At 60.9% G+C, this 57104-nt stretch carries 51 protein-coding genes and 3 pseudogenes (1 of these 54 running past the window's edge); 24 read left to right on the forward strand and 30 right to left on the reverse strand.

Annotated features, from left to right (window positions below; all coding sequences use genetic code 11):
• A partial coding sequence (locus HAV21_RS20365; protein ID WP_166842934.1) for a chromosome partitioning protein ParB occupies nucleotides 1-1190 on the forward strand: 1190 nt, incomplete at its 5' end.
• A gap of 389 nt (nucleotides 1191-1579) precedes the next feature.
• Here HAV21_RS20365 and HAV21_RS20370 read toward each other — a convergent pair.
• Nucleotides 1580-1960, reverse strand: a complete 381-nt coding sequence (locus HAV21_RS20370) for a hypothetical protein (RefSeq protein ID WP_208097290.1) — start codon at nucleotides 1958-1960, stop codon at nucleotides 1580-1582.
• A 435-nt stretch (nucleotides 1961-2395) separates the two neighbouring features.
• Between HAV21_RS20370 and mobF the strand changes: the two genes are divergently transcribed.
• Nucleotides 2396-6877, forward strand: coding sequence for a MobF family relaxase (gene mobF / locus HAV21_RS20375; protein WP_243753412.1), 4482 nt, complete (start codon nucleotides 2396-2398; stop codon nucleotides 6875-6877).
• Between the two features lie 89 nt (nucleotides 6878-6966).
• Here mobF and HAV21_RS20380 read toward each other — a convergent pair whose 3' ends face one another.
• The 6 genes and pseudogenes from HAV21_RS20380 to HAV21_RS20400 form a co-directional block, all read right to left on the reverse strand.
• Nucleotides 6967-7377 carry a ParB N-terminal domain-containing protein gene (locus HAV21_RS20380; protein ID WP_166842936.1) on the reverse strand — a complete coding sequence of 137 codons (411 nt, stop codon included), beginning with the start codon at nucleotides 7375-7377 and terminating at the stop codon, nucleotides 6967-6969.
• A gap of 60 nt (nucleotides 7378-7437) precedes the next feature.
• Nucleotides 7438-8037 carry a hypothetical protein gene (locus tag HAV21_RS20385; RefSeq protein WP_243753403.1) on the reverse strand — a complete coding sequence of 200 codons (600 nt, stop codon included), beginning with the start codon at nucleotides 8035-8037 and terminating at the stop codon, nucleotides 7438-7440.
• A gap of 253 nt (nucleotides 8038-8290) precedes the next feature.
• Nucleotides 8291-8617 carry an ROK family protein gene (locus HAV21_RS22530; protein ID WP_279539029.1) on the reverse strand — a complete coding sequence of 109 codons (327 nt, stop codon included), beginning with the start codon at nucleotides 8615-8617 and terminating at the stop codon, nucleotides 8291-8293.
• A gap of 79 nt (nucleotides 8618-8696) precedes the next feature.
• A pseudogene (locus HAV21_RS22535) lies at nucleotides 8697-8894 on the reverse strand (ROK family protein); the annotation flags it as partial.
• A gap of 295 nt (nucleotides 8895-9189) precedes the next feature.
• A complete protein-coding gene (locus HAV21_RS20395) occupies nucleotides 9190-9405 on the reverse strand; it encodes a hypothetical protein (protein ID WP_208097292.1) in 216 nt (71 codons plus the stop codon).
• Nucleotides 9406-9490: 85 nt separating this feature from the next.
• Nucleotides 9491-10144, reverse strand: a complete 654-nt coding sequence (locus HAV21_RS20400; RefSeq protein WP_166842937.1) for an aminotransferase class I/II-fold pyridoxal phosphate-dependent enzyme — start codon at nucleotides 10142-10144, stop codon at nucleotides 9491-9493.
• Between the two features lie 176 nt (nucleotides 10145-10320).
• Between HAV21_RS20400 and HAV21_RS20405 the strand changes: the two genes are divergently transcribed.
• Complete coding sequence (locus HAV21_RS20405) at nucleotides 10321-10551, forward strand: hypothetical protein (protein WP_166842938.1); 231 nt, start codon at nucleotides 10321-10323, stop codon at nucleotides 10549-10551.
• A gap of 623 nt (nucleotides 10552-11174) precedes the next feature.
• Here HAV21_RS20405 and HAV21_RS20410 read toward each other — a convergent pair.
• Nucleotides 11175-11834: a TetR/AcrR family transcriptional regulator gene (locus HAV21_RS20410; RefSeq protein ID WP_028271802.1), complete on the reverse strand. Its 660-nt coding sequence runs from the start codon at nucleotides 11832-11834 to the stop codon at nucleotides 11175-11177.
• Nucleotides 11835-11956: 122 nt separating this feature from the next.
• On the opposite strand from HAV21_RS20410, the gene HAV21_RS20415 reads away from it, so the two are divergent.
• From HAV21_RS20415 to HAV21_RS20460, 10 genes are all read left to right on the forward strand, one after another.
• Nucleotides 11957-13297 carry an extracellular solute-binding protein gene (locus HAV21_RS20415; protein ID WP_166842939.1) on the forward strand — a complete coding sequence of 447 codons (1341 nt, stop codon included), beginning with the start codon at nucleotides 11957-11959 and terminating at the stop codon, nucleotides 13295-13297.
• Complete coding sequence (locus HAV21_RS20420; RefSeq protein WP_028271804.1) at nucleotides 13294-14253, forward strand: sugar ABC transporter permease; 960 nt, start codon at nucleotides 13294-13296, stop codon at nucleotides 14251-14253. Before HAV21_RS20415 ends, HAV21_RS20420 begins: the two co-directional genes overlap by 4 nt.
• Nucleotides 14250-15155 (forward strand): carbohydrate ABC transporter permease, encoded by a 906-nt coding sequence (locus HAV21_RS20425; RefSeq protein WP_166842940.1) that lies wholly within the window; start codon nucleotides 14250-14252, stop codon nucleotides 15153-15155. The genes HAV21_RS20420 and HAV21_RS20425 overlap by 4 nt, the downstream gene beginning before the upstream one ends.
• Entirely contained in the window at nucleotides 15152-18283 is a 3132-nt protein-coding gene (locus HAV21_RS20430) for a glycoside hydrolase family 2 TIM barrel-domain containing protein (protein WP_166842941.1), read from the forward strand. Before HAV21_RS20425 ends, HAV21_RS20430 begins: the two co-directional genes overlap by 4 nt.
• Nucleotides 18280-19257, forward strand: a complete 978-nt coding sequence (locus HAV21_RS20435; protein WP_347877681.1) for an aldose 1-epimerase family protein — start codon at nucleotides 18280-18282, stop codon at nucleotides 19255-19257. The genes HAV21_RS20430 and HAV21_RS20435 overlap by 4 nt, the downstream gene beginning before the upstream one ends.
• Nucleotides 19254-20276 (forward strand): UDP-glucose 4-epimerase GalE, encoded by a 1023-nt coding sequence (gene galE / locus HAV21_RS20440; protein WP_166842942.1) that lies wholly within the window; start codon nucleotides 19254-19256, stop codon nucleotides 20274-20276. Before HAV21_RS20435 ends, galE begins: the two co-directional genes overlap by 4 nt.
• Nucleotides 20277-20296: 20 nt before the next feature.
• Nucleotides 20297-20536 (forward strand): hypothetical protein, encoded by a 240-nt coding sequence (locus tag HAV21_RS20445; RefSeq protein WP_166842943.1) that lies wholly within the window; start codon nucleotides 20297-20299, stop codon nucleotides 20534-20536.
• A gap of 94 nt (nucleotides 20537-20630) precedes the next feature.
• Nucleotides 20631-21656: an ATP-dependent 6-phosphofructokinase gene (locus tag HAV21_RS20450; RefSeq protein WP_028271809.1), complete on the forward strand. Its 1026-nt coding sequence runs from the start codon at nucleotides 20631-20633 to the stop codon at nucleotides 21654-21656.
• Nucleotides 21657-21725: 69 nt separating this feature from the next.
• Nucleotides 21726-21998, forward strand: a complete 273-nt coding sequence (locus HAV21_RS20455; RefSeq protein ID WP_166842944.1) for a hypothetical protein — start codon at nucleotides 21726-21728, stop codon at nucleotides 21996-21998.
• Nucleotides 21999-22223: 225 nt separating this feature from the next.
• Nucleotides 22224-22790 (forward strand): recombinase family protein, encoded by a 567-nt coding sequence (locus tag HAV21_RS20460; RefSeq protein ID WP_142940118.1) that lies wholly within the window; start codon nucleotides 22224-22226, stop codon nucleotides 22788-22790.
• Between the two features lie 194 nt (nucleotides 22791-22984).
• Here HAV21_RS20460 and HAV21_RS20465 read toward each other — a convergent pair whose 3' ends face one another.
• The 3 genes from HAV21_RS20465 to HAV21_RS20475 form a co-directional block, all read right to left on the reverse strand.
• The gene (locus HAV21_RS20465) at nucleotides 22985-24052 is read right to left on the reverse strand and encodes a recombinase XerD (protein ID WP_243753404.1); all 1068 of its coding nucleotides are present in this window, start codon (nucleotides 24050-24052) and stop codon (nucleotides 22985-22987) included.
• A gap of 435 nt (nucleotides 24053-24487) precedes the next feature.
• Complete coding sequence (locus HAV21_RS20470) at nucleotides 24488-24826, reverse strand: helix-turn-helix transcriptional regulator (protein WP_166842945.1); 339 nt, start codon at nucleotides 24824-24826, stop codon at nucleotides 24488-24490.
• Complete coding sequence (locus tag HAV21_RS20475) at nucleotides 24823-25917, reverse strand: tyrosine-type recombinase/integrase (protein ID WP_166842946.1); 1095 nt, start codon at nucleotides 25915-25917, stop codon at nucleotides 24823-24825. The genes HAV21_RS20470 and HAV21_RS20475 overlap by 4 nt, the downstream gene beginning before the upstream one ends.
• Before the next feature lie 555 nt (nucleotides 25918-26472).
• On the opposite strand from HAV21_RS20475, the gene HAV21_RS20480 reads away from it, so the two are divergent.
• The gene (locus HAV21_RS20480) at nucleotides 26473-27639 is read left to right on the forward strand and encodes a hypothetical protein (protein WP_166842947.1); all 1167 of its coding nucleotides are present in this window, start codon (nucleotides 26473-26475) and stop codon (nucleotides 27637-27639) included.
• A 106-nt stretch (nucleotides 27640-27745) separates the two neighbouring features.
• Here the strand turns inward: HAV21_RS20480 and HAV21_RS20485 are convergent, their stop codons facing one another.
• The 11 genes from HAV21_RS20485 to HAV21_RS20535 form a co-directional block, all read right to left on the reverse strand.
• Entirely contained in the window at nucleotides 27746-28921 is a 1176-nt protein-coding gene (locus HAV21_RS20485) for a DUF4062 domain-containing protein (RefSeq protein ID WP_166842948.1), read from the reverse strand.
• Nucleotides 28922-29110: 189 nt separating this feature from the next.
• A complete protein-coding gene (locus tag HAV21_RS20490; protein ID WP_166842949.1) occupies nucleotides 29111-29695 on the reverse strand; it encodes a hypothetical protein in 585 nt (194 codons plus the stop codon).
• On the reverse strand, nucleotides 29692-30771 hold the full coding sequence (locus tag HAV21_RS20495) for a peptidoglycan DD-metalloendopeptidase family protein (protein WP_166842950.1): 1080 nt from the start codon (nucleotides 30769-30771) through the stop codon (nucleotides 29692-29694). Before HAV21_RS20495 ends, HAV21_RS20490 begins: the two co-directional genes overlap by 4 nt.
• A complete protein-coding gene (locus HAV21_RS20500; protein WP_166842951.1) occupies nucleotides 30764-31432 on the reverse strand; it encodes a hypothetical protein in 669 nt (222 codons plus the stop codon). Before HAV21_RS20500 ends, HAV21_RS20495 begins: the two co-directional genes overlap by 8 nt.
• Nucleotides 31429-33252, reverse strand: a complete 1824-nt coding sequence (locus HAV21_RS20505) for a TraM recognition domain-containing protein (RefSeq protein WP_166842952.1) — start codon at nucleotides 33250-33252, stop codon at nucleotides 31429-31431. The genes HAV21_RS20500 and HAV21_RS20505 overlap by 4 nt, the downstream gene beginning before the upstream one ends.
• A gap of 11 nt (nucleotides 33253-33263) precedes the next feature.
• Nucleotides 33264-34847: an ATP/GTP-binding protein gene (locus HAV21_RS20510; RefSeq protein ID WP_166842953.1), complete on the reverse strand. Its 1584-nt coding sequence runs from the start codon at nucleotides 34845-34847 to the stop codon at nucleotides 33264-33266.
• Complete coding sequence (locus tag HAV21_RS20515; protein ID WP_166842954.1) at nucleotides 34847-36466, reverse strand: hypothetical protein; 1620 nt, start codon at nucleotides 36464-36466, stop codon at nucleotides 34847-34849. The genes HAV21_RS20510 and HAV21_RS20515 overlap by 1 nt, the downstream gene beginning before the upstream one ends.
• Nucleotides 36467-36469: 3 nt before the next feature.
• On the reverse strand, nucleotides 36470-37987 hold the full coding sequence (locus tag HAV21_RS20520; RefSeq protein ID WP_166842955.1) for a hypothetical protein: 1518 nt from the start codon (nucleotides 37985-37987) through the stop codon (nucleotides 36470-36472).
• 21 nt (nucleotides 37988-38008) lie between these two features.
• A complete protein-coding gene (locus HAV21_RS20525; RefSeq protein ID WP_166842956.1) occupies nucleotides 38009-38677 on the reverse strand; it encodes a hypothetical protein in 669 nt (222 codons plus the stop codon).
• Nucleotides 38677-39036 carry a hypothetical protein gene (locus tag HAV21_RS20530; protein WP_243753405.1) on the reverse strand — a complete coding sequence of 120 codons (360 nt, stop codon included), beginning with the start codon at nucleotides 39034-39036 and terminating at the stop codon, nucleotides 38677-38679. The genes HAV21_RS20525 and HAV21_RS20530 overlap by 1 nt, the downstream gene beginning before the upstream one ends.
• A complete protein-coding gene (locus HAV21_RS20535; RefSeq protein WP_166842957.1) occupies nucleotides 39033-40202 on the reverse strand; it encodes a hypothetical protein in 1170 nt (389 codons plus the stop codon). Before HAV21_RS20535 ends, HAV21_RS20530 begins: the two co-directional genes overlap by 4 nt.
• Nucleotides 40203-40520: 318 nt before the next feature.
• Here HAV21_RS20535 and HAV21_RS20540 point away from each other — a divergent pair, with 318 nt between their 5' ends.
• The 6 genes from HAV21_RS20540 (at nucleotide 40521) to HAV21_RS20565 (ending at nucleotide 45556) form a co-directional block, all read left to right on the forward strand.
• Entirely contained in the window at nucleotides 40521-40790 is a 270-nt protein-coding gene (locus HAV21_RS20540) for an ArsR family transcriptional regulator (protein ID WP_243753413.1), read from the forward strand.
• A gap of 89 nt (nucleotides 40791-40879) precedes the next feature.
• Nucleotides 40880-41113: a hypothetical protein gene (locus HAV21_RS20545; protein ID WP_166842959.1), complete on the forward strand. Its 234-nt coding sequence runs from the start codon at nucleotides 40880-40882 to the stop codon at nucleotides 41111-41113.
• Between the two features lie 306 nt (nucleotides 41114-41419).
• On the forward strand, nucleotides 41420-43108 hold the full coding sequence (locus HAV21_RS20550) for a hypothetical protein (RefSeq protein ID WP_285751961.1): 1689 nt from the start codon (nucleotides 41420-41422) through the stop codon (nucleotides 43106-43108).
• Between the two features lie 818 nt (nucleotides 43109-43926).
• Complete coding sequence (locus tag HAV21_RS20555) at nucleotides 43927-44562, forward strand: AAA family ATPase (RefSeq protein ID WP_166842961.1); 636 nt, start codon at nucleotides 43927-43929, stop codon at nucleotides 44560-44562.
• Nucleotides 44563-44618: 56 nt separating this feature from the next.
• Entirely contained in the window at nucleotides 44619-44843 is a 225-nt protein-coding gene (locus tag HAV21_RS20560; RefSeq protein WP_243753406.1) for a hypothetical protein, read from the forward strand.
• 26 nt (nucleotides 44844-44869) lie between these two features.
• Nucleotides 44870-45556 (forward strand): hypothetical protein, encoded by a 687-nt coding sequence (locus tag HAV21_RS20565; RefSeq protein WP_166842963.1) that lies wholly within the window; start codon nucleotides 44870-44872, stop codon nucleotides 45554-45556.
• 790 nt (nucleotides 45557-46346) lie between these two features.
• On the opposite strand, the gene HAV21_RS22070 is transcribed toward HAV21_RS20565, so the two are convergent.
• On the reverse strand, nucleotides 46347-47294 hold the full coding sequence (locus HAV21_RS22070; protein ID WP_139128017.1) for a hypothetical protein: 948 nt from the start codon (nucleotides 47292-47294) through the stop codon (nucleotides 46347-46349).
• A 45-nt stretch (nucleotides 47295-47339) separates the two neighbouring features.
• Nucleotides 47340-47750 carry a helix-turn-helix domain-containing protein gene (locus HAV21_RS20575; RefSeq protein WP_083261921.1) on the reverse strand — a complete coding sequence of 137 codons (411 nt, stop codon included), beginning with the start codon at nucleotides 47748-47750 and terminating at the stop codon, nucleotides 47340-47342.
• Nucleotides 47751-49220: 1470 nt separating this feature from the next.
• On the opposite strand from HAV21_RS20575, the gene HAV21_RS20585 reads away from it, so the two are divergent.
• A complete protein-coding gene (locus HAV21_RS20585; protein WP_166842965.1) occupies nucleotides 49221-49799 on the forward strand; it encodes a recombinase family protein in 579 nt (192 codons plus the stop codon).
• Between the two features lie 14 nt (nucleotides 49800-49813).
• On the opposite strand, the pseudogene HAV21_RS22400 reads toward HAV21_RS20585, so the two are convergent.
• The 4 genes and pseudogenes from HAV21_RS22400 to HAV21_RS20600 all read right to left on the reverse strand — a co-directional run.
• Nucleotides 49814-50053, reverse strand: a pseudogene (locus tag HAV21_RS22400) (IS21 family transposase); the annotation flags it as partial.
• A gap of 845 nt (nucleotides 50054-50898) precedes the next feature.
• Complete coding sequence (gene lepB, locus HAV21_RS20590) at nucleotides 50899-51375, reverse strand: signal peptidase I (RefSeq protein ID WP_259362791.1); 477 nt, start codon at nucleotides 51373-51375, stop codon at nucleotides 50899-50901.
• A gap of 6 nt (nucleotides 51376-51381) precedes the next feature.
• Nucleotides 51382-52995, reverse strand: a complete 1614-nt coding sequence (locus HAV21_RS20595) for a multicopper oxidase domain-containing protein (RefSeq protein WP_166842966.1) — start codon at nucleotides 52993-52995, stop codon at nucleotides 51382-51384.
• Between the two features lie 113 nt (nucleotides 52996-53108).
• On the reverse strand, nucleotides 53109-53636 hold the full coding sequence (locus HAV21_RS20600; protein WP_243753407.1) for a hypothetical protein: 528 nt from the start codon (nucleotides 53634-53636) through the stop codon (nucleotides 53109-53111).
• A gap of 105 nt (nucleotides 53637-53741) precedes the next feature.
• On the opposite strand from HAV21_RS20600, the pseudogene HAV21_RS20605 reads away from it, so the two are divergent.
• A pseudogene (locus tag HAV21_RS20605) lies at nucleotides 53742-54180 on the forward strand (transposase); the annotation flags it as partial.
• A 153-nt stretch (nucleotides 54181-54333) separates the two neighbouring features.
• On the opposite strand, the gene HAV21_RS20610 reads toward HAV21_RS20605, so the two are convergent.
• Together HAV21_RS20610 and HAV21_RS20615 are read right to left on the reverse strand one after the other, a co-directional pair.
• Nucleotides 54334-54777 carry an SRPBCC family protein gene (locus HAV21_RS20610; RefSeq protein ID WP_166842968.1) on the reverse strand — a complete coding sequence of 148 codons (444 nt, stop codon included), beginning with the start codon at nucleotides 54775-54777 and terminating at the stop codon, nucleotides 54334-54336.
• A complete protein-coding gene (locus HAV21_RS20615) occupies nucleotides 54774-55436 on the reverse strand; it encodes a hypothetical protein (RefSeq protein WP_166842969.1) in 663 nt (220 codons plus the stop codon). Before HAV21_RS20615 ends, HAV21_RS20610 begins: the two co-directional genes overlap by 4 nt.
• A 148-nt stretch (nucleotides 55437-55584) precedes the next feature.
• Between HAV21_RS20615 and HAV21_RS20620 the strand changes: the two genes are divergently transcribed.
• Nucleotides 55585-56220, forward strand: a complete 636-nt coding sequence (locus HAV21_RS20620; RefSeq protein WP_166842970.1) for a TetR/AcrR family transcriptional regulator — start codon at nucleotides 55585-55587, stop codon at nucleotides 56218-56220.
• Nucleotides 56221-56553: 333 nt separating this feature from the next.
• Nucleotides 56554-57104, forward strand: partial view of an ATP-binding protein gene (locus tag HAV21_RS20625; RefSeq protein ID WP_166842971.1) — the 5' end (the start) only. 619 nt of this gene lie beyond the right edge of the window; only the first 551 of its 1170 coding nucleotides appear in the window; its start codon is at nucleotides 56554-56556; its stop codon lies off the right edge, out of view.

Here is a 57104-nt window from a genome sequence, read left to right on the forward strand (position 1 = left end):
ATGTCCTGATGGGGCAGCGCCGCACCCGCGCCGCCGTCGAAGCCCAGCGCACGGAAATCCCGGTGATGATCATCGACAGCCCCGAGGAAGCCGAACGCATCGTGACACAGGTGGTGGAGAACATCCAGCGCGCGGAACTGACCGAGGCTGACGAAGCGGACGCCTACCATCAACTATCCCTGATCGGCGTTTCAGCGGCAGCGATCGCCAAGAAGACCGGACGGAAAAAGACCACCGTCGAAGGAGCTTTGAAGGCCAAGGCATCCGGGGCCGGGTCCGCCGCCCTGGGCCGAGGATGGAGCATCGAAGAAGCTCTCATCATGGCCGAGTTCGAAGGTGACGAGGAAGCAACAGCTGAGTTGGAATCGGTCATCCAGGACGAACCCGACCAACTGTTCCACGTGGCCCAGCAGCTGCGGGACGAGCGCGAACGAGCAGCCGCGTTGGATGCCCTGATTGAGGGGCTGAAAGCCGAAGGCAAAGCCATTGTTGAGGACGCCGGAAACTACGGAGACGAAGAGAACCTCTTCGTCTCAGCAGCCAACCGCGCAGACGGAGAACCGGCAACCGACGAGGACGCCAACGCAGCCTATGTTTCAACCAACTACCGGGGCGAGCACACCGCAAAGCCTGTCATCGCTGGATGGAAGGAACTGGGATTCACAGCGAAGTATGAGCGCTATGACGGCGGCAGCAACGTCCAGAAAGGCCCCATGACCGACGAACAGAAGGCCGAGCGGAAAGCCCTGATCGCCAACAATAAAGCCGCCGAATCGGCAACCACGGTACGCCGGGAATTCGTCAAGAACCTGTTGGCGAAGAAGCAAGCACCGAAGGGCTGGCAGTACTTCACCGCACACGCACTCACCCACCACCCCGAAACGGCCAGCGGCTATGACGGCAAAGTGGCCGCCGAAATGGTTGGAGCAAAGTCCGAAGAGTCAGACCGGTGGGGATGGAACCCACTCCGGGATCACGTGGCCAAGTCCACGACACGGCCCGAGTTCTCACTCATCGCACTTGTTTGCGCCGGGTATGAGAAGACCATCGCCAAGGACTCATGGCGGTCACCCTCCCACACCCACCGGGACTACCTGAACCAGTTGGTCCTGTGGGGATATACCGCAAGTGAGACCGAACAAATGATCATCGACAGCGGCAAGCCGGTGGAGGAAACCGAAGCGGCATAAGAACCCCTTGCCGGGCGGAAACCCCCACCGCCCGGCAAGGCCCCCGGCCACTCGCCACGGTAGGGCAGGGAACCTTCCAAACGTCGGGCGGTCCGCCGCCCTGGGCGAACCAAAGCAGCCAATCACCAGCGACGGACCGCCAGTCCGCGCAACCAGGAAGACACCCACCAACGGGCCGCGCCACAGGACATCCCGGCTACTCGATCGACTCACCGCCGAGAAGCTATGTCAGACGCAGCACCATCCTTTCAGCTATGCTGGATCCAGATTTTCCTTTGCCGAGGAGCAGCGAAGGGCCGGTTCAACAACCGGCCCTTTTCTGTTTAAGTGGACATAGAAGTGTGGGCCGCGATCTCAATCGCGACCCACACTTCTATTCGATAGTTCTACTAGGCTGCGTGCTCGTCAGCCGGCACTTCCGGGTTCTCATCTGGCCGCTGGGAAACCATGTCAGCCATACGCTTGACCTCCGCACTGCTGATGCCAAGCCTCGCCGCAACGGCGGCTCTTCCTTCACCGGCAGTCAACATGGCCTGAACTCTTTCAGCGGCCGCGTGAACTGCGCTCTCTGCGTCTTTCTCTGCTCTGGCAATCAGGGCATCGGCCTTCTGCCGCGCGTCCGATCGAATGAAGTCCGCTTGCCCCTGTTGTTCGAAGAACTCCGCGGCCAGGTCGATCAGCTTTTCGTGACGTTCAGTCAACTCGCGCGCCTTTGCCCTGGCCTTCTCGCGTGCCGCCAACTGCTGTGCTGATTTCCGTGGTGCTGCCATGTCTTGGGTCCCTCCCCTTGGGTGATCTGCGAACCAAACCTAACGGCTAGCGCCGGGCTGGGTTCACAGCCGGCGGCTCGCGCCGCAATGGTCCTCGCTTACGCTCGGGCTGGCCGTGCCCGGGCTGCCCCCACGTGGACAGCTCCGAGATAAGGACGGTCTCTCCGCTGCCCACCCGGGGATAACCCGGGCAGCGGTTCTACACAATCGAACGAACCGTGGATAACGAAAAGCATGTTACCCACCGCCCATTCTCATGTGCAGAACCGCATCAAAACCTTGATGGCCCGATCTTACCCTTTTTCGCCCTGTTCCATTGAGCCCCGCTCGCAAGCTCCCATCAGCCAATTCCACAGACCCAAAAAGACCAATATCTGTCACACCTCATGCATCATCGATAAGTGAGGCCGTTTCGCGAGTATGCTGGGTTTCGTGATGACCGTGCACAAGCTCAGTGCCGGCGACGGATACACGTACTACACACGTGAGGTCGCCAGTGGTGATGAGCTGCGCGCAGGCAACCGCGAGCTGGGCGATTACTACACGGTGGACGGCAATCCTCCTGGCCAGTGGGGCGGGGGAGGATCCTCCCATCTGGACGTTTCCGGTGAGGTCACCGAAGCGCAAATGGCCGCACTATTCGGTGAAGGATTGCACCCGAATGCAACCGCCATCTTGGAGTCTGACCCCAAAGCGGACGTCTCCCTGGGACAGAAATACCGTCAGGCCAACCAGAAAGACAACGAACTTCAAGCACGCATCAACCGGGCCACCGGCGACTACAAACGCATGAACCACCGCGAGCCTGACGCGGACAACCGACGCCTGATCCGGACCAAGGAAGGCGCTCAGTACTTCCGCGAGCTCAACGGACGCAACCCCGCCGACAAGGAAGAACTGGGCAAGTTCATCACCGCCCAGACCAAGCCAGCAGCGCAGACAGTCGCCGGGTACGACCTCGTCTTTGCACCGGCAAAATCGGCATCAGTTCTATGGGCCATTGGCGGCGATGAGGCACGCAAAGAGATCGAAGCGGCCCACAATGAAGCCATCGAAGAGACCATGCGTTACCTCGAACAAGAAGCCACCTTCACCCGACGTGGACGCAACGGCGTACGCCAAGAAGACGTGGACGGCGGCCTGATCTACACCAAGTTCCGTCACTACGACTCCCGCAACGGAGACCCGCAGCTGCACGATCACATCGTGGTCTCCAACAAGGTTCTTGGTGCGGACGGTAAGTGGTCAAGCCTCGACGGGCGGCTGCTTTACCAGTTCAATGTGGCTGCCTCCGAGATGTACAACAGGGTGGTCATGGAGAAGATCTGCACCCGCCTTGGTGTCGGTCTGAAGGAACGCAAAGTCAACGGTGATCGCCCGGTGATCGAGATCGCCGGTGTCGATGTTGCTGCCATCGAAGCGGCATCTTCCCGACGTGCCGGCATCAAGCCGGTTCTCGATGGACTCACGGCAGAGTTCACCGAAAAGCACGGCTATGCGCCAAACAAGAAGCAGCTGATTGCCCTTGCCCAGCAGGCCACCCTGGACACGCGCCCGAGCAAAAAGGAAGCACGCCAGCTCTCCGCCCTGGTAGACGAATGGATGGATGAGCTTGGCAGCATTCCCGGCGTAGTCGTCGGCCCTGCAGCAGTAGAGAAGGCACGCGAACACCGGCATGATGCACGTACCGAGGACGCCCAGGGAGACCACCTTCCATGGATGGTTGCCCACGCTGACGAGATCGATCCGGCCATTGAAGCCGAAGGCGTCATAGCGCGTCTGGAGCAGAGCCGGGGAGTGTGGGGCGAGCACCACATCAGGGCAGAAGCAACCAGGCGACTGGGGTCACGGCTCGGTGAAATGCCCATCCCCAAAGCACTCCTGGAACAGGTCACAGCACGCGCGACAGACCAGTTCTCACTGCGCATCACACCCCAAACGCCTACCCCCGAGATCGACGCACTGCGCCTGTCCAACGGTGCATCAAAGTACGGCAAACCGCACTCCACCCTGTACACCTCGGCGGGGATCCTCCACAGCGAAGACCGGCTACTGACAGCGGCGCAAAGCGTCGTCATTCCCGCAGCAACAGTCGATTCATTCGACGCGGCATTGGCACGCCAGGAGAAGACGTTCGACGCCGGACAGTTGCGCATGGCCAAAGAGTTTGCGTGCAGCGACCGGCTGTTGCTCGTCGGCGTTGGCCCGGCCGGAGCCGGAAAAACCACGGCACTCAAGCTCGCAGCGGACACCATCAGGAAAGCAGGCGGACGGGTCTTCGGACTTGCACCCACCGCCGTGGCCGCCGCGGTGATGGGAACCGAACTCGGAGCCACGGCAACCACCATTGACTCCTTCGTGCTCGCCCACACCAAAGGCTCCAACGATGAGAAGAACACACCCAAACCGGGCGACGTGATCATCATCGATGAGGCCGGAATGGTCGGCACCCAACGGTTCGCCGCAGCGGTCACCATCGCAGAGCAATACGGCGCAGTGGTCCGTGCACTCGGTGATGACCAGCAGCTTTCAGCAGTGGGCTCCGGCGGCGCACTGCGCTTGTTGAAGAACACCGTCGGAGCAGTTCACTTGGAGGATCTGCACCGGTTCCGGAACACTGACGGGACAGCGAACGAAGCAGAAGCAGTAGCCACACTGGCCCTCCGCGAACCGCCTGTTCATGGAGTCGACGACCCGTGGACGTTCTACCGAGAGAACCGCCGCGTCGTCGGTGGTGACGCGGCGACCATGACGTCCCAGGTGTTCGAGGCATGGCAGAAAGACACCAACGCCGGCAAGCACTCCATCATGATGGCGTTCGACAATGCCACCGTCGCTGAACTGAACGCCCGCGCCCAGGCGTACCGGATCGCCACCGGGGAACTGGACTCCACGACCCCCGCAGCCCTGCTGCGCGACGGGCTGACCGCCCGTGCCGGGGACATCATTGTCACCCGTAAGAACAACCGTCGCTTGGCCACCAACAGGGGCAAGGACTTCGTCAAGAACAACGACGTGTGGAATGTTCTCGGTGCCCACGAGGACGGTTCCTTGACCGTCCGGCACCATGGCCACCAAGGCACCGTCACCCTCCCCGCAGATTACGTGCGGGACAACACGATGCTCGGATACGCGGCAACCATCCACCGCACCCAGGGCGTCACGTGCGACACCGTGCACGCCCTGATCAGCTCCGGACTGTCCCGATCCCTGGCCTACGTCGCAGCTTCCCGCGGCCGATACTCCAACAAGCTCTACGGCATCGTGGGCGACGGGGAGTCCATGGAGGACGTACTGACAGCCGTGGCCGCCAACCACGACGGCAACCTCACCGCGCACGAACAGATGGACGCCGCCCGCGCCCAAGCACGGTCGCTGCCGGAAATGTCCGAGCAGTACAGAGACATTGATGTCCAAGCCAACGAGCTGCGCATGGCGAACATCGCCCGCCGCGAACTTGGCGAAGGAGTAGCAGGGGCGTTCACGAAGTCCACCGCCTGGGGAGCAGTCTCCACGCACCTGCGCGCGGCCGAGAACGAAGGTTTCAACCTCGTCACCTTGCTCAAAGACAGCGTCAATGAGGAAGACTTCGGCGCATCCGCGGATCCCGCAGCGGTGCTTGCTTGGCGGGTTGAGGACCGCCTTGACCGGTGGCGTTCACGCGCGGCCGATCCCGGCCGCCGGCCCCTGGAGTCAATCACCGATGAGGCGCTGGAACGGCTCGACCGTCGCGCAGTCAGTGAGCTGATGCGTGCCAAAGCCGAAGCAGCACGCACACCTGGTGCCGAGACTCCGGACCGCAAAGACCTTGCCCGCAACTGGATGGCCGAACGGAAAGATACTCCGTGGCAGCGGCGCCTCCATGGCCACCTCAGCGACGACGACCTGGCCACACGCCTGCGCGCTGCACAGCAGCAAGGACGCACGGACACGACCATCAACGACCCCGCGGCCGCGCGTAAAGCACAATGGCTGGCATCGTCGCTGCACAAGGAACAATCCCTCCGCGAACTGATGGCCCCCGAAGCGCGGGCCGATGAAACCTACGAACGTGGCGCCCTGAGTAACTACCGCCGGGACGAAACTGCGCCCAAGGTTGAAGCAGCCGCGCAAATCCACCGGAGGATCCGCGCTGAAATCGAACTGCGCCGTCAACTGCCCGCACCCGTCGGCGCGGAACCAGCAGCTGACCGGTTGCCGGCATGGATGGCACCTGCCGACGTCGCAACCCACGACGACACCCCGGCTCTGTGGCGGAAGGAACTTGCCGCGCGCCGGGAGATCATGGCCACCGAAGTCACCCGGCTTGGTGCCCAGCTCACGGCCGAACCTCCAACCTGGGCAGCTGCCCTTGGACCGGTTCCGTCCGATCCTGCACGACAGGAACAGTGGCGGCAGCTCGCCGTGGAAATCTCCACCTACCGTGACATGTACCGGATCCCGGCCATCGAAACTGCCCCAGTCCCCGCAGACCACCAAGACAAGGGTCTCGGGTCGGAACTGACTGCGCGGGTCACTGCCATGCACAAGTACACCGCCCAGACCACCAAGGAACCGTTGTCGGGCGCTGATGCATCACTTATGGCCGAAGCCGCCCACGTCGAGGCCGCCGTGAAGGAAACCCCAACGCCGGCAGAAGACGTCGTGGACGAACTACAGCAGGCCCGAGGCGCGGAAGCCCAGCTCAGCCCAGCACAGGAACGCGCCGAACGCATGGCCGCGCTTGCGCGTAAGGTTCGCGAGAACCGTGCCAAGCGCCAAGGCAAAGAACCAGAGAACCGGAACTCAGAAGCCGTTAAGGAAGCCCTGGAACAGATCAAGGCCCGTCGTGCTGAAGAACAAGCGCGGCGTGACCAACCCCGGCGTGACGACGACCAGGCGCCACGCCAGGATCGAGGACCCGGGTTCGGTCGCTAGGGAACCACCTTGCACAGGATCAGCAAGCTGGGTGTCGGCAACCGCGGGAGCCAGACAGCTGCGCCAGGTGCTCAGAAAATGTCAGCCGGCTATTCCGATCGCAGTATTTGGGCGCGGAAGGATTCCTCGCCTCGAATCCGAGCTGCTGCCCAGCGATGATTGCCGTCGACGAGAACCGTCCGGCCATCCCGGAGCTCAACAGCGAGTGGGCCTTGAGCTCCCCACGATGAGGGTTCTTCGTCGAAAGTGCGGTCTGCCACCTCCAGGTAGAACTGCAGAACGTCGCGTCTCACAACGCCCTGAATGCTCGCATCTATCAAGGTCAGAGGTACTTCACCGGGTGCATCCAGTGCAACTCGTCCCCGCGCCCATTCCGAAATTAACGAGGAAGCTTCCTGGTCATCAAAGACGGAGGCCTGTGGCAGGCCGAACTCGCTGGTTGAAATCAAGTGGAGGCCCTCGTCGGCATCCCATCCGGCTAGAGCACTGATATCCATCATTAGTCCTCGAGTTCCTCCGGAGGCCCAAACATGCTCATTTGAGAAGCGTTATAAGTCTCTTCAGGAGTGGGCAGATGCAGCCTCTGTCTGGGTGTCCCATCGCTTCTGGGCTCCTTGGCGGCTGATACCGAATGCCCTGCCGATTTTCTCCCAAGAGATGCCTTCTGCCCGGGCAGAGGCCACGGCGTCATCGAGCTGCGCCTCAATCTTTTTGAGGTCTTGGCCGAGGGCCCGGATGGTGTGGAGGGACAGGTCCGGAGCGACGTGTCGAAGCCAGCGTTCCTGAAAGAGCGGTTCCAGGTCCTCCCGGTCACTGACATAGCTAGGGTCATCGCTGGAAGGATCGCCCGCGTACAGGCGTCCCGCCGCAAAATCCTCGTCGGCCGGGTCCCAGACCCGCGTCCACAGCGGATCCAGGATCACATGTTTACGGAATGGTTCGCAGCTGCAGGCGACCTTCCAGCCGACCACCTGAGACGGCGGCCGCCACTGGCGGCTGTCTGGATCGTCGTTCTCCCAGACCGTCTTGCCTTCCGGTGTCAGCAGGCTGATCTGCATATGCGTCCCGCCGGAGCCGTACATGCCGTCCGCGAACACACAGACAACATAGCCTTCATGGTTGCTTCCCTCGGCAAACCAGCCCATTGTGCTTCCCTCCATCGGTCTCCGGTTGCTACAGTGACAGTATGCATTGACGCAACTAAAGTTGCCAATGGTCTAACGCAGATGCAACTTTACTTGTCATAATCGCGGTTATCGGCGTCCGGGAATCGAGTCGAACAGCTGCAGGCACAGGGCGGGCGCCCGGCTTATGAATCGTCCCGCCCAACGCTGTTGCTCGAGCACATTCATGGACCCGACGCCATCACTGGGTCGCGACCGGTGAATTTACGATGCCAGAGCATTGTCGATGTTATTGGCTGGCGGCCAGCATCTGGAGATTCTCCGGGGCCAGGACGTGATCGAGTGCCATGATGGCCGCGCCGGTGATGCAGGCATCGGCCCCTGTCCGGGCTGGGACGATGGATAGGTTCTGCGTGGCCAAGGGCGTTGATCGGGCGTAGACAACTTCCCGCATCCCCGCTATCAGTTGTTCTCCAGCCTCAGCCATGGAGCCTCCGATCACAATAATGGAGGGGTTTAGAAGGCTCACGCACATATTCAGGACTTCCCCGATGTCCCTCCCCGCTTGGCGCGTGATCTGGCTGGCGAGCAGGTTTCCCTGACGGACAGTTGCCATGACGTCTGTCGTGCGGGACGTCCACACGGGCAGAGCGCAGGGCGCGGGCCACGGCGGGGCGGCCTGCGATGGCCTCGAGGCATCCGATATTGCCGCGACGGCAGGCAATCCCGGCGGCCCTGTTGACGGCGATGTGCCCCACGTCGCCGGCGGTGCCATATTCTCCGCGCTGCAACTGTCCGCTGCTGATGATTCCCGATCCGATGCCTGTGGCTACTTTGAGGAACAGCATGTTGTCCGTGTCCGGCCAAGATACCGCCCGCTCGCCCAAGGCCATGATATTGACGTCGTTATCCAGAGAACGGCGACGTCAAAGGTGCGTTGAACATAGCTTGGGAACGTCGAAACCGTCCCAGCCGGGCATGATGGGCGGCTGGGAGGGCTTCCCCGTCGAGTGTTCGACTGGCCCTGGCAGGCCAATGCCTACCGCGATCAGCCCCTTCTGGCTTGACCGCCGCCGACGACCGTCACCCAGCTAGCGACACGCAGAGCCAGCTGCTAGGCGTGATTACGTCAGGCTACGTTTCCGCAAGATCTGTTCGCCGATTCGTCTCTCGGGCCCGCGGGTTGCCTTACCAGTTCTGATGTTCGCGGGTCAGGCCGAAGGGCACGGCATCGCTAAGGGCGACCGTGAATGATTTGTAGTCATGCCTCGTTACCAGGATTCCTTGGCGCCCTTGATGCAATGCCCGCGTCCTCGCGACAGCCACGGCTTCGTCGAGCCCGCGTTCCATGCCGGCACGGTCGGTTGCGATCACGGTGATTGGCAGGTCAATGGTTCTTTGCATGGTCCAACTTTCTCGTGTCTCGATTGTGAGGCGCGCTCTCGCGGGCCGCCGCTGCCTCTGACCGCCCCCGGCACCTCTAGCAAGCTCATCCTTGCCCTGCCAACCCGCTGGTGGCTGCCCCTCGATGAAGCTCCGTAAGCGCCTGTGCCAGCAAGGGAAACGCATGTGCCCTTGTTTCTGGACGCAGACCGAGGTTGATCCGCACGCGACCGGGGACACCGAAGCACGCATTCCCCGGCGCCACAAGGAGGCCAAACTCCTCCGCTATGCTGCCGCACCACGCATCCACGTCGGGAACGTCCACTTCGGGAAAAACGGTCGTGCCGCCGTCGGGCACCGTGAGCCGAATTCCGGGCACCCTGTCGCACAGGGCCGCGAGTTCGACGTAACTGTCGTAGACCAATGATTTGGCACGGGACAACAGCGCTTCGCTGTTGTCCAGCGCCACCTTCCCGATCACCTCAGTTGTCACAGCAGGCGATCGGGACGTCCAGCGCTGGAGCGAGCGCACGTCATCAACAACCATTGTGGGTCCCGCCGCCCAGCCCAAGCGGAGTCCCGGAAGACCGTAAACCTTGGACAGGCTTCCAACCGAAACGCCGTTAGGCACCAAAGCGGCAACGGCCGGTGGTATCTCCTGGACTCCCAGCGGCAGCCCGCGATAGACCTCGTCAACGACCAGAAGCCCGCCAACGCTGGCCAGTTTGGTGGCGATCTCGGTCAGCATATCGGCGGTCAATACTTCTCGGACCCAACGCCTTCCTGTCCCTCGCCCGCGAAAACTACCGCAACAACGCACCCAACCTCCGCGACCTCACGGACACGCTCACCTACCCGGGCTTCTGGAAATTTGCTGCCGAAAACATTCCCGCGACGCTTCAGCAGGTCCGCACTGCGGTCAGCAAGAAAGCCTTCGTGGAGGAAGCCCGCAAATTCGTGCCGGCCATCGAATCAGCCGACGTGGTCAAGGGCGTGCGCGGGATCCGCGCGCAGGCCCTCAACGCGGACGGAAGCCTCGTAGACGACTTCGTCATCCGCTCCACAGGGCGACTCGTTCAAGTCCGCAACGCACCCTCCCCCGGGGCCACGGCTTCCCTCGCCATCGCCGAACACATCGTTGAAGAAGCCCTCGCGCAAGCGGGATAGGAATAGGAGACGGGGTGTACCGATTCCTGAGCTGGTCCGCCCATGGCTATCGCGGACCGTGACCAAAAATGGCCGAGGGCCGAGAATCTCGGCACCCGGCACTACTAGGTTTAGGTACACCCCAACCTGACGTCGGGGCGCCTGACGTGGGAAGACTTGCCCCGTAGGTGGAGCTCCGGCCTGGTTCTCAGACACCTGACGAACCGCAGGAGGTGACATCACCCGCCCCTTCGCTAAGCGACTTCCATCAAGACCTGATTCTTCGGACTATTTTGATAGTTCTCGGGCTACCGCAGCTCGGTTTCCTGCCCCTCCAACTGTCAGGGTGGGATCTGAGAACATCATGAGCCACCGTCAACAATGCGGAATTTCGCGCTATTCTGACGCCAGACCGGCGCCGCAACTTGCCCGCGCTCCCCGTCACCCTGTCCAACGCTGCTCTAGGGCGAGGCGACCTCAGAGAAACTTTTACGGGCAAGGCGTGCGGGAACCCTCACACGGCTCCTGCTTCGTGGCATTACCCGATAGCTACTTGACCGAATATCCATTCTCGGCGTTGCCGTGGCCCCGTGGCGGGGAACGGCGGCCGCCTCTATCGGGAACCGATTAGTGAAGCATCGTCTTCAAAGTGTATTCAGCGCTTCCACGGGGGTCTCGGTACCAGATGACCACCCTGCATTTTCTTCCGGCACAAGGATCAGGTCGAGGTAGCCCTTGAGGATGCCGGGCACGTCCACGGTGTCAGGATTGAGGAGCCACTCGGTTTGAATTCCTTCCCATAGAGCCACGATGGTAGGGCCCGCGACATCTGGGTCGACGCCCGGCCGAAGCCGGCCAATGCTCGCGAGGTACCGCAGCTCCCCACTGTATTCCTTCCGAAGCCGGGCGAAGCGTTGGACGAAGTAGTTACGGGCCGGGTGGTCCTCAGTCGTGGCTTCTCCGGAGAGGACGGAGTAGAGCTCTACGAGGTGGGGAATCCGCTCATTGTGTTTCGCCTGCCGCACGATGGTTTCGGCAAACCGCTCCCGTGTGCCCGGGGTGCTCGTGGAGATCCGGTCGCGGTACTCGAGCACCGCCACGAGCAGCTGAGCCTTGGTGGGGAAATGGTGGAGGAGTGTGGTCTGGTTGATCCCTGCCCGGTCCGCGACGTCCTGGATGCTGCCGCCGTTGTAGCCCCGTGACCCGAAGACCTCTACGGCGGCTTCAAGAATTTGCCGTTGGCGCTCAGCGGTCTTGGCGTAGGGGCCGCGCGGGCCTGAGCGTGCGTTCGCCTTCTTAGTCATGGAATCCAGTCTAGTTTCATTAAAAACTGAGCATCCACTCAGCTTTTGTGTTAGCCTTGTCACGTCGGGCCGCACGGCCCCGGCGCCGTGTCCGCGGCGCTGACCATAACGAAGTGGGACTCATGCCATCTCTGACACGACGACAACTCCTTTGCGGTGGACTCGGCGCCTCCGCCTTTGCCCTTCTCACCGGATGCGCCACTCCGGGCACTGTTTCCGTCAATGCCGCACCTGCCATTCCTGCGGCCAGTACCGGTGAGAAGGTGACACTCACGTACTGGTCTTGGCTCAAGAATGTTCAGAAGGTCGCCGATATCTGGAACGCGAACCACCCCAATGTCCAGGTTGAGACGGTCTGGATCCCCAGCGGCAACCGTGGTGGGTACTCCAAGCTTTACGCCGCGCTAGCGGCGGGCGGCGGCCCTGACCTAGCGCAGGTTGAAATGCGTACCGTTCCTGAGTTCATGCTCGTCAACGGGCTCGTGGATCTCTCGCGCTACGGTGCCCGTGAATACGCACACCTTTATGACCCCGCACTTTGGAGCCAGGTGAGCTTCTCCGGGGGCGTCTACGGCATCCCCCAGGACTCGGGGCCGATGGCCACGTTCTACCGCCCCGACGTCCTGGCCAAGGTAGGCGCGGCGGCACCGGTGACTTGGGAGGAGTGGGCAGCCGTTGGGAAGGAACTCCGCGGTGCCAACGCCTACATCGACTGCTTTTCTCTCGCGGACACCTCCTACTTCGTCTCTTTCGCCGCACAGGCTGGCGCTTCCTGGCTGCGCCCAGCCGAGGACGGATGGGTCATCAACATGACCGACGACTCAACGCTGAACGTCGCGCGTTTCTTTGACCGGGCAATCGACGACGGCATCGTCACCACCGCCTATGGACCCTTCACCCCCGGCTGGTACGCGGCGGCTGCGAAGGGGGAGCTCGCGTCGCTCACGAGCGGCAGCTGGGCCGATGCCCTTGTGCAGAGCGTCAGCGGCGGAGCGGGCAAGTGGCGCGTGGCGCCCATGCCCATTTGGGACCCCAGAGGGTATGGCTCAAGCTACCTCGGCGGCTCCACCGCGGCGGTCCTGGCTAACAGCAAGCACCCCCGCGAGGCCCTCGAGTTCGCTGTCTGGATGACGTCCACGCAGGCCGGCATCGACGCCGAGATCGCCAACAGTGGCATCGGATGGTCGCCCGTGCCGGGCATCATCGGTGCAAAGCGCGAGAGGCCCTCCGACTTTTTCGGGGGGCAGAACTACAACCAGGACGTGATCGTGCCGGCGAGTAAGTCGCAGAACATGGACTGGTCTTGGTGGCCCGTCACCACGCAGTCTTTCAACATCCTGGGCGACGGGTTCCGCCGTAAGGCATCGGGCACGAGCCTAGTCGACACCGTAGCAGCCGCCGAGCAGCAGATCATGACCGCCTTCAGGAACAAAGGTCTGACGATTAGGAAGGAGCAGGCATGAGCGCCACGGCAGATACCGCACAAGCACATCCGTCAGCAGTCCAGCGGGAGGGGCACGGACGGGCAAGGCAGCAGCGCCGCGTCGTCACCCGTGCACCCTGGATACTGCTCGCGCCCTTCCTGGCGCTCTTTGCCCTCACGTTCATCTTCCCGATCATCGCTGCTGTCGGTTCGAGCTTTACGAAAGTGACCCGCAGTGGCCTCTTCGGCGAGACGGGCGTCCACTCCGGGTTTGCGGGGTTCGAGAACTATGCCCGCGCCCTCGGGGACGGTAGCTTCCTCGCCTCGATCGGCCGCGTACTGCTCTTCGGCGTGGTCCAGGTTCCTGTCATGATCGCCCTATGTACAGTCCTTGCGCTCCTGCTGGAGTCGGCCTCGGCTAAGTGGCCCGGGTTCTTCCGCGCGGCCTACTTCATGCCGTACGGCGTGCCGGGTGTCATCGCGACCATTCTCTGGTCTTTTCTCTACGTCCCGGGCCTGAGCCCGCTCGTGGACGCTGCCACGTCCGTAGGCCTCACCGTGAACTTCCTCGGCCCGGACACCGTGCTGTGGTCCATCGCCAACATCGTTACGTGGAGCTACACGGGCTACAACATGCTCATCGTCATAGCCCAGCTTAAGTCGATCCCCGGCGAGATATATGAAGCTGCGCGCGTGGACGGTGCCGGGCCCTTCCGTGTCGCGTGGACCATTCAGCTGCCGCTTATCCGGCCCGCTCTCGTGCTCACAACGGTGTTCTCGATCATCGGCACGCTTCAACTTTTCGCCGAGGCGCAAGTCCTTCAGACTGTGGCTCCGGCCGTCGACAGCCAATACACCCCGAACCTCTCCGCCTACACCACTGCCTTTGCATACAACGACTACAACGTCGCCGCAGCCCAGGCCGTGCTCATTGCCCTCGCGGCCTTCATCCTCTCCTTCACCTTCCTCCGGTTCACGAACAGGAAGTCCTCATGACTGCCACTCCCAACCTTAGCCGGCCCCAGAGCGTCGCCGGGGAGCCACCTGTGACGCGGCGCCGACGCCCGGGCTCCACAACGATTCTTGTCACGGGGCTGCTTGTCGTAGCCGCGCTCTACTTCCTGGTCCCGGTCTATTGGGTGGTGGTCGCTGCGACCAAGACCAGCGGAGACCTGTTCGCGACCAACGGTTTCTTGTTCGCGCCTAATTTCGTCCTATGGGACAACCTGGCGAACGTCCTCTCCTACGGGGACGGCGTCTTTGTGCGCTGGTTCCTCAACTCAATTCTGTATGCAGGGGTTGGCGCATTGGCCGCGACGTACTTCGCCGCTGCTGGCGGCTACGCCTTGGCCAAGTACAACTTCCGGGGCAACAGTCTCATCTTCGGGCTCGTCCTCGGAGGCGTCCTCGTCCCCGGCACCGCCACAGCCCTGCCCCTGTTTCTGTTCTTCAGCCAGCTCGGCATCGCCAACACGTACTGGAGCGTCCTGTTGCCCTCACTCGTCTCGCCGTTTGGCCTGTTTCTGTGTCGGGTTTATGCGCAGGCAACAGTGGATCCGGCGCTGTTGGAGGCTGCGCGAATCGACGGCGCGGGCGAACTTCGCATCTTCCACTCCGTGGGGCTGCGGGTTCTCACTCCCGCCCTGGTGACGGTGTTCTTGTTCCAGCTCGTGGGCATCTGGAACAACTACTTCCTGCCGCTGGTGATGCTCTCCGACTCGAAGCTGTTCCCCATCACGGTAGGTCTGAATAACTGGCTTAGCCAGGCAGACCGGCTCCCGGAGTTCTACCAGCTGACCACCGGCGGCGTACTGCTGTCTGTCATCCCGCTCGCCATCGCCATGATCGTCCTTCAGCGCTTCTGGCGTGGAGGCCTCACAGAAGGAGCCGTCAAATGAGCCCCCGTCCAGCGGAGGCCACAGCCTCCACCGCCTACGTCACCGACCCGGGCCCGGGAGAAGGACGGCGAGAACCGGCCCGTTCCTGGCTTCACACCGACGCCCCGTCCCTGTCCCTCGACGGGCAATGGCGATTCCGACTCCTCAAGGGAGTCCCCGGAACACCCGGCGGGCGTGGGGTGCTGTCCCCGGGGGAGGCCGCGGAGGCGATGGCCGCTGCGGAGTACGACGACTCTTCGTGGGAGTCGCTGACCGTACCCTCCCACTGGGTGCTCCAGGGCGACGGATCGTACGGCCGCCCGATCTACACGAACGTGCAGTTCCCGTTCCCAATCGACCCGCCGTTCGTCCCCGACGAAAACCCCACCGGGGACTATCGCCGTACGTTCGAGCTGCCCGACGGCTGGAAGGCCGACGACACAGGCGGCGAGAGCCGCGTCGTCCTGCGCTTTGACGGCGTCGAATCCCGGTACAAGGTATGGGTCAACGGCACAGAGATCGGATGGGGCGCCGGAAGTCGCCTCGCCCAGGAGTTCGACGTCACCGACGCCGTCAGCACAGGTACCAACACCATCGCAGTCCGCGTCCATCAATGGTCCGCTTCCAGCTACCTCGAAGACCAAGACCAGTGGTGGCTGCCGGGAATTTTCCGATCGGTGACCCTCTTGTCCCGCCCGGTCGATGGCATCGAGGACGTGTGGCTCCGGACCGGCTACAACGACGGGGCGGGGACCCTGGAACCGGAAGTGAAAGCGCCGGCATCGTCGTACCCTGTTCGCCTCCGCGTACCCGAGCTCGGCATCGACGTCGAGTGGGCCAATCCCGGTGATGTTGCACCGGTACCTGTTTCTGCCGTCGAGCCCTGGACCGCCGAAACCCCGCGGCTCTACGATGCGACCGTGGCCAGCAAGGCCGAGACGGTGTCACTGCGGATCGGCTTCCGCACCGTAGAAATCGTGGGAGACCAATTTCTGGTCAACGGACGCAAAGTGGTGTTCCACGGTGTCAATCGCCACGAGACCCACCCCACGCTCGGCCGCGTCTTCGACGAGGACTTCGCCCGCGAGGACCTCGCGCTCATGAAGCGCTCCAACGTCAACGCAATCCGTACCAGCCACTACCCGCCCCACCCGCGACTGCTCGAACTCGCAGACGAGATGGGCTTCTGGGTAATCCTCGAGTGCGACCTCGAAACGCACGGGTTCGAGCGGCACGGCTGGGCCCGGAACCCGAGCGACGAGCCGATGTGGCGCGAGGCGCTCCTTGACCGGATCGAACGGACCGTGGAGCGGGACAAGAACCGACCCTCGATCGTCATGTGGTCCCTCGGCAACGAGTCCGGCACAGGACAGAATCTCGCCGCTATGTCCGCGTGGGTGCATGCACGGGATGCGGGCAGACCAGTCCACTACGAGAACGACTACGCCGGCGCGTACACCGACGTGTACTCCCGCATGTACGCGACACTGCCCGAGGTGGAAACGATCGGACGCGACAGCGACACCACACCGCTGCTGGGCTGCTCCCCTGCCGAGGGGGCGCGGCAGCGGACCAAGCCGTTCCTTCTGTGCGAGTACGTCCACGCAATGGGCAACGGGCCCGGGAACATATCGCTGTACGAGGACCTCGTCGCGAAATACCCGCGGCTGCACGGCGGGTTCGTCTGGGAGTGGCGCGACCACGGTATCGCCGCCCGCACTGCGGACGGCACCGAATACTTCGCCTACGGCGGCGACTTCGGCGAGGAAATCCATGACGGCAACTTCGTGCTCGACGGCCTCATCCTCTCCGACTCCATGCCCTCGCCGGGACTGTATGAGTTCAAGACCGTCGTGGCGCCCGTGGGACTTGCCTTTGACGGGCTCGAGCCGGGCGGCAAGCCCTGTGTACGGGTGACAAACCTCCGACACAGCGCGGATCTGGGAGACCTGCTCTTTCGCTGGCGGATCGAGGACAACGGCGAACCAGTCGCCTCCGGTGAGCTCGCCGTCGAGGGGCTCGACGGTAGTCCACTCGCCCCTGGCGCCTCGGCCGCCGTCCCCCTTCCAGTGTCCGCCGAGGGATGCACTGGAGAGGTATGGGTGACCGTCGAGGCGGTCCTCGCTCAGGATGCCGGGTGGGCCCCTTCCGGGCACGAAGTCGCCTCAGCACAGGGCCGTCTCGCGTCGCCCGCGAAGCGCCCGCTGCCGTCCGCAGCCGGGCTCCCGGGCGGAAATTGGCCGCAGGGAGAAGGCGCCGGGCTACTGGAGCTCGGGCCGGCAGTCTTCGATGAAGGACGGCTCGTTAAGCTCGCTGGCCTCCCTGTGGATGGGCCCCGGCTTGAGCTGTTCCGGGCGCCCACGGACAATGACCGCGGCGAATCCCGGGGCGGCTACATCGACACCGACCCTTGGGTGCCAGACGCAGACGGCATCCCGGGCGTAGGAGCTCCCGGGCCGTCGTCGGCAGCGCGTTGGCACGCGGCCGGTCTGGACCGGCTGCACGGGCGTGTTGAGGCAGTCGAAGTGCTTGATGACCGCGCCCTCCGTGTACGCACCCGGTACGCCGCGGCGGACCAGGTGCGCACCGTCACCGTCGAGGAGCAATGGATTCTTGACCCCGAAGGTTTGTGGCTGCGGGTGGACATTCTGCCATCCTCCGATTGGGACGGTGTGTGGCCCCGTGTCGGTGTGCGGTTCGGGCTGCCCGCCGACGTGGACGCGGCGTCATGGTTCGGGCTGGGACCGCACGAGTCCTACCCTGACAGCCTCGAAGCTGCGCTTGTGGGACGGTACGCAGCCGGGATCGATCAGCTCGCCGTGCCGTATGCGCGCCCGCAGGAGACCGGTCACCGCGGGGGTATGCGCTCCCTCGACCTGCTCCGGGGCTCGGAGCCGTGGGTACGGGTAGACGCGTTCGCGGACGCGCGGGGCCGCCTGCCGGGATTCACACTGAGCCGGTACACGGCCCAGGAGCTCGCCGCGGCCCGGCACCCGCATGAGCTGCCTCCGGCCACGCGTTCATGGTTATACCTCGACGCGGCTCAGCACGGGCTCGGCACCCGCTCGTGTGGCCCTGATGTCTGGCCCGAGTCCGCCTTGGCGCCGGAGGCGCGGACGCTCACCTTCCGCCTGGCGGCCTCCGAATGACCAGCCTCGTGATGTCCAGGATGAGCGCCGATACCGTTCCGATCTCAGGTAGGCAGACCACGCTGCGCTGCGGCCCCTACACCGCCGAAATAGCCAGCGTCGGTGCATCGTTACGCTCCTTGCGCTACAACGGCAGGGACCTGATTCTCCCCTTTTCGGAACATCAGGTCCGCCCCGCCTACCGAGGGGCAGTATTGGTGCCTTGGCCTAACAGGGTTATCGCGGGACGGTATGAATTCGAAGGTGTGGAATACCAGCTCGGTGTCAACGAACCGAGCCGGGGCCACGCACTTCATGGCCTATTGGCCTGGGAAGACTGGTGCCCGGTTAAGTCGGACGAGTCCTCGGTCATTCTGTCCACCGTCGTTCAAGCGAGGAGCGGTTACCCCTTCCGCCTGGACGTACAGGTGTCCTACCAGCTGGATTTTTCCGGGCTGCACACCACTGTTACAGCCACCAACACCGGCCCCGGCTCAGCACCTTACGGGGCCGCCGGGCACCCATACTTGGTCGCCGGGGAGGGCCGGGTCGACGACTGGATTCTCGAGCTGCCCGCACGAAAAGTGCAGCAAGTCACCCCGGACCTTTTGATACCTACAGGAGTTAGCGACGTTTCAGAGGACCGACACTACGACTTTGTTGCCCCCCGCCCCATCGGTTCCATAACACTCGACCATGCCTTCACTGATCTCGTACGTGACAACGAAGGTTACTCAACCGCACGCCTGACTACATGGGACGGGTCCGGAACTTCGATGACATGGGGTCGGGACTGCCCCTGGGTGCAGATACACACAGCCGACCTCCCAGATGCGGAATCCAGCAGAGCCGGCCTGGCAGTAGAACCAATGACCTGTCCGCCTAATGCCTTCAACACCAGGACAGACCTCATAGTCCTCCTCCCGGGGCAGAGTCATACCGCGAGCTGGAACATCGAAGCGATACCAGCCAACCCAACCCGCACCCGCTCATGAAAATCCTGGTCACAGGGGGCACGGGCTACATCGGTTCCCACACTGTTTTGTCCCTGCAGGAAGCCGGCCACGACGTGGTCGTCATCGACAACCTGGTCAACTCCAGCGAGGAGTCGCTGCGCCGCGTAGCCGAACTCAGCGGCAAGACCGCAGAGTTCCATCAGGTAAACCTGGTGGACGAGGCCGCCATCGACAAGGTCTTTGCCGGCGCAGCCATCGAGGCCGTCATCCACTTCGCTGGCCTCAAAGCGGTGGGCGAATCCGTGCGGAAGCCGTTGAAGTACTACTACAACAACCTTGTAGGCACTCTGAACCTGATTCGTGTGATGGACAGGCATGACGTCCGGTCCATCGTGTTCAGCTCGTCGGCCACCGTCTACGGGGAGCACAACCCCATCCCCTATGTGGAAAAGATGGAGATCGGGGCCAACAACCCCTACGGGCGCACCAAGGAACAGATCGAGGACATCCTCTCCGACCTCGGCGCCGCCGACCCGCGCTGGCACATAGCCCTGCTGCGCTATTTCAACCCGGTGGGTGCACACCCCTCCGGACGGATTGGCGAGGACCCGCAGGGTATCCCCAACAACCTGGTGCCGTTCATCGCCCAGGTGGCCGTGGGCCGCCGAGAGAAGCTCATGGTCTTCGGTGGCGACTACGACACCCCCGACGGCACCTGCCTGCGCGACTACATCCACGTGGTGGACCTGGCGGAAGGGCACGTCGCGGCCCTGAACCATATCGCGGACACCACCGGCGTGTTCCGCTGGAACCTCGGCTCCGGTAAGGGTTCCTCCGTGCTGGAGGTCCTGCGCTCCTTTGAGAAGGCCGTGGGCAAGCCCATCCCCTATGAGCTCACCGGCCGCCGCGCCGGAGACCTCCCTGCCTTCTGGGCAGATGCCACCTCCGCGCTGGCCGACCTCAGCTGGTCCACCACCAAGACCGTGGACCAAATGTGCGAAGACCACTGGCGCTGGCAGAAGAACAACTCCCAGGGCTATATATCCCACCGCGAATGAACTGTAGGAGCAGTGGATAAATGCAGACAGAGAATTCCACCTGCACGGACTTCCACGAGCATGAACGCACGCAACACGATTCCATCACCATCCACGCACACACGCGATCCCATTTGGAGGCCGCCGTCCAAGAACTCTCTGTTTGTGCGAGGCATCGGAAGCAGGGAATTCTGGTAACCCGGACGGCTCCGGGAACGGTCATCGTAAGCCTTGACCCAAATGTTCCCTGCGGCATGAGCTACGAACGAACAACCTGGTAGTACACGAAGGCGATAGGCGAAATCAGCCTCATGCCTGTCTTGGGCTTTTCTGATGGCCCCTTTCCAACATGGCAACTGAACCTAGGAATCACGCATGAAAATTGGAATCCTCACCAGCGGTGGTGACTGCCCCGGACTGAACGCGGTCATCCGCGGCGCCGTACTCAAGGGCATCGCCATCCACGGCCACGAATTCGTGGGTTTCCTCGACGGCTGGCGCGGCGTGGTGGAGGGCGACATCATCGACATCCCCCGCACCATGGTCCGCGGTATCGCCAAGCAGGGCGGCACCATCCTTGGCACGTCCCGCACCAACCCCTTCGACAACGGCGGCGGCCCGGAGGTCATCAAAGCCCACATGGACCGCCTGGGCATCGACGCCATCATCGCAATCGGCGGTGAGGGCACGCTGGCGGCCGCCAAGCGCCTTACGGATGCCGGGCTGAAGATCGTCGGTGTTCCCAAGACCGTTGACAACGACCTGGACGCTACGGACTACACCTTCGGTTTCGACACCGCCGTGCAGATCGCCACGGAGGCCATCGACAGGCTCCGCACCACCGGCGAATCCCACCACCGCTGCATGATCGCCGAAGTGATGGGCCGCCACGTGGGCTGGATCGCGCTGCACGCCGGCATGGCCGCAGGCGCCCACGCCATCCTGATCCCGGAACAAAAAGTCAGCATCGAGCAAATCACCCAGTGGGTAAAGGAAGCCCACCACCGCGGCCGCGCACCCCTGGTGGTCGTCGCCGAAGGCTTCGTTCCCGAGCATATGGATGAGGCCCATTCTGAACGGGGCCTGGACGCCTTCGGCCGCCCCCGGCTTGGCGGCATCGCGGACCAGCTGGTCCCGGAGCTGGAAGCCCGCACCGGCATCGAAACCCGTGCCACGATCCTTGGCCACATCCAGCGCGGCGGCGTCCCCTCAGCCTTCGACCGGGTCCTTGCCACCCGGCTGGGCATGGCCGCCATCGACTCCGTGGTCGAAGGCTACTGGGGCACCATGGTCGCCCTGAAGGGAACAGACATCCAACATGTCGCCTTCGAGGAGGCCCTGGGCCAGCTCAAGACCGTCCCACAAAACCGCTACGACGAAGCAGCCGTCCTGTTCGGCTAAGCGCTCAAAATACAAACATCATCCGAACGCTTTGCTACCCGTCACAAATTTGCTCAGCATCCTGCTGCTATGAAGCTCGAGGACGAGATGCCAACAAGCATGACGCCGAATCAAGACCAAACAAACATCCACTCTTTCGCATCGTGGCAGCCTATTGACGACTGGACTGTGCTGACCGGCCAAGACGTCGAAGTTCACACTCGCGGCAGCGTAACCGACCGCGGCCGCGTCGAAGCTGTCATGGCCGACGGATCTCTACTGTGGCTGATGCAGGACGGAGCCCACAGCCGGCGCGTCGTAGAACAACAACCAGGAACGTACATCCGCCGTACCTGGATCTGACGGCGATCGTGTTGGGGGGAACTAGATCTGCGCACTCAAGCTTCAACCGCCCGCGGCGCATTCGGATGGTGTAACTCCGAGGGCTTCTCGTCAGTGAAGGGCACACCCCAACCTGACGTCAGGCTGACGGCCCAGAGTGTCAGAATAGGATCATTCCTAACCTTCTTGACAGCATGTTGCGCGGCACCTAGATTCAAACCTGACACTGATTTGGGAGTGTGTACCATGGCTGGTCAGCGGATCGGGTACGTGAGAGTCAGCAGCTTGGATCAAAACGAGCAACGCCAGCTTGATGGGCAAGCCCTCGACAGAACCTTCACCGATAAGGCTTCGGGCAGGGACACCAACCGCCCAGAACTGGCCGAGTTGCTGCGATTCGCCCGCGAGGGAGACACCGTCGTTGTGCATAGTATGGACCGGCTGGCACGGAATCTGGATGACCTCCGCTTCGTCGTCAAAGCTCTCACGGGCAAGGGCGTGCAGGTAGAGTTCGTCAAGGAGCACTTGCTCTTCACCGGTGAGGACTCCCCCATGGCCAACCTCATGCTCTCCGTCATGGGGGCCTTCGCTGAGTTCGAACGCTCACTCATCAGGGAACGCCAAAGGGAAGGCATTGCCCTCGCCAAACAACGCGGAGCCTACCGTGGCCGCAGAAAGGCACTTACCCAAGACCAAGCCAACGAATTGGCAAGAAGGGCGGCTAGCGGAACACCTAAATCAATCCTCGCGAAGGACTACGGGATCAGCCGGGAAACGGTGTATCAATACCTGCGGCATGCCGTACCTTCCTGACTCTGCTGCTCCACCTTCAGTTAGGCCAATAGGCTACTGGCACCCCTGCGTATCTTATGTGGGCGTATTCCCACGCTGGACGCCATGGAAAGGGCTGAGTGGCATGCGGGATTCAGGTGCCATGCATTCAACGCGCTCAGGGAATCATGGGGTGGATATGTCGATCCTGTGGGCGTGGCCGATCGGGCCCTAGGTCAAGCGCGATTGGCGATGTAGCGGGACCACGTGTCACCAGCAGCTTCGGCATGCCGATGGGCGACTTCGTAGCTGTAACCGAGTGCGTCGGCGATCAAGGGCGCTGGTGTCGCGATGACGTGTTGGTCCAAGGCGGTGTTTCGAGCTCCACGCAGATCCAGACCGAGGTCGAGAAGACGCTCGGCGAGTGTGTTGGGGCTTAGGTGTTGGCCTGCCCGGCCTCCAGGGAAGAGCCAGGGGCTTTGAGCGCCTGTGCCTGTTCCTAGGTTGGGACGCTTTCGTATGTGTTGTTTGAGGAGTTCAGCGAATGGCTGTGGGACCGGCAGCGGGTGCTTACCTAACGTTATCCGGACCGCGCCTGTGATGTCGTTGACGGTGACGGCGCTTATCCGGAGCGCAGCCACTCTCGTGAGGGGCTGGGCATAGAGAAGTAACAGTATTCCGGCGATTCTGTAGGGCAGGGAATCACGGTTGTCTTCAAGTAATTCGCGTAACCAGTTGAGGCGTTGTTGGGGTGTTATGAAGGGCCGGTGGCTGGTGTCGTAGCGGCCAACGCGGATCTGTGTGTTTGCGCCGGTTTTCTTGGCGAATGTGAAGAATGTCCGGATGGCTTTCCTCGTTGTGGGTCCTGACGCTTGCCAGGTGTCTACGTCCTGTTGTGTGCAGCTGGCCGCGGTGCGTTCGTGGGTCTGCCAGAGCCATTTGAGGAATTTGATCGTCTCGGTGACCTCTTGTTTGGCTGAGTGCACTTGACGTTGGAGGTTGCGTTCCGGCGATTCCAAGGGGCGGATGCGTCGGAGATGGTGCCATTTGGCGAATTGTTCAACCGGTCTCGCGACTTCTGATGGTAGTAGGAGGATCTGGTTCTGGATCCAGAGCTCGAAACGAACCAGGTAGAGGTCTCGGTGCGGCAGAAGACCGTGGTGCATGAGTATGGCCCGTAAGTGGTTGGCCTCCCGGCCCGCTGTGCCCTGATGGCTGTCGAGACCTTCGTGTGTCAGAGGGGTCTGACCACTGAAGACAGACTCCAACAATGCCATGACCTTGGCTGAGCGTTTCCACGTCATGATGCTTTCCGGACGGGCCGCCAAGCAAAGAATTCCAACGAGTCGGGGTCCGGCTGCAGAACCATTTTGACTGCTGATCACCAGGGCATTGAGATCCTCCCGGAGGGCGCAACGCGCGCAGATGCCTTTGCGGTAGAACTCGCCCTCGTGACCGCAACGGCAACACCGGAAATCCTGAAGGATTCCAGCGCACGGGGCGCATCGCGGCGCCCCTCTACTCGGGGCGGGCGGCCCGGGCAGCAGTCTTTGATGACCACACTCGGGGCAGATGCCACTAGTTCGTGTCGCTGTTGTGAAACAGGGTCCGCAGATTCGGCCCTCGGGCCAATTCGCCCGCGTTCGACGGACGCCCGCCCGCATCGGGCACAGGTGACGGACCCCTCTGTGCGTGGTCGCCCGCGGACGATGTTGCGCGGGGTGAGTCCGTCTGGATTGTCACTTGTCATTGTTGATGATGCGCGCCCGGCGAGGGCGAACGGTTCGGTTGAGGTCCACAACCTTCGGCGAATTGACGGCGCCGGTCTTGCGGGCACGGACATCTGCTGCGGTCACGGTGATCAGGTCCTCGGGTCCGCAGGAGAAAATGTCGCAGATCGCGGCGATAACCTGTAACGAGACCCGTTCGGGTCGTTGATTGACCATGCGGTAAACCTGCGGCCGGGACAGATCAATTCCGCGTTCTGCCAGCAAAGGGATCAGATCTGTCGTGTTATGCAGGCCTCGGGCCGCCATCAACTCGGCGAGCCGCCACGTGTACTCAACCTGGCGTTTCATCGACCAGTCTCCAGAGCCTCTTCAACGGTGCGGTTCAGGGCCGACTGCAATGTCCGAACTCGAAAGTCATCGCTGACGAACTGATAGATACCTGTGGTGGACGCATACTCGTGCCCCATTTGATCCTGCACGAACCTAGAATGCCATCCATCCTCCGCCAGATGGGTGGCGTACGAACGTCGCAGGGAATGCAGGTCCAGTCCGTCCGAAGGCATGTCCAATTCTTCCAGATAACGACGGAGCCGCCTTAGCAGGGTTGATTCGACAATCAAGCCGCCACGTTCGCTGGGAAAAAGGTCCAGAGTGTGGAGCGTTCCGCGGCCGTTGGCAAGCCAATCCTCAAGGATGCCCGGCGTCCATTCGAAGACCGTCAGCACACTGCGGGACTTCGGCGGCGATCCTTTCCGGGACTTACCGAACCGGACCTTGCAGATACCTACCTTCCCGAATCGTCGCATATGCGGGTTGATGGCGAAATCCACGGTTTGCAGATGCCGCAGCTCATTGAACCTCAGCCCATAGGAGTAAGCGATCTTGAGCATTACGGAGTCGCGGTAGGCAGCTTTCCAGCCCTTCTTACCGGAGGCTTGAATGGCCTCGACTTGGTCGTCCGCGTAGTCGAAAAGTCTTTGCAGCTCTTCCTTGGTGAAGGGGCGTTTGCTGGGCCGGCCTTCGAACTCCTGAGCATGTGTTGCAGTGTTCCACTCATAGAAGACCTGGGCAGGATGGCTCCCAAACCTTTGCTCGCAAACAACGTCCCAACCGTAGTCGGGGTTGGCGACGTAAGAGTTGAATTGCCTGAGGGCAGACTGGTGGCCACGCAGCGTTGAGTGGCTCAATTTCCGAATCGAGCGCAGGTCTCCGAAGTACTCCTCAACATGGGCCGGAGTCCAATGCCAAGGGAACTCGTTGAGGTGCTCCATGAAGCGCTGAACATACCGAATGCGCTGATCAATCGTGCCGAACTGAAGATTCCGTGACAGTTGCTGATTGCGCCAGCCGCTCAGCATCTCCTCGAACGTCTGCTGCTCGGGATGAAGCAAAGGCAAAGAGCCCACGAGATAAACACGGCCCGATCCATCAACACTCATTTTGCCTCCAACATCGCTTTCAAATTTTGAATCAATGATTCATCAAATGCATCATTAATACAAACATGCAGGTCAGAGGCTCTTTAAGAGCTGGCCACGAGTGCCGGCCCTACATCCAAGCAAGCACGTGGAAAGGCCGCCATCGACACCGATGGCCCTGACTTGGCGCTAAAAAACAGGGAAAATGACCTGCCCCTGGCGCCAAGCCAAATATCCCAGGATTGATTCATCTGATGAGATACGCAGAGGAAAACGCGACATATGGGTGCTTATCGGCCTGAGGCGACTCGAACGCTAAAGCCCCCTGCTCGTGTAGACCACCTGCGGCTGGTTCTCTCGGTGGTTCGGCACCGGACTCTCCCCCACCGTGTGCTCGTCGTTCCACCGGCATCCCCAAGTGCCGTAAATGTGCCACAGCCTGTGGCACATTTGAGAGCTGCTTCCGCTGTTCAGCGCGACACATTTGAGTTGGTTAGAGGTTTCCGGCGAGGGACCGCCAAGGCTGGGGCCGGGCCGCCCGGTAGGCTGTAGGCTTCCGACGAAGAAGGCAGGGGCATGGGGGGAATGCATGGCTTTGGCCTCACGGACAAAGCCTTGGCAGAGTTGTATCGGACCACGACGGGGCCTGTGGCGTACATCGATGAGTCCTACCGGGAACCGCTGCACTCCGATGAACGGCCCTTCTATTCAATGTCGGCCGTCATCGTCGGCCGCGACCAGGGAGCCCTTGTCCGGGACGTCCTGATGGACATCCCTGGAAGCACCTACTGGCACACCACAGAGGCCTACCGCAGCGAGGCAGGCAAGCGCGTCATTAAAGAGATGATCGACTACATTGCCGACGCCGCGGAGTACAACATCGTCACGGTGCAGACGCAGATCCGCAAAGACGATCCGACCATGAAAACCGCGCGACATGAATGCCTGGGTGCTTTGACCAAGGAACTCACCCGCGGTTCAGGCCCGAACGCCGTAAGGCTCTTGGTGGTTGAGTCACGAAACGCGAGGGTCCACCCTCGCGGGGACGCTGATGACGCGCACGTGATCAAGCAGCTGCGGTCCGCGGGAAGTATCGATCGTAACGTCAATGTCCACCACACATCCCCAGGCAGGGAACCATTGCTGTGGGCCGCTGACCTGAGTGTGTGGGCTTTCAGACGGAACCTGGCCGTCGGAGACAAGCAATGGTTCGAACCCTTGCAGGGTATCTCCACGGTGCTGCACGTGGACGGAGCCGATGTGTCCGTTAAACGAAGCAACCCCCATCTGCCGCAGCCAAGTCCGGGGGTCCAGCAGACTGTCTCCCATGAATCCGGCCTTAGCCGGGGCAGAGGGCCCGCTGTTGCTTCTACCACCAGTGTAGTGTTTGACGGCTCCGAAAGCGAAGCTCTGGCACGGATACGGCGCATCGCCGGAGCCGCTGGGAAGAACGTTGAGCAGGAGGTGACGTTGGCCGTGGCCACCAACGAACCCCGGCGTCTTGTCGCGGCCGCGAACGCCTACCTAAGACAGTCACGCCAACCCGGCGCGCCAGCGAAACCGCGCACGGAAGAGGCCATCGACCAGGCGGCGCAGACCATTATGAAACCCGAAGGCTCTCAGAAGGTCAAAGCAGCGTTGGAGCAGCTGCGCCAGCAACGTGCGGCCGAGGCAGAGAGCCGCGGCATCGATCCAGCGGCCCCGAAACAGCAAAGAGACCACCGCCCCGGCTATCAGCGGTAACCGGGACGATGGACTCTATCCCTCCCTGTGACGGGAACATGAATGGCGAGAAGAAGATAGATTCATGCCGTTAGTGCCGAAACGCGCCCAACGAGGGCAAGAGACCTCAAACAGGGACCTGTTCCAGTTCTTCGGTCCCCGCCGATGTTTCGATTTCCGTCAGCGTTGAGCGGCGCTTGGCACGAAGCATGAGTAGCTGGTCGTGGCCACGGTCGGTGAGTTTCCAATATGTGCTGGTGTCACTCCCTAGCCGGCGCTTGCTGCCCTTTTCAATGAGGCGCAGCGCATTCAGATGCACCTTGACGTCGTTGAAGCTATCGAGGGTTATTTCTGCTTCGTAAATACGTCCTACGGCGCGGTCATCATCGTCACTTTCTTCGGGTTCTTCTGCGCCCTCAGAATCTTTGTCCTCAGTTTTGAGGAGCTCTTCACGCGCGAGCTTAAGGCAAAGCGTAGACAGGCTCTCTTTCATCAGGTCCTCCGTTGCCTCGTCCATCAGCTCGGGTCCTAAGTGCGTAAATACTTCGTTCCACGTGGGGAAAACTGTCCAAGCAGCCGTTGTCATGTTGGACGTGTAGGCCTTGCCGCTGTCGATGGTGTCCTGCCAGTGGAGGTCCAAGTGGCAAGTTATTTCTGCTTGTTCTTCCCCTTGGACTAGTTCGGAAGGATCAATAACGTTGCCTTGGTGCTTCTTGTCAGCTTCCAGTTCGGAAGTGAGCTCACGGACTCTTGCTCGCAGTTCTGCAAGTTCGGCCTTAACTTCCGGGGTCATTGCCTGACCAGCCCGAATCCACCCTTCGGCCGGATGTGTCTTGCGGATCTGCATGATCGCCAGGGCAACTTGGCCGGGAAGATCGCGTGGCTGGTGCCAATACTTCACCATTTTCTGTTCGATTTTGGCCCTGAACGCGTCCAGCTTCTTCCTATGGCCGGCATTCAGGTCGAGTTTCTCACCTGGAATCTTTCCAGGGTCGCCGTGAAGAAACCCGAGTACTGGTTTCTTTGTTTTCACGGCGTAATCGAATTCCATCTCGGTATACGAAAGCTGCTCTTGGGCATCAACGCTTCCGTAACGTCCGCCGACGATGACCACGTAGTAGTCGCAGAGGTCGATAACCCGCTTGATGAGGTCAAATTTCTCATCATCGGAGGCTGGGAATAACTCCATTCCGGCAGGAATGCAGTCAGCCTCAAGAAGTGTTTGAAGCACAGCGCGGCGTTCCTCGACTAAGTCCTTGAATGTGGAGCTGATGAAAACCTGTTCGCGCTTCTCTACAACCATAGGGCTGATTGTATCCAGCTGAGCTTCGCAGGACGGGGCTGCCTGCCTCTGTCGAATGCCTCTTAAGAAGAGACCATCGTCCCGGCTATCAGCGATAACCGGGACGATGGTCTCTACCCCTCCCTGTGACAGGAGAGGGACGAAGAGCCGGCAGAAGGTGGGATGGTGCCGGCCCTCCGGGACTATGGGTTAGGCGGTGAGGTCTTCAGTGACGTAGTCGGCCACCGACCACGCACCGTTGCTGCGCGTAAGGACCAGGAAGATGTTCCGTTTCCGTTCGTCCGCTTTGAGGTGCTTCCCGTCGGCGTCCTGCCATGTCCAGGTGGCGGTGAAGTTCCGGTAAGCCACGTCTTCGGTGTCTGTGCCTTCCTCGGCGTCCACCGGTACGCCGGGGCCGATCGTAGGTTCGGAGAACGCTCCCAGTGGTGCCAGCTCCAGCCACAACGCCTGTGAGGCGTTCCGCTGAGGCTCCACGGTCCGCTTGGCCAGATCCGGGATCATCAACGGGTGTGCACGTACCGCGGCGGCCGTTTCGGTCCTGTCTTTCGCAACATCCCAGCGCGTGATGAGCTCTGCGAATGCGGCAGCTACTTTGTCCGGGTGCGCCCGGTCGACGTCGAGCAGCTGCTTCACCGTGACGTCCATGGCGGCGGGTTTCGGTGTTGCCGTTGCAGTCGGTGACGGCGCTGGCTCTTGGTTGCTGCCCTGACCACACCCGGCCAGCGGCAGTGCCATTGCCAGAACGATGACGGCCAGTGTCTTGGGGAGCCTCATAGAACGCCCTTGCCTTTCAGGATGGGTGTCGGATCAATAGGTTTCACTTCGCCCAGCTTGGGATCCACCGCACCAAGACGGGGATCCACGGGTGCGCCGGAGTACATTTCGAAATGCAGGTGGCGTCCGGACACGTTGCCGGTGGCACCCTCAGTGCCCAGAGGTGTGCCAGCGGATACCGTGTCGCCTTCCTTCACCCGCAAAGATCCGGCTTCCATGTGCGAGTAGGTTGCCGTCAGCTTCCCATCAAGGCTGACCCCGGCGACCCAGGTTCCGCTGCTGGACTGCATCTCGTGGGCGACGACAATTTTCATGTCCATCACGGCCAGCACAGTTCCGCCAGCTCCCGGAGTGGAGAAGTCGATGCCGTAGTGGAAGTTCCCGCCGATGTTCAGCGTCCCAGGAGGCGTCGGGCGGGCACCATACCCGGAGGTAAACGTCGATCCCGGCAGCGGGTGGGACCACTTGCCGGTCAGCGCACCGATTTCAACGCCGCTAGCGGGGCAGGACTCGCCGTACTTCGTTTGGGCGGTGTCCATGATCTTGTCCACGTAAGCGCGGGTCTCCGCGAACGGCGGGATTCCCTTGTGGGTCTCGACCGCGCCGGGGCCGGCGTTGTAACCGGCCAAGGCAAGCTTGATGATGTCCGCGTTGCTGCTCTTGGCCAACGGAAGCAGCTGCTTGACCAGCGCTGCCATGTACCGGCCCTGCGCGGCGATTGCATGCTCCGGGTTCCGGACGTCCCCGCCTTCGCCGTAGCTGGCCCACGTCGCCGGCATGAACTGAGCCAAGCCCGAAGCCCCTACCTGAGAGGTCACGTTAGGGTTCCAGTTGCTTTCGGCTTCCAGCTGCGCGGCGAGGACGGACGCAGGCACACCGGCAACGCCGGCGGCCTTGGAAACGAGCGGTCCCCAACCGTTGGGCACTTCCTTCTCGTTGAAGGTTTTACCGTTGACGTTGACGCAGGCGGCGGCCTGCGCCGGGGAGGCGTTGCCGCCGACGGAAATCAGGGCAACACCGACCAGGCCTATGACAAGCAGGATCGGAAGTGCGAGAACGAAGAGGACTTTACGCATCAGCCGGTTCCGTCTGCTCGCTCTCGGAGACAGCTGTCTCCTCCTCCACGAACGCCGTGAAATCATCGCTTGCAGCAGTGAGTTCAAGCCCGGCACCGGTGGCATCGTAATGTCCCTGGTTTTCCATGCAGTTCTTGAAGGTCAAGCGCTTCTCGAAGGTTTCCATCGTTGGCCACAGTGCGCGGCTGAACCATTCGGTGAGTTCAAAACTCGGTTTCTTTGACTTGGCCCGGTAGGCAGCTTTGTGGGCCACCATCAACGCGGTCAACATTTCCACCGCGTCAGGGTGGCGGTACCAGCACGCAGGGACCCAGCCCGCCGAGTTTGACCAGTGACGCAGAATCCGGTTCTGCAGCCAAACCACAAAGCCGTCCAGCTCGGCCCACAGTTCCTTGCGTTGTTCAGAGTTCAGCTCTTCCCAGAACCACGGACCGCCAGCTGGGTAGCTTGTCAGTTCTTCAAACAGGTTCGCGGCCAGCTCTTCAACGCTGTCCATCCGGTCCAGGAGGTCGGGAAGGACCTCCAAACCGGGTGCATCCTCTGTCAATTCGCCAGTGTTGGTGTCCACCCCCGCCGGAGCCGGAGCCGGGGCCGCGTCCTGGGGCGGTATCCACTCTTCGTCCGGCATACCTTCGTCCTCGGGGAACGGTTCTCCGCTCATGAGGCAGCCGCCAGATTCGCTTCGGCGGCCGTCTCGGCCGCTGCGGCCTTTGCTGCGCTCTCAGCGGTGATGCCTTCCTGCTCCAGGCACCACACACGGGATGCCTTGAACTTCGCGCTGTCGGGCCGTTCCCACCAAGGAACAACGTTGACCACGGCTTCAATCTCGCGGTACATCAGCAAGACCTTGCCCTGGGAAAGCTTGCGGATCTCATCGACGCGCATCTTAGTATCGAGCTGCTTGGTCTTGGAGGTGCTGACCGATGGCACCCCATCCTTGCCGGTCGATGAGGACGTGGAGGTGTGTTCCACCCAGTGCTTCCCGATCAGATCGGAAATCTTGGTCAGGAACTTCACATCGGAGATACCACCGAAGATGGTCTTGGCGGCCGCCGAATCGAAGATCGTTTCCGCGCCTTCCTCGCCCCAACGGTTCACCAGCTGCGAATAGGTCTGGACGAACACGGAAGTGTGGATACCGTTGCCGCCACCTTCGGACATCAACGACGGCAGCGACGGCAGCGCACAGGTGTTCGCTGCCTCATCCAGGATCACGGACAGCGGAACGTTCAGTTTTCCAGACGCCATGGCACCGGACTTGCGGATCGCTGCCTGAACGAGGGACTCAACCAGCGCCGTAACGATCGGGGCGGTGGAGGCGTTCATCGAGACGCGGGTAAGGCAGTACAGGCTGTTTGGTGCGTCGGTGAAGGTGTTCAGGTCGATGCCGGGATCATCATCTGTGGCGCACAGCATGGAAAGAACGTTCTCGTTCTTCATCGGGCCGGTGATCTTGCCCAAAGTGGTCTTGGTGTTACCGATGGTGTCCGGGTTGTTCTGACGGCACCACTCATCAAGGTTCCCTGCCCAAGTCTTCACTGACGGTGACTTGGTGCGGAGGATGTTGGCCGGCTCGTGCTCGGCGAAGTTCTGCGACCAACGAATCACGTCACGCATGGAACCGCCTTCTTTCAGCGCGGCAGCGTGCAGAAGCGCTTCCAGAATCATCACGCAACCGGAATCAAAGTACCGGTCAGCTGAGGACGGCGCACCGGTCCTGGGCATGGCATTCACCATGGCCGAAGCACGTTCAGAGGCTACTTGCGGATCCTCGCAGCCACCCACCATGTGCCAGCGGAGCTTGTGCGGGTACTGGCTCAGGCCGTCGAAGTCAGCGACGTAAACCGTGCCCAGGTCCTTCCGCACACCCACCGTCAGGCGCAGCACGTCAGGACGGGTGCTGGTAGTGATCACAGCACCGGCAGCGTCAGCGACCATACCGGCAACCATGTACGTGGTCTTTCCCCACTTCGGCGGGGCCACAGTGCAGGCGGTGTCTTCGGTACGGATGGCGATCTCCATACCGTCGAGAACATACACCGCAGGAGCCAGGGAGGACTTCTCAGCGCCCTCGATGCGGCTCTTGAGCCCCTTGGCGGTGCTCAAGCCCTTTTCACCTGTCTTGGCCTTCTTGAGGCGGGCACGGAGGGCTTTGAGTCCAAACAGAGCCCCGATGTAGGCCGCGATGAGCAGCACTACAAGGATGATCCAAACGGTGACGGGCCAGCCCCACTGATCGGGCGGGTTGCCGTTCACGGCAACCGGAGACGTGGCCCTCTCGGGTGCGATCAGCCCGATGAGCGAGCCGATGAGTGCCTTCCAGGTCTCCATCCAATTGGAGAAGGCAAGACCCGTCGTCCAGACCAGGGCAACGTGCCACAGGCCGGCGGAGAGGATGGCCAGGACAATCATTTCACGCTCGGTCTTCTTGACTGTCGAGCCGGACGGGCTGTGCTTTTCCACGGTGATGTTCTCGGTCATGGTCTTCCCCTTTAGGCCACGTCCGCGTAAGCGGAGTCGGTTTCGCGTAGTGCCGAGTCGGTGTCGGTCATTTCCACTTCCCAAGCGGAACGGACGTGCTCAATCTCCACTTCGGGTGCGTCCGCGCCGGACTTGAGCAGGTGGTGGCCGTTGCGCAGGACCATGATGTCGTTCGCGGAGTCCGGGTTCAGACCGAATGTCCTGACGCACCACTGGGCAGCCTCGGGCTTGTCCTGCCGGAAGATGTGCACTGTCTGAGCCTCTTCAATCACGGCCATGCCCGGGGATCCCGGAGGCACGTCGGTAGCGCCCTTGTGGATGTTGTAAATGTTCGACAGGCCAAGGCCACGGGAGAGCTTGATGTTCGAGCGCTGCTGTACGGCCAGCGGACCGCCCAGGATGTGTCCGGCCTCTTCGTTGATCACGTTCGTTCGGATGCCCCGGTATTCAGGGCGGCGGACCGTGCCCAACAGCCACAGGTTAGCCAAACCCATCACCATGGGAATGGCCGGGCCGGTGTCAGGCAGCTGGGAAATGTCGAACGAGGTCAGGGTCTTGTTCAGGCGCACGTCCTCGGAGGTTTCGCCATCAAAGATCGACCCGTAGGTTTCGAGCAGTTCGTTGAAGCAGAACCGCATCGAGATTCCTGCTTCATGGAGCCGTTCCAGCGTTGCTGTGCTCATGCCGGCCAGGGTGGCATCTGCCGGGTTGATGACGCCGAGAAGATCGTGCAGATCCGCCGTGGTGGGGGTCCTGCTTGCCTCGAAGTTTCGCATCATGGTCCGGTAGGCCAGACGCAGTGCCTTCCGCTCCCATTCGTCCGGGCCGTTACCTTCGCGGATCAGGGCAGGAATGGTGTTCAGGTAAACGAGCTGGTTGTTCAACCCGTCATCGTTCACTCCCGAAATGGCAGGGTCCATGATGTTGAAAATGACGCCCGTGCCGTCCATGCGGAACCTGATGTGGTCACCCTTGAACTCCCGCACGATGGGTGAGTATTCACCCTCGCCCTTCTCATTCTTCTTATCGAAAACCACTGCGCGGCGGTTCCGCAGGATCAACGGGCGGATCACGTACACCGTCTTGGTGTACGCGGACTTACCAGCTCCCACATCCCCGACGACCAGGACGTTCGTCGAGGTGACCCGGCGCGGAACGGCGTTGTAATCGGTGAACGGGTCCTTGCTGATGGCCGTCTGCGAGAGCACGTCCCGGCCAGCCGCAACGCCTTCAACACCCGTAGGCGCTGCAATCAGAGCCGTGTTCAGGATCTCCGCTTGTCGCGTCGTCGTCGGAGCGCCCTGGAAGGCAGGAGCATAGAACCCGCTCTTGGCCTTACGTTCGTTCACCCTCAACCGGGTGCCCTGCTCCGTGTACGGAGGCCACTCCCCCGATTCCAGAAGCCGAACTTCTTCGATGACAGGGGCGGAAAACATCCTGACGATGCCGCCCACAATCGGCACCCTCTGGATCCAGGAACCTTTGGCTCCAGGATCATCGATGACGACTTTCTGTTCCGCCTCGGGAATCAGCGGAAACCCCAGCTCGCGAGGTTCGGTAATGGCTTCCCTGCTAAGTTCTTCAACCGCGCCCATCAGGCCACCTTCTCTTCCTTCTCGCCACGTCCTGCAAGCTGGTTCATCATCTTGGCTCCAAGCGTTGGTACCGCCGGACGCGTACCCCTGTAAATGGGCCACGTGGTTCCGGCTGCCGCGGACTGGTACGTGTCCAGCCACTCAAGTTTCTGGATCCCGGCCGACTGTCCAGCCGTTTCCTCCAAGCGACGGGCGGCCTCAGTCAGGCCGGCCTGCGTCTGGGCGGAAATGGTGATGAAACCAACCCAGTTCACGCCGTGCTGACCGGTTCCCGGCATCAAGTCCGCACCCCGGGCCCTTGCCGACTTCAAGTTCACGTCGGTTGCCGGATCCACCAGTTGGCCCTTCTTCTGCTTCGCGATCACCGCGGCCATGTCCCTCACGACATCTTTTGAGGCCAGCTGACGTGCCTGCTCAGCCGGAACTGTTTCCAGCTGGAAGCTCAACGTCCGTGCCCCCGAACCGGCGTTGTGCAACAACGACAGCAGCCAGTACGGGGTCCGTTCCCCGGTCTCCATGTTCTCTGCGGTGATCATGGCCGTCCGGTGACCCCACACGACCTCTTCACCGGTAATCGGGTTCGTTCCTTGGACCCAGGTGGAGTTCCACTGGTCCTGGGACGGGAGGCCCATCTGATCGGCCTTGACGCCTGAAACCATCAACGGCGGCCGCGACGGATTTTGCTGATGCAACATCATGGCCACCACCGCACGGGCGGTCAACGGCCGTACCGTTCCCAGCTTCGCCGCCCGCAGCGCCCGGGCAAGGGAAGAGATTTCAGCGTCCATCAACCGACGCCAACCTTCCCGCCCCTCGCCATACCGGGCGGCCGTGGCATAGAAATCCGGAGTCAACGGCCAACGGCCGACGACCAAGTGCCGCTGCACGAACGTGCCCCGGCCAGTCCTTTCAAGGACCTCCTGGTAAGAACCAACTGCTTTAGGGTGAGCGTCTGCGGACAGGTGATCCTGAACCCACACTTCATTCAGCGCAAGATCCGGAGGAAGGACACGAGTAAGGCCCTGAACACCGCTGACAAGCTTCGACGCCGGAGCAAACCCCGCCAGCATCGAACCAAAGCCCGCCTGGGCCTGATCCTGCTTGCGCTGGGACTCAGCCCCGCGCAACTGCCCGGACACTTCAAACGCCACCGACAAATACGGCTCTTCACCAATCGGCGCGTGCCAGGCAACGCCGGGCTTGCCAGTAAGGGCAACAAGCCATCCCATGCCATCGGCCCCGTCCGGACGAGACCGGACAGCGGCCATGACCCTGGCCTTTTCGTCCTTGCTCGTCGCCATGTCCGCCAAAGCACTGGCCTCTTCCCAAGCAGCTGCGCTGTACGGGATAAACCGGTCAGTGCCAGCCTTCTGCCGTTCCTTCCAACGAACCCGGCGCTTGCGCCGCTCCCAGTAGGAGCCGCGGTGCGTCGATGCCGTGGCCAAGTACACGACCACAGCGGCCAGCACTCCAGCTACCAAGCCCGGCCACCCGGTGAACATCATTCCGAAGAAGCCGCCCACCACGCACAGCGCCAAACCAACCAGCTGCGTCTTGGACTTGATGCCACCAAAGAAACTCCGGTGCCCCGATTCCCCACCAATGAATCGTGTAGCCATCGTCTATCCCCCGTACCGTTCGGTTTCGTCTTCCATTCCACCGGCCGCGTACTCTCCACCAGCTGCACCAAGACGCGTTGCGGCCTCACCGGCTTCCTTGGCCTTCTCAGCGGCCGCCATGGCACCGGCAGCAAGCAGCGTAGGAACGCCAATCGCTGCACCAACACCAGTCGATGATTCAGCAGCGCCAGCCGCTGCCATGCCCTCAGCGCCTCCAGCTGCCGCGCCACCAGCCCCAGCCCCGGCGCCTGCACCAACACCCGGCTTGGGAATGCCAGCACCGGGCGTGGAAGCACCTCCACCAAGTGTTGGCGAAGAACCGGCCGGCTCAGCTGCAGGAGTGCCGGCGGTGCCGCCCGGGGTTGATCCCGCGTCGGCCTGGGAACCACCGTTCAGCTCGCGGAGCTTACGGACAAGAGACCTTTCGTCCGGGCTTGCTGCCTGATTCTGGGATGCCGAACCTTGGTTAGAGGAGGACGAACCGCCGTCGGAGGAATCACTTCCCGCCGAGTCGCCGCGGTTCATGTTCTTTACGTCCTGCATGCTCTGAGGCCCGTATTCCTTCTGGGGAGGAGTAAGCGAAGGACCGTTCTGACCAGCTGCACCTGAAGGGATGACCGGGGCGAATTTCAGCAACATCATGGGAGCCAAACCGGCGATCATCAGGGCGATAAAGGACGCGATGATGTTCATCAGTGTCCCCAGCCCGTCGCTCCACTTCATCCAGGAAGCGGACGCTGCAATCATGTTGTAGGCAATGCCGAGCATGAAGAACAGCAGTGGATGGCAGGCAAGGATCCCGAACCACAGAAGGGGAATTTTGCGGCCGAACGATCCGTGCTGGGCAGAGGTGAACCACACCATGCCCAGGGGGGCGAGAACGCCCGAGAAATACAAGGTCACCAACATCACGGCCAGCATGATCACGACGACGAACAGGCCGATGATCATGCAGACCATCAGCAGGATGCCCACGATCACACCGCCGGGAATGGCAGCGGCATCGGTTTTGAGCATTGAGTCCATGGTGTCGAGCATCCGTTCGGATGAGGACACGATCCCCCAGGAGATGAGACTGTCGGACAGGGCACCGAGAGCCTTGATGATCATGACCCCGATGAGGGGTCCGAAAAGTGCGCCCCCGAAGAACAGCCCACTTTTCGTTGTCAAGACTTCTGCGAATTCCTGACCGGCCAGAGTCCCCCGGGCAACGGCGATGAACTGGAACAGCAGTAGAAAGCCCCACACGATGATCGACAAGGCAAAGCTGATCGCGTAGGCCCTGATAAACCAATCAGCGGTGAGATCCGGCTCTGTTGCATGGGACAGTGCCGGCAGCAGGTCCTTTGCGAGGCCCTGAGCACCCGCACGGGTGGCAGTGAAAATGGCACCCAGTGGATCAGCAGCGAAATTCACCGCGCCGCTAATAGCGTCCGCGGCAGGCTTAGCCGCGTTGGCGGCTCCAACGGCAGCATCAATCAAACCGCCTACTAGCCCTCCACCGCCCGGATTATCTTCCATCGGAATCAGCATGAACATGGATCAGCAACCCCCAGAAAACGCGGAACCACTTGCAAAGAGCTCATCGAGAGTCCGCTCGGTTCCATCACTGCGGACCTTCCAAACACTGTCTTCCCAAACCAGCGTGACCGTCGAAGCAATCTTCTGGTCAGTGGGTTTGCCGTTACGAACCTCAGCACCTCCTACGGTGACGCGCACCATGTCCGGAGTGGTTTCCTCGACTACATACCGGCCGTCAGCAAAGTTCAGGGAACCGGAGGTTACGCCTGTCAACGGCTTGGCTGCGGCCAAGTTCTCAGCCAAGTTGGCGACTGTACCCGTCGCACCGTTGGCAAGAATGGCTGCCGAAACGGAAGTACCATCACCGACGCTGGGCCGGGGGTACTGGGCAATCCAACGCAGGACAGCAGCGGCAAAACCTACTGCACCCGCCTCACTATGGGGTGCTTCCTTCTGAGCTTTCAAAAGAGCGGCAGCGTCGTTGGACGTACCCGCAAGGCACCCGTTAGGTATGGCCGCGACGTCGCTAGTTGCGGACGGAGTGGGCGCAGGACCACCAGCTTGAGGGTTGCCCTGGTACCACGCGGCAACGCCACCGACCAGGGCAACGACCAGAACGGCCCCGACAACGAACCATGCCCAGCGCGGGAATCCGCGCCGGGCAGTGGCAGTCGAGCTGCGGCGAACCATTAGCCCGCCACCGCGAGGATTGCACCGATGATGACGCCCAACCCTGCCAAGCAGGCCAAACCGATACCGGCACCTCCGGCCTTCTTCTTGCCCTCCGCGTGCGCATGGGGGTTGTTCGCATCAGCCTTGGCCATGGCGAGCAAACCGATAACCAGGTAGGCGCCGGCCACGACGATGGCAAGACCCCAGAGCACGGCGAAGAGACGCTGCCACCACTCGGTGAATCGGCCGCCCAGAGACGTGAAGTCAGGGATGCCGGGGAACGGGTTGTCGATCATCGGTACAGGGCCGGCCTGGACGATGGTGGACGGGTCAACACTCGTTGACAGTTCTGCCAAGGTCGAAAGAATGACGCTCATCGGTTCTGATCCTTTTCAAAGACGTTCTGGTTGGTTTGGGCGACAACGCCAGCTGCGATGGCGGTCAAAGCCTGACGGGTGGCCGGGGCAAGCTTGTCCAGCGTGAGCGCTCCGCGCTCAGCGATGTGGGAGTCATACGGGACCGAGTAGATGTGGTCCTCGGCGATGCCCTTGTCCATGAACTGCTTCTTCAGCTTGGACGCCTTGAACTCCGGGCGGCCGTCGGACATCATCACCACGATTGCTGTCCGGGCAAGTCGGGCAGCGTCCGCGCCCTGGTGTTCCAGGAACTCCAACAGCTCCAGAGCCTCGGAGACGGCGTCCTGGGCCAGCATGGTTGGGATCACCAGCACGTCAGCGACCTCCACGGCAGCACCAAACGGGCCTGAGCTGTACTGGTTGCCGGTGTCCATGACTCGGATGGTGAAGTGCTCATCCACGATGGAGGCGACATCGAGCACGTTTTCCCGAGTCAGCGGCGGCCGCCATTTGGGCGTGGACCCGATCACCGAAGCGAAGCTTGTCTGCGTCACGGTGTAGCCGCGCAGCTGCGACTGGGTGCGGACGTTCGAGATGTTGGCAACGAGTTCTCCCATGCCAAGCTGAGGATCACCCTCAGCGCGGTATGCCAACTGGCCCTTGTCATCCGAAGTTTCAAGGATCGCTACGGACCCGCCGCGGATCGCTGCCAGCACCCCGCCAAGAAGGATCGAAGCCGGCGTCTTACCAGCTGTGCCCTTCTTGTTGGCCACGAGCACGCCGACCGCGCGAGTCCACGTGGACTGGCGGATCAGATCCTCAAAGCGGCCCTGGGAGGCTGTCATTTCCCGCTCAGTCAGTTCCTTGGCTGAAGGAGCAAGCTTGAACAGACCCCCGAAGAGCTGATTCAGGAAACCGTTGAATCCGTCCTTGGCAGGAGCGACCGGCTCAGCATCCTCATCATCCGTGACCGGCTTCGCGGCCGGTTCTACCGTCTTTGCCTTACCAACAGGAGCGGCATCCTTCTTAGGCGTTTGGGCCGGAGCTGCCTCAACCTCGTCAGGCTCAACAAACGGGTCAGCCGGTTCCTCCAACGCTTCTGTGGCCACCGCAGCCGGTTCCGGCCGTTCTTCTGTTTCTACGTACATGTCCGAGCGTCGAGCACCCGGGAAATTCACTTCAGTCATTGGAAAGGTCCCACCTTCCTAGATCCCCAAACAAGGCTCAAACGAGCCCTGCACCTTACAAACACAGCTACCTCCACCCGTACCAAGAGGCACCGACAAAATGTCCATCGAGTGGATCAGCCGTGCCGATTGTCCCGGACCCGACCAGCATTTGCATGTCAAGTCATGTATTAGTGACGGGTCTCACGTGATCCGCGATGGACCATGTCATATCGCATTATATGGCATATCATCATAAGTGCACAGTTGGTAGACAATAGGGAGGTGCCAAAATATGTCCCACTCGCGATTCCTGGCCTCATGGAGGAGTCCTTGAACATGCTCGGAGTTAACGCGCTCCGGACATCGATCCTCAGATACCTCGCTCTACACCCCGAGGGAGCCACTTCGGGCGCGATCGGACGCGACCTCGACGTCGACTACCGGACCGTCTGGAGATACCTCAAGGAAATCGAGACGCAGGGCGGCGTCACCTCAGAACAGGCAGAAGGAAAAGGGCAGTCCGACCGGTGGCGCGTCTACAAGCTGAATGTGGATGCGCGGGAAGAGGCAATCCAGACCTACCTAAAGTTTCTGCGAGGAAGCTAACGTTGCCATGTCGCACTTAAGGGCACAGCATGATGCTTTTGGCGTGTCGCTACGCAAACGAAAGACACATACATAGTTAAGTGGGTTTCATGGCAGCTCGCAGACTACCCCGAGGCACACGGCTCAACCCTGTACGTCTTGGGTGGGCGATCGAAGAAGAGCGCAAGGAACTGATCGACAACCTGGCCGATAGGGCAGGAGTCTCCAGCGCAGTCATTCTCGAAGCGATCATTGACCACGTCCGGAAGGACATACCCGACGGTGGTCTTCCTCCATGGATGCTAGGAAACCAAGGAGTGCTGCCTTTGCCGCAAGCGTCTTAAAATACGAAGGCCCGCACTAGGCGGGCCTTCAACAAGTAATGCGTTCAGATCTCGTTCTTGGCGGGACCACGATCTGAACTTTTCAAGCTCCCTCTACGAGGTAGCTCCCTTTGTCGTACCTTCGAGAACGAAAGGCAACTGCTGTCTATGGTACCGGAACCGGTTACCGCGTCAACGCATGCATTCGCGAGTGTCGGCGCGCCGACCACACCTGAACAGGCTTGGAGCCTTGCTCCCCTGATCGCGGGTGAGCCTTCTTACAGGCCGGGCCGCTGGATCGGTCAGAAGTTTCAGTACCCTCGTCCGGTGCAGGCTCCCAAGATCACACTGACACTGCCTGACCGCCCAGCGGCGGTGACGCTTCACGGCCCCGATGGCCGAGTCTCCACTCTCTGTTTGGACCTGGACACCTCGAAGGCACTGAAACACGTCGTAGACACCGATGCAGAGCAGCTGGCAAATGGGCTCAGGAAAGCCGGCGTGAGTTTCGTCGAGGACTTCTCCCCCAGCGGAGGCCGGCACCTTTACATCCCGCTACGGGAACGCATGGACGCGGCCGAAGCTCGCGAACTTGTAGAAGCCTTCTCGCTGATGGCCACGAGCCTTGACCCGAGCCCGCACCAGAACCCCACGGATGGCTGCATCCGTGTCCCAGGATCCGTGCACAAGTCCGGCGGCCACCAAACCCTCATCACTCCCCTGACCCAGGCTTACGACGTCCTGCGCCGCAGGAACTCCATGGCCGCCATCCGTTCCCTCAAAGCCGCACTGGCACCAGAGCTGGCCCGCAACCGTGCGCGAAAAGCTCGTGAAACCAAGATGATAGCCGCTCAGCGCTCTGCAGCTGCATGGCCCCGTTCCACAGCTGCAGGGAGCGACTCCCCGCTACGCAGGGTGGCCCGTACAGGGCTCTATGACACGGCCCGCTACAAGAGCCCCTCAGAGGCCCGCATGGCCGTCCTGAACCACTTCGCAGCCTGCCGCTGGACCCTTGAACAGGTCCAGAACGAACTAGCCGGCCGGTTCGCCGGCTTGGCTGGCCTGTACGGCACAGCCAGCAAGCAGGAACGCCTCCTGCCCACCGAGTGGGCCAAAGCCCACGCCTTTACGGCCAACCGCGCAGCGCCTCAAGGCACCCTCGGAGAAGCAGGGAAAAAGACTGCACTTATTAACAACACAAGCCTCACAGAACTCACAGGGGGGGCACTCAAACCCAGTCCCGCAGCAATCCACCAGCTTGTGAACGATTTGGAAAACATCGTTTTTGCGGTCCTTGACCACAGACTTCAAACACGCGGCCGGGAAAGCCTCGGACTAAGACTTTTGATGCGCGGATTGCTCGGTTACATGCGGACTATGCAAACGGACGTTCTCGACGTCGGTTGCCGCACCCTCGCTGTGGCCATGGGAAAACACCACGTCACCATTGCCCGACTCCTGCCCATCCTGGCAAAAGCCTCGGACGGCATCCTGACTAAAGTCGCTGACGCACGACACAAGGTTGCCGACGTCTATGTCATCCAACTACCCGAGCACTACCAACAACTTGCCCGGGAACTCACCTGGCGTAAAGGACAAGCTCACGCTGTGAGGCCCGTGTTCCGGGCCCTCGGTGATGTCGCAGCGCTCATCTACGAAGCAATCGAACGCGGCCGGCACTCCCCCACCACAGCAGACCTCGTGCGAACTACGGGCATCAGCCGCAACGCGGTCGCGACAGCACTGACGGAAATGGAGGCCCTGGCCATGATCAAACGCCACGGCCGCCACTGGAAAGTCACAACGGTGAACCTGACCAACTTGGCTGCACGACTGGGTGTGCTGGACGACTACCAGGCCCACATCAGCCGCAACCGACGGGAACGCGCCGCCTGGCACGCCTACCTAGACCGCTTTCGGGATCAGCAAATGAACGAAACAGATCTGTACGACGCCGAGCGCGACGAATATTGGCTTCCCCCGGACGACGAGCCGGCCTTATGGCTCGCAGCCTAAAACGCGCGACCGCCAAATACCAAGTCAGACTGTCCTGGGGATCGTCGGGGACTACTGGCGTCCCCAGCGCTCATGTGCAGCCTGTCTCGTGATTCCGGCCGAGGCTCCTATCTTTGCCCAGGAGACGCCGGCCGCTCTGGCTTGAAGTACTTTGCGGTTGAGTCGTTCCTGAGCGTGTTTTAAGGCTTCCGCGGCTGCTTTCAGTTCTCCGACTGCATCAGCGGGGCCGGCGTGAGCCATCCACTCTGAGCGTATTGCTGCCTCCACGTCGACGGAGGGACTGGCAACACCTAAAAACGGCACGAAGGCCCTGCGCCGGAGAAGGTTCGCTGTCCCCCGGTCGGTGACACGCCGCCATAACGGACCTTCCCAGCCGCAGGAACAAAGAGCGCGCCAGCCCGTAATGTCATCATCCGGAACTATCTCGTGGTCCCGAAGATCTGGATGCCGCTGGTAACCGCCAGTTACACCGAGGACAAGGACGATCCCATCCCGCAGATCTAAAGAGCTCCGGCCGTCCGGCACCGTGGCGACCAACGAACCCTCGTGGGGTGTGCTTTCCACTGTCGATACCACTCCCCTACGCGTTCAAAACGTCAGGATATCCTGACAAGCGGGTAGCTTTGACGCGTTTGTTTGATTCGGCGTCATGACTCGGTTTTGCTAATACCGGGCTCCCGCGCTTCGGTACCACACTGATACCACACCAGTATCAACTTAAAGTGGTATCGCAGTGATACCACGCCGATACTAGTGTGTAACTGATGTGTAACTAGTGTGGTATTGACACTGGTTCGGTACCACACTAGTGTGGTGACATGATTATTCTTGTAGCCCACCTGAAGGGCGGCGTAGGTAAATCGACCCTCACCGTGAACATCGCCACCGAACTGCAGCGGCAGGGCAAGGACGTTCTGATACTGGAAGCGGATCCCACCGTGCGAACAGTTTCAAACTGGGCCAAGGACAGGGAAGAGAGCGGGCACCCACGTATTCAGTGCGTGCAACAGACTGGCAATCTGCATAGCGTGCTGAAAGACCTGGACAAGCGCTATGACGTCGTATTGGTTGACGCCGCAGGAAAAGACAGCAAGGAAATGCGTACCGCAATGACAGCAGCGCACGTCCTCCTTGCCCCTATGCAGCCAAACCAAACAGACCTCGACGTGACAGAATCCTTAGTTGAGACCATCGAGCAAGCCCGCGATTTCAATCCGGAACTTAGAGTTCTCGGTCTTCTCAACCGCGCCAGCACCCACATCTTCGCCACGGATGTAAAAGACAGCCGCGCCTATCTGGACGAGTACCCCGAATTGCCGATTGCCAACACCGTGGTTTACGACCGTGGCGCATTCCAGAAGTGCATGGACGACGGTAGGGGAGTGGTGGAAATGAAGGATCGGAAAGCCATGGCCGAAATCCAGCTGCTCACCCAGGAGGTTATGGGATGGTAAAGCCCCGCTCCCGCACGGTCCAACCTACCGAACAAGAAATCGAAGCCTTTGGCAACATGGCGGAACAGCCTCGCCAGCCTGTAGATGCGTCGCCGCTCCCTGCTCTCGCTACGGTGCCCAAGAAGCGCAAGGAGCCGAAAGTAACCGGTTACAACTTCCGTATGTCAGCGTCTGAGAAGAAGCTTTTGAGCTATGCGAGCGAAGTTGAAGACATTAGCGAGCAGAAAATCCTCGAACGCCTCGTCTGGCCTGCCCTCAAGGAACGATACGGAAACCAGTGATTCCTCGCCCCTCAGATCTTCCGATCTTGAGCAAGCAGGCTTTGTGGCTTCAACGAGCCTTACTCCGTCCTGTATGGACGATAATTGCGCTCGGCGTCATTGCTTTTACCATTGAAGTTTGCCAACAGTGGCCAGAGTTCTTCTTCCCCGGGCACGCCATAGGCGAGGTTGTTCGTAACCTCGCATACGCGCTAATTGGTGCTGTCCTCTTCAACTGGATACTCATTGAGATTCCGGCGCAGCGTCGTAGGCGCATTGCCTACCCGAGGCACAGGCTGGCCTTTCAACTGTTGGTTCAGAGTGGAGCGCATATGCTCGCCTATTACCGAGGTGCCGCCCATCTTCTTGACGCAGAGACGCGCACCCTCGATGCATGGAACCGAGAAACCATTGAGGCATGTGTTTACTCGATCTACGAGAAGGTTCCGGCGATAGTCGATGAACGGCGACAACTTCTTGCCGTTCACATCATGGGCCTTCAAGCAGCCTTGGACGGCTTGGAAGCGGCAACGGAATTCCTCGACCCCGATGTCGCCATGGCTCTTGCCCTGTTTCCCGCTGCAAAAGGCTTTCAGCAGCTACAGCCGCCTGAGGCTAGCGATCCCCAACCCTGGCGCACATCGCCTGGGAGCTTCTGGAGGGGAGTAGAAGGCTGTACCAAGCACTGCAGGCGAACGCACCACAGATCGATCTTGAAGTTGAAGAGGGCGTAGTCAGTTTCAGCTACGGGTCGACATGGCATGTAAACCTTAGCGATCTAGTGCGCTGACGCGACGCATCCTTTGTCTCATAAATCTAAAGGTTTACGAGAGATCCAGGCCGTAGGTTGGAATGTCGTCAGGCAGGAAATGAAGCGTGCAATTCTGGGACTCGACTCCGCACTGCTTGTCTCAGTAAGTCATCTCGCCACGAAATGTCTTGCTCGACCGGGATAGGGGAGTTGATGAGGTACTTGACTGAATGAGGATGCTGCTCGGGTATGCACGAGTCAGCACGGGCCGTCGAGGTTGCGCAGCTGCAGCTGGAGTCATTGCTGTCGCCAGCGCGCTACCGTGGGATGCTTTTTCCGATGTGACCTCGGGCCGTAGGGCCGCGGTTGAGTGGCCGTTGCTGAAGAAGCGTCTCGATTGGGCCCGTGCCGGAGGGCGTTTTTGCGGTGTGTAGAAGTGGCCAGCAAAACGCTCACGAATTCGGTGGGTGCATCCGGCGGGGCTCATTTGTCCGGGCACTATCCATCCTTGATGAGGCGCTGGGTATGCCTCTGAAAGGGACTTGGGATTGTTGGCGGCAGGTTGTTTCTTCTGATGGATCTAAACGGCAGCTTCCGAGTCGGCAACGAGAGGGCGCCGGGGTGTGGTCGAGTGTGAAACGCTATTCACCGTTCGAATTCGTGGACTTGCCCTTATCGAGGATGCCGGAAGGGGGTCGGCTGACGCGGCCGGCAGCATACTTTCGTCGGTTCGCCCAGCTCAGGTCTCGGACAGCGTCCCAGACGGGCGGAATTCAGATGGCATCGACGATTTCTTCGACAATCCATTCCGACCACTCAAGCAAATCGGCGGCTGAAGTCGAATGGAGAGTACGTGGTTCCACTGAGCAGGTGTATCCGGCGTTGGGGGGCAAGGATGCACGCAGTTTCCTGGCAAGGCGTTCTGTCGCGGCCTTGATGGTTTGTTCATCGAAGGCTCCGGCCTTGTTATCCCAAAGTCCGGCCACCCTGGCTGACGCCTCGCTGATCATGGGAACGTAGACAACGCGTTTGTCGTTGCCTCCTAGGTACCAGCCCCTGGCAGCACCCACTAGGCGAACTTCGGGTTCGTTCGTGTTTCCGGCAGCAAAGCTCTTGGCGAGTTTTCGTATGAGAGTTGCCGCCTTCGGCAGTACTTCCTTTTCCAGCTTGTCGGGATGAGGGACCCTGGCGTACCGCGAGCCTATGCAGCGCCCGAAGGAAGCCCTCTGAGGAGCTGAAAGAGGATGGAGAATTTTGACGCTGGGGTGGAGTAGAGCCGTCTTGTCGACACTGGTAAGGAAGCGAAGGTCTGCCACGGGCAGTTTGCCGTCAATGCCGGGGAATTTTCCATCCGGCAAGGGGAAGTAGCGCGGTGAACGGGGGCCGGAGGCTAGTGCCTGCCATTCACCCGCTGAGACATATTTGACGGGACAGACTACCAAACACGGTTCAACATGTGGCGCGCGGACAATATCGCAATCTTGCGTAATTACGGCGTACCACCCGACATCGCTTTCGATGCTTAAGGACCAAACTTCCTCGCCGGGTTCGCGATCGGTAAGTCCCTCGTGTTCCGCTGTGGAAGACCAAGCAGCGCTGGGTCCTACACCTACGATATTCACAGCCCCCAACGAGATGACGTCACCCTGGGATATTGTGCCTAGAAGGGTCAAAACCCTTTCCAAGTCGATGGACGTCTGCTGAGGGGCTGTCTCGTTCACTGTCTTCACTTTCAGTTGGGACGGCCTGAGGTCAGCCCGCCATATTTATTTACCTGCCGCAACCAGCACCCGGCGGGCGTGGCCTAATACTTCGTCAAACGCTGAGTCGCTGCTGCGATCTTCATCTTGTTCATTTGGACTGTCAGATAACTCGACCGTCCGGGTGGCCCTAAGATTCTCTCGAAGTCGTGACTGTGGACTTACGTTGACCTCCGGGCCGGCGACCAATCCTCTGCCTTGAAGTGCAGGAGAAGCGACGAGCTGCAGAGGAGCTGGGGTCAAGGTTTGGGCCAGTACCTCGCGAACTTCATCGAGGTCGTAGCGTCGGTGGCCTTTGGGCGTTAAATCAAATGGAATGATCCCTTCTCGGGCATAGCGGGCAACCGTATCAACGGAGACGCCCAGGGCGGTTGCTACTTCCTTCGGGTAGTGGGAACGTGAAACTGAAGCACTCATGTGAGTCCTCTTTGGTGTGGTGGGTCGCTTTTTGTGAGTAGTCGAGGTGTGTAGTTGAAATATCTATGTATTTTGATTTCGCGGTAACGCGCTTAGTACGATCCGGGCCGTTACAGGGCGTGCGGCTTTTGCAGGTTTCGCGGGTTTTGCACGTTTTGCATGGTTCCAGCATGGTGGAGTGTTCCGCCGCTGTCAATACGCCTAGTCGTGGCGCCTCGCGAGGCAGGCTCAAGTCGTGCGGCAATCGCCATCGAAGGCCGTGCCTCACGGTCCTGACGGCAACTCGGCTAGGCGTCTGTAGGTTACTTGAGCTGCATGCGCTCCGCGGCCGTCTCAAGAAACAAAATCTTGAGACGATACAGGGATCGGAACTCGTCTCAACCCGGCGTTGCGTGTTTCTGAGTCTCTTGTTAAGTCGGCTCGCCGTGTAGTGTCTCAAGGTCCGCGATCGCGGGGTTTCAGGGCAGACTGGCGGGCTGGGCGACGGCGGAAAGCCAACGAAGGGGCCGTCAATCAGCTTTCTGTTGACGGTCGATCATCCAAGGACGATGACGCTCGCCTGACGCGAATCCTAAATCGGACCGCCGAAACCGCCTAAGGGGGACCCGCTGAAGGCGCCCACCGATTGATCGCGCAAAACTCGCATTCAACCTTCGCGCGGCGCCGTTGTCGTCGAGAGTGGCCATTGCGATGTTGCGCTCCGGCTGCCACTCGGCGGCTGCATTAAGGAGCGCAAGACCTATCCCTCGTTTCTGGGCTAAGGGAACAACTGTAACCTGCTGAATGAACAGCGGGTCCGAGCTGGTTCGACCCGCAAGTACACAACAAAATCCGACAGGGTAGTCGGCAATCTCGGCAAGCAAAACGAGCTGCTGCCCAATTTTCGCGATGTTGGACTCAACAGAGTGAATGTTCGTTGACTCGCAGTCCGCTTGGACCCATCGCATATTGCGACCGTCATCCTCTGTCTGTTCCGCCTCACGGATCAAGAAGTCTGCGGTATGCGACGCCTCTAACCTTTGTTTCCATGCAACGAAGCCTGGTTCGAGGTAGGGGGAGTCTGGAATGAACATACGCGAACATTATCAACGACGATTGCTGCTCTGGGAACGGTCTGATCGGGTGGCGGTGTGATCACCTATTAACTGCGCCGTAAGGAGGCGGCCAGAACGGGCTCTCCTTGGTTCGATAGGAGTCGCCAGAGTGCCAGGTGAAACCTTCTTCCAGGGTTCATACTGCTGGAGGGACAGGAGTTGTTTGTAAGAACTGCACGGCGGGTGACGGATTGGTGCAACTCGTGGTGACTTCTGACCATCTCATGAATGGATCCTTTGATAAGAAACGCAGGCTGGGTCTAGTTGAGGATTCGGGCTCGCGGATTTCCGGTACGTCGCTTGTCCCAACAATGTGTCTCACTAGGGTATTCTCAACATCACTTGTATTTGTCCTTTGATAAGACCCGGAGAAGTGATGGCACGCCTTGGATACGCCCGCGTCAGTCTGGCTGACCAGAACACCGATCTGCAGATCCGGGAACTGGAAGCAGCTGGGTGCGAACGAATCTATAAAGACCAGGGGATAAGCGGAACGCGGGTACGTCGTCCGGAGCTGGACCGGATGCTGGACCGTCTCGGTCCCGGGGATGAAGTCGTGGTGTGGAAGCTGGACCGGTTGGGACGCAACACCCGCCACCTGCTCGAGCTCTTGGACGACTTCAAGGCAAGGGGAATCAAGTTCCGTTCTCTAAGGGATGGCATCGCCACTGACCCGGCCAGCGAGGTCGGGGGAGCGATGGCTCAGGCGATGGTCACCATCATTTCCGCGTTCGCCCAGCTTGAACGAGACCAGCTTTCCGAGCGCACCAAGGCCGGCATGGCGGCTGCAGCTGCTAGCGGAAGGAAAGCGGGACGCCGGGAGATCACTACAGACCACGAGAAGGTCAAGAGGGCATACGAACTGAAAGCTCGCGGCCTCAAGCCGACGGACATCGGAAAGATCATCGGAGCCAGCCGCGCGACCGTCTACCGATACCTAGGTATGGACTCTTGAGGCCACAGAGCTAGTTGCTGTTTTCGTGGAGAGTTCAGATCAGCGAGTAGCATCTCGTCAATGGCTGCCTTCAAGGGACCCAGCTTCGGTGCTCGCCGCGCCGGGGTCTTCCGTTCAGGCGGTTCCGCGGTCGCCAACGCCTGACGCACCGTTCTTCTCGAGACGTTATGCGCCCGGGCCAGAGCACGGATCGATAAACCACGTACCCTCGTGTCCCGGCGGATCCTCGCGAACAGCTCCACTCTCAACTCCATCACTGCCTTCCACTGTTGGAAAAACACTCCGATGGAACCAACGGTGGGGTGGGCTCAAACGAAACTGCCATTAATCAACCGGCGAGCCGTGAAGTGGGCCCGATTCAAACTGCAAAACCGGGTCTCAACTCGAACTGTCATAATCACAGCCATGTTGATCTCGTAGTCGTAGCGCGTCTGGGCTTGAGGTTCGTTGATAACAGTCACCGCACGAACAGCACCGTCCTCCAAAGTTTGGACACCCACATCCACGAGACCGTTTCCGTCCTCGAAGAGAGTGGTCAGTCTTGAGCTGTCTGGGCATCTTCAGCCTTGTCAGCTGCCGGCAGACCGAGAGACAACCGGAGCCCATCGGTTCCGCCATCGAGCACCGATACGGCCTCATAGCCCCGAAACGAAGCTGGTCGAACTGCTGCCCGCTGCCGAATGAAGGCTCCGTTACTGCTTGCCTACGGCGTTCGGGTGCACCTCAAAACCAAATATGGTCCCGGTCGCCGGCAGCTCCCGAGGGCGGTCACGCACTCGGCCCGACCGGGTGCTGGAAGATAAGGCGTACACTTCCGGCGCCAACCGCGGCTATCCAGCCGGCAGGGGAATCAAAATCACGATACCCGAGCGGTCAGACCAGATTGCAGGACGGGCGCGGCGCGGTTCCAGAGGCGGACGGCCCCGATCCTTCGACAAGGTGGCCTACAAAGGCCGAACGTCGTTGGACGCTGCCTCAATCGGTTCAAACAGCGGCGTGACATCGCGACGAGAAGTGACAAACGGCACGCAGCTACCTCGCTGGCGTCACCCTCGCCTCGGCACTGATCTGGATCAAGTCAGGGGTTTAGCAACACACCCTAGGGCACTCCGATGACCCTTCCTGTAACGGCATCCGTGCTGACGGGCCCGAAGTGGCGGGAATCGATGGAGGCTTCCCGGTTGTCGCCGAGAACGAAAATTTCGTTTTGCCCTACTCGGACCTCACCGAAGTACATTCCGTCGATGGTTTTCTGGTCGACGAAAGGTTCGCGCGTGGGGATACCGTCGACGTTGAGGACACCGTCCTGCATGGATATGTTCTGGCCCTCGACTGCGACAACGCGTTTGACGATCAGTGCGCCATCATCAGGACTGCGCAGGGTCACTACTTCGCCAATGCGGGCACCGGCTCTGCCAACCGGGCTGACTTTGTTGATCCAAACGATGCTTCCGGGCGGGATAGTGGGGGCCATGCTGGTTGCTGTGACCACGACCGGCTCTAAGAACCACAGGCGCAAAATCAGCAGGAGTACCAGGCAAAGGCCTGCGGCAGCTCCGATCCTTGTCGTCCTCACGGCAGGTTAGTCGCCCTTGTCGTCCCAAGCGGGCCGGGCAGTCAGGATGGGATCGTTCAAGTCAACCTCGGTCGGTCCCAGACCCACGCTGAATTGCGCCATCATGGAGTGATCTTCGTGGACGAGGTTATGGCAGTGCACCATGTAGCGTCCCTTGTGCGGGCCGAATTTCATCACTGCCTTGACGGTTTCGCCCTCGCCCAGGTACATCACATCCTTTGGTCCCTTTTCATAGGCAAACGGGGCTTTACCGTTGCGGCTCAGGATCTGGAAATCGATGAGGTGGATATGGAGGGGATGATTCCAACCGCCTGAGGAGTTTTCGAACTCCCAGATTTCCGTGGCATTCAATGCTGGGTTGGCCATGACTTCCCTGAAGTTGCTCGCGATCACGTCCTCCCAGGTCCGGTCATCGATGGTCCATGCGTTGGTAACGTCATTGTGCTTAAGCCTGAAGCGCCTTATTTTAGTGGCGGCGGCTGCTTTAAGGTTCATCACTTCGCTAGGGATGAGGGTCGTCGGGAGGCGGTTCCAGGTCGGGTCGCTCTTATCGATGGGATCGTCCACAACATCGAAAGCCATCACTTTGCTGGTGTGGTCGTAATCCCGGTTGTTGTCGTTTGACAGGTTGCGAAGCTCCACCCTTTGCCCTGTGCCATATTTGCTGAAGTCAATGAGAACTTCGTAGCGCTCAGCGCCGCCGTGCCGCCAGTTAGCCACCGTTTGGGCCACCGGCATCAGGCCCCCATCAGTGGCGACCATTGTTACGGGAGCGCCGGTGCTGAGGTAGAACCTGTAGGACCTGGAGATTGAGGCGTTGAGGACGCGAAAGCGGTACACGCGCTTGCGAACTTTCATCACCGGCCACGGCTGACCGTTAACCAGCACGACATCACCAAAGAGTCCGGACTGCTGGCGGGTATCGAAGCCGAGCTTGCCGTCAGCGGCGAACATGGCGTCACTGACTGTCAGCGGGACGTCATAGGTTCCTTGAGGGAGAAGACCTTTTTCTTCCGGATCGGTGAGGTGATATTGGCCGGCAAGCCCCGAGTAGACGTTTTGCGCCGTGAAGTGGACGGCATGATCGTGATACCAGAGGGTGCGGGCCGGCTGGAAGTTCGGAAATTGGTAATCCTTGGCGAATCCCGGAAGGCATAGATCGTTCGCGTAGCCATCGAATTGAGGCAAGGAGGCGGATCCGTGAAGGTGCGTGGACATGGCTAGGGTGTGGCCGAGCGACGGGTGTGTGGCGGGAAGACGGTTGCGCATGCGAAGGATGGCTTTGGTTCCGCGCTCGATTTTGATGGTGGGGCCAGGAAAAGTCCCGTTGTATCCCAGGATCGGAGTGGAAAGGCGGGGCAGGATTCTTGCCATTCCCGCCTGCTGGGAGAGTGTGTAGTAGTTTGTCCTCACGCCGTCCACGACGGTGGTGTTGGTGGGCGCGAGAACTGGAGGGATGGTCAGGGCGGCGCTGTACGGGCGGGGCATGTCACTGTCGCGCAGCGCACTGGCGGACTTCGCACTTACGCTGGCGATTGGAACCGTAACCAGTCCTGCGCCTACCGCGCCGAGGCTGGCGATGCCACCCATGAGGATGGCCTGCCTTCTTGTTATATCCATGACGATCCGCCTTTCAGGTACTGCGTGCTTGCTCTGCCACAGTGTTCCGTGGAGCTTGTGAAAAGGTTGTGTAAGGTTCGCCGGTGCCTGTCCTCTGCGGTCCCGGCAAACGGCTATTTGCCATGGTGGGCTTGCCCGAGTGATAGCCGGGTGCCGTCGGGCCCTTCAAGGACCAACGCAATCGCCTGGTCCGGGAGCTCGAAGACAAGCGTGGCCTCCAGGGTTTTTCCCTGGCCTATCGTTGAGTCAACAGAGCTCCAGAGGGGTTGCACATTTCGTGAACCGATGCCCGTGACGGTGAAGTCCGGGCTGGTGAATTCGAGCCCGCCGGGCTCCAACGCCGTTAGCTCGACCAGCAGCCGCACCCGGTGGGTTCCGATCGCGGGTTCCTGATAGAGAGCTTCCCCACGTTCCGGCGGCAGCCAACCGTCGTTTTCCAGCGGGGCAATGGCGCTGATCCGTGCCATGCCCCCTGGGTACAGGCTGGAGGCACCAAGCGGGGTACTAGTGCGGGGCGGTGCAGTCAGGGCAAGGTAGCCCAGAGACATGGCTATCGACAGAAGGAGTCCAACCGGTATGAGCATAAGCTTTCCCGGTCGCCGTTTGGTGAGGGGGAGTTCCATCGTGCCGATGTTTGTCATGCCGACATTTTGATTGCGGCAGGTTGTAAAAAGGTTGTCGGTTGCGATCCACAGTGGACCCAGTGGAATGACGGCGATTGTTTCCTATGCCAGAAGAGCGCTCTGGTCGCCGGCGTAATCATCGCCGAGACTGGCGCGGATATGGACATCTTCCCCACCTCGGCACATCTGGCCTCATGGGCCGGCGTCTGCCCTGGCTCGAATGAGTCCGCTGGACACATCAAATCCACCAGAACCAGACGGGGCAATAACTACCTGAAGGCTGCCTTGGGCACCTCTGCGCTGACGGCAGCCCGGCTCAAGGACACGTTCCTCTCCCAGAAATACCGGCGGATCGCTGCCCGACGGGGTCCAAAGAAAGCACTCGTCGCAATTGAACGCGTCATCCTCACCACAACATGGAACATGCTCGCCAACGGCGAGATCTACACCGACCTAGGAGCCGACTACTACCTCAGGCGCGATCCCGACAAGGCCAGAAACCGAGCCGTCCCAACTCAAAACCCTCGGCTACGAGGTCAGCCTCACGCCAGCGAGCGGGTAACTCACCATCTATTTACGTACTAGGAAATGGGACACGTCTGAAGCGGACTCCTGCTAGCTGCCGGATTCCGAGACGAGTTGGTTGCGCTTCGGGCGAGGAATGGCTTCTAAGGTGCCGGGTTGCTGAGCGATTGCGAGTCGGGACTGCCCTGGCTTAGGGATGGTCCATCAGGACCTTGAGGGCGGCTAGTGCCTTCTCGTCGTCTCGCTTGAAGATCACCGTCAGAAGGGGCACTGCGAACCGGGCCAGACCGCCCACGTGGAAATCTACATTGCTGGTGAGCCGACAGGTGCCGGCGCCTGTGGGCTCTACCAGATAGGAAGCGACACCGGTCATCTTGCCCGATGGGATCTCAAAGGCGACGAAACGGCCAGGCTCGTAGGCGATGAAGCGGTTGCGGGCGACGACTCTCATTCCCGCGAATCGCCGCGTCAACTCATGTTCAGTGCCAACACGGAGAGGACCCGGCGTGATGCGCCTAATATCGTGGATGCCGCTCTGCCATCGGGGCGCGTTCGTGTGGTCTGCAACGAAGTCGAAGACCTTTGAGGCCGGAGCCTGCAACTCGGTGCGCATCTCCAACTGAAGCCGTCTCATGAGGTGTCCTTTCCAAGGCGCGGACGCACGCCAGGGCCTGCAAGTCCGGTTGATTGCAACGGGACGAGCGAATCCGCGGCTGGTGCCACAGCCCTGTGTGGGATCGACGAGGCGAGGGCTAGGACAGTCACGAACGACGCGGCCAGGACGGCAACCCACGCGCCGCGGGGCTCCGTAAGAGCGAGTGCAGGGCCGGCGATTCCGGGCCCGGCCAGAGCGAGGGCGGCAAGGAGGGCTGCGCTGGTGATTCCACAGGCTAGCCTGCTCCAAAGCGGTCCCCGGCGCGATACAGCGTAGCCTCCACCGACTGCCATCAGAGCCACTGCGATCGCTCCTCCGCCAAGGCCCTGAGTTAGAAGTGCAGGAACCGCGCCGGGGAGGAGCATTGGAGCTATGGCAAACGCCAATGGTGCCAGAGCCAGCCAGCGCCAATACTGTCGTCCGCCGGTCCGTCGGAGGGCTTCCGCCCAGCCTAGAAGTCCGCCGGCAACGGCACCGGGAAAGATGAGTGCTCCGAATGTTCCCCACCAATCGAAAGTGGATGCTGGACCGGCGAGCTCCACCATGTATCCGCGGAAGCCGGCGGCCCAGGCAATCCCGCAGGTCGTGCCCAGTGCGATGAGAGTCACCGCTTGTCTGCCAAGGAAATGGCTGTTCATGATGGCCTCGTTAGCTACGGTGCCAGAGAGGGCGAGAAAGGATGTTGGGTCGACTGCCGGTGAGGACGGTCTGGGGGTTCTGGGTTTCCATGACACGGCTCTAATCTTGAAGCAAACTAGAGTTCTGCTTTAGTGAGATACTCTAAATATGGACCCGGACACACTGCACGTCAAGAGCACCCGCAGGCAGAAATCGGACGCCACCCGGCGCAAGATCATTACGGCGGCGCACCAGGAATTTATCGCCCGAGGATTCCACGGGGCCACCATGGCTGGCATTGCTGCCCGTGCTGGAGTAGCTTCGCAAACCGTGTACTTCGTGTTCCATACCAAACCCGAGCTCATCAGTGCCGTAATTGACTCCGCCGTCCTGGGCGAAGATGATTCCCGCCCGCCGCAGGCCCAGCCGTGGTGGACAGCGATGATGCAGGAACCTGACGCTGCTGAGGCATTGCGAATCTTCATTCGTGGAGCAGGCCCCTTATTTGCGCGCGCGTCGGCTATCTCGGAAGTTCTTCGCGCAGCCGCCCTGACCGATATCGAGGTGCGCCGAACACACCAACACCATGAAAACCTTCGCAGGGACGGGTTCGGACAGGTCTTGGAGATATTGGCGGAAAAGGGGCCGCTCCGTGCCGATCGGCCAACCGATCAGCTCACCGAGGCGTTCATGACTGTCTACGGTGACAGCACGTACCACCAGCTCGCTGTTGAGCGCGGCTGGAGCCACGACCAGATCATGGCATGGCTCTGCGACGTCCTTCCAGACATGTTGCTCTCTTGAAAGAGTCCCCGCCTACCCCTGCCGCCCTCCCAGCGAACTACAAGCTTAGTGTGGACATAATGCGATCGGAGCTTCGGTCAACCGCTATTTGACCGGGGCTTCGCCAATTCGGGGACCAAGCAACGAATGCCAGGGTCCTGCTGCTGTCGCTACCCGGCGGGGCCGTCCCATGTCTGGCCAAACAGGGGCGCACGACGGTGCGGGAAACGGGCTACCGGGCAATATCATTGTGGCCAGGCGGTCTGCGCTGGCGATCCGTGCCCACCCAAGCCTCTGAATCCACGACTATAAGTGCATATCCAAAATGCTGGATACTGCCTTATAGTTCTTGATATGGAAAGTGCTTTGAATCCGTATTCGCCCGGTTCGGGCCGACGGCCCTTTGAGTTGGTTGGGCGCCAGAGTGAGATCGATGCCTTCGATCTGCTGCTGGCCAAGACCCGGCAGCGACGGCCCGACCGGGGGATCGTCCTGCATGGGCTTCGCGGGGTGGGAAAAACGGTGCTGCTGAACGAGTTTCGTCGGCAGGCCGAACACGCAGAATTCATGGTGGTTTTCCTGGAGGGCAGGGACGCTGAGGGAGGGCCGGAAGCCGTTCGGGCCAAGCTCGCCCGGAGCTTGCTGCAGGCAGGGCGGAAGCTGAACCGCCGCGGTGCGGGGGAACGGCTCGTGGCGGCGCTTGGCAGCATCGCCTCCTTCTCCGCGAAACTCGGCGTGACCGGCATCGATATCGGGGTGAACCTCAATCACGGCCGCGCCGATTCCGGGTCGATCGAAGTGGATCTGGAAGAACTGATTGAGGATCTGTGCCTGGCGCTGGCGGAGAAGCGTTCTGGCCTGATCTTCATCATCGATGAGATGCAGGACCTGGACGAGGGACTCAT

The sequence above is a fragment of the Paenarthrobacter sp. MSM-2-10-13 genome, assembly GCF_011605365.1.
Lineage (GTDB): Bacteria > Actinomycetota > Actinomycetes > Actinomycetales > Micrococcaceae > Arthrobacter.

What these genes read in the sequence shown, in the direction of transcription:
- HAV21_RS20370 (WP_208097290.1), bottom strand. Translation starts at nt 1,960, where the DNA reads ATGGCAGCACCACGGAAATCAGCACAGCAGTTGGCGGCACGCGAGAAG.
- mobF (WP_243753412.1), top strand. Translation starts at nt 2,396, where the DNA reads ATGACCGTGCACAAGCTCAGTGCCGGCGACGGATACACGTACTACACA.
- HAV21_RS20380 (WP_166842936.1), bottom strand. Translation starts at nt 7,377, where the DNA reads ATGATGGATATCAGTGCTCTAGCCGGATGGGATGCCGACGAGGGCCTC.
- HAV21_RS20385 (WP_243753403.1), bottom strand. Translation starts at nt 8,037, where the DNA reads ATGGAGGGAAGCACAATGGGCTGGTTTGCCGAGGGAAGCAACCATGAA.
- HAV21_RS22530 (WP_279539029.1), bottom strand. Translation starts at nt 8,617, where the DNA reads ATGGCAACTGTCCGTCAGGGAAACCTGCTCGCCAGCCAGATCACGCGC.
- HAV21_RS20395 (WP_208097292.1), bottom strand. Translation starts at nt 9,405, where the DNA reads ATGCAAAGAACCATTGACCTGCCAATCACCGTGATCGCAACCGACCGT.
- HAV21_RS20410 (WP_028271802.1), bottom strand. Translation starts at nt 11,834, where the DNA reads ATGACTAAGAAGGCGAACGCACGCTCAGGCCCGCGCGGCCCCTACGCC.
- HAV21_RS20415 (WP_166842939.1), top strand. Translation starts at nt 11,957, where the DNA reads ATGCCATCTCTGACACGACGACAACTCCTTTGCGGTGGACTCGGCGCC.
- HAV21_RS20420 (WP_028271804.1), top strand. Translation starts at nt 13,294, where the DNA reads ATGAGCGCCACGGCAGATACCGCACAAGCACATCCGTCAGCAGTCCAG.
- HAV21_RS20425 (WP_166842940.1), top strand. Translation starts at nt 14,250, where the DNA reads ATGACTGCCACTCCCAACCTTAGCCGGCCCCAGAGCGTCGCCGGGGAG.
- HAV21_RS20430 (WP_166842941.1), top strand. Translation starts at nt 15,152, where the DNA reads ATGAGCCCCCGTCCAGCGGAGGCCACAGCCTCCACCGCCTACGTCACC.
- HAV21_RS20435 (WP_347877681.1), top strand. Translation starts at nt 18,280, where the DNA reads ATGACCAGCCTCGTGATGTCCAGGATGAGCGCCGATACCGTTCCGATC.
- galE (WP_166842942.1), top strand. Translation starts at nt 19,254, where the DNA reads ATGAAAATCCTGGTCACAGGGGGCACGGGCTACATCGGTTCCCACACT.
- HAV21_RS20445 (WP_166842943.1), top strand. Translation starts at nt 20,297, where the DNA reads ATGCAGACAGAGAATTCCACCTGCACGGACTTCCACGAGCATGAACGC.
- HAV21_RS20450 (WP_028271809.1), top strand. Translation starts at nt 20,631, where the DNA reads ATGAAAATTGGAATCCTCACCAGCGGTGGTGACTGCCCCGGACTGAAC.
- HAV21_RS20455 (WP_166842944.1), top strand. Translation starts at nt 21,726, where the DNA reads ATGAAGCTCGAGGACGAGATGCCAACAAGCATGACGCCGAATCAAGAC.
- HAV21_RS20460 (WP_142940118.1), top strand. Translation starts at nt 22,224, where the DNA reads ATGGCTGGTCAGCGGATCGGGTACGTGAGAGTCAGCAGCTTGGATCAA.
- HAV21_RS20465 (WP_243753404.1), bottom strand. Translation starts at nt 24,052, where the DNA reads ATGACGTGGAAACGCTCAGCCAAGGTCATGGCATTGTTGGAGTCTGTC.
- HAV21_RS20470 (WP_166842945.1), bottom strand. Translation starts at nt 24,826, where the DNA reads ATGAAACGCCAGGTTGAGTACACGTGGCGGCTCGCCGAGTTGATGGCG.
- HAV21_RS20475 (WP_166842946.1), bottom strand. Translation starts at nt 25,917, where the DNA reads ATGAGTGTTGATGGATCGGGCCGTGTTTATCTCGTGGGCTCTTTGCCT.
- HAV21_RS20480 (WP_166842947.1), top strand. Translation starts at nt 26,473, where the DNA reads ATGGGGGGAATGCATGGCTTTGGCCTCACGGACAAAGCCTTGGCAGAG.
- HAV21_RS20485 (WP_166842948.1), bottom strand. Translation starts at nt 28,921, where the DNA reads ATGGTTGTAGAGAAGCGCGAACAGGTTTTCATCAGCTCCACATTCAAG.
- HAV21_RS20490 (WP_166842949.1), bottom strand. Translation starts at nt 29,695, where the DNA reads ATGAGGCTCCCCAAGACACTGGCCGTCATCGTTCTGGCAATGGCACTG.
- HAV21_RS20495 (WP_166842950.1), bottom strand. Translation starts at nt 30,771, where the DNA reads ATGCGTAAAGTCCTCTTCGTTCTCGCACTTCCGATCCTGCTTGTCATA.
- HAV21_RS20500 (WP_166842951.1), bottom strand. Translation starts at nt 31,432, where the DNA reads ATGAGCGGAGAACCGTTCCCCGAGGACGAAGGTATGCCGGACGAAGAG.
- HAV21_RS20505 (WP_166842952.1), bottom strand. Translation starts at nt 33,252, where the DNA reads ATGACCGAGAACATCACCGTGGAAAAGCACAGCCCGTCCGGCTCGACA.
- HAV21_RS20510 (WP_166842953.1), bottom strand. Translation starts at nt 34,847, where the DNA reads ATGGGCGCGGTTGAAGAACTTAGCAGGGAAGCCATTACCGAACCTCGC.
- HAV21_RS20515 (WP_166842954.1), bottom strand. Translation starts at nt 36,466, where the DNA reads ATGGCTACACGATTCATTGGTGGGGAATCGGGGCACCGGAGTTTCTTT.
- HAV21_RS20520 (WP_166842955.1), bottom strand. Translation starts at nt 37,987, where the DNA reads ATGGAAGATAATCCGGGCGGTGGAGGGCTAGTAGGCGGTTTGATTGAT.
- HAV21_RS20525 (WP_166842956.1), bottom strand. Translation starts at nt 38,677, where the DNA reads ATGGTTCGCCGCAGCTCGACTGCCACTGCCCGGCGCGGATTCCCGCGC.
- HAV21_RS20530 (WP_243753405.1), bottom strand. Translation starts at nt 39,036, where the DNA reads ATGAGCGTCATTCTTTCGACCTTGGCAGAACTGTCAACGAGTGTTGAC.
- HAV21_RS20535 (WP_166842957.1), bottom strand. Translation starts at nt 40,202, where the DNA reads ATGACTGAAGTGAATTTCCCGGGTGCTCGACGCTCGGACATGTACGTA.
- HAV21_RS20540 (WP_243753413.1), top strand. Translation starts at nt 40,521, where the DNA reads ATGCTCGGAGTTAACGCGCTCCGGACATCGATCCTCAGATACCTCGCT.
- HAV21_RS20545 (WP_166842959.1), top strand. Translation starts at nt 40,880, where the DNA reads ATGGCAGCTCGCAGACTACCCCGAGGCACACGGCTCAACCCTGTACGT.
- HAV21_RS20555 (WP_166842961.1), top strand. Translation starts at nt 43,927, where the DNA reads ATGATTATTCTTGTAGCCCACCTGAAGGGCGGCGTAGGTAAATCGACC.
- HAV21_RS20560 (WP_243753406.1), top strand. Translation starts at nt 44,619, where the DNA reads ATGGCGGAACAGCCTCGCCAGCCTGTAGATGCGTCGCCGCTCCCTGCT.
- HAV21_RS20575 (WP_083261921.1), bottom strand. Translation starts at nt 47,750, where the DNA reads ATGAGTGCTTCAGTTTCACGTTCCCACTACCCGAAGGAAGTAGCAACC.
- HAV21_RS20585 (WP_166842965.1), top strand. Translation starts at nt 49,221, where the DNA reads ATGGCACGCCTTGGATACGCCCGCGTCAGTCTGGCTGACCAGAACACC.
- HAV21_RS20595 (WP_166842966.1), bottom strand. Translation starts at nt 52,995, where the DNA reads ATGGATATAACAAGAAGGCAGGCCATCCTCATGGGTGGCATCGCCAGC.
- HAV21_RS20600 (WP_243753407.1), bottom strand. Translation starts at nt 53,636, where the DNA reads ATGACAAACATCGGCACGATGGAACTCCCCCTCACCAAACGGCGACCG.
- HAV21_RS20610 (WP_166842968.1), bottom strand. Translation starts at nt 54,777, where the DNA reads ATGAGACGGCTTCAGTTGGAGATGCGCACCGAGTTGCAGGCTCCGGCC.
- HAV21_RS20615 (WP_166842969.1), bottom strand. Translation starts at nt 55,436, where the DNA reads ATGAACAGCCATTTCCTTGGCAGACAAGCGGTGACTCTCATCGCACTG.
- HAV21_RS20620 (WP_166842970.1), top strand. Translation starts at nt 55,585, where the DNA reads ATGGACCCGGACACACTGCACGTCAAGAGCACCCGCAGGCAGAAATCG.